This window comes from Klenkia marina (assembly GCF_900101025.1).
Lineage (GTDB): Bacteria > Actinomycetota > Actinomycetes > Mycobacteriales > Geodermatophilaceae > Klenkia > Klenkia marina.
Genome location: NZ_FMUH01000002.1, coordinates 1 through 57188, shown reverse-complemented (window position 1 = coordinate 57188; position 57188 = coordinate 1). Strand labels below are relative to the sequence as shown.

Annotated in this window: 57 protein-coding genes (1 of these 57 running past the window's edge); 23 read left to right on the top strand and 34 right to left on the bottom strand. The window is 74.1% G+C overall.

Annotated elements, in window-relative coordinates:
* Together yaaA and BLP29_RS05480 are read left to right on the top strand one after the other, a co-directional pair.
* Positions 1-482: the 3' portion of a peroxide stress protein YaaA gene (gene yaaA / locus BLP29_RS05485; protein WP_092801043.1), read on the top strand. 268 nt of this gene lie to the left of the window's left edge; only the last 482 of its 750 coding nucleotides appear in the window; its start codon lies off the left edge, out of view; it ends in the stop codon at positions 480-482.
* A 64-nt stretch (positions 483-546) separates the two neighbouring features.
* Complete coding sequence (locus BLP29_RS05480) at positions 547-867, top strand: putative quinol monooxygenase (protein WP_092801040.1); 321 nt, start codon at positions 547-549, stop codon at positions 865-867.
* Positions 868-916: 49 nt separating this feature from the next.
* Here BLP29_RS05480 and BLP29_RS05475 read toward each other — a convergent pair whose 3' ends face one another.
* Together BLP29_RS05475 and BLP29_RS05470 are read right to left on the bottom strand one after the other, a co-directional pair.
* Positions 917-1957, bottom strand: coding sequence for an NAD(P)-dependent alcohol dehydrogenase (locus BLP29_RS05475; protein ID WP_279385435.1), 1041 nt, complete (start codon positions 1955-1957; stop codon positions 917-919).
* A 105-nt stretch (positions 1958-2062) separates the two neighbouring features.
* Positions 2063-2551 (bottom strand): GNAT family N-acetyltransferase, encoded by a 489-nt coding sequence (locus BLP29_RS05470; protein WP_092801034.1) that lies wholly within the window; start codon positions 2549-2551, stop codon positions 2063-2065.
* A 66-nt stretch (positions 2552-2617) separates the two neighbouring features.
* Here BLP29_RS05470 and BLP29_RS05465 point away from each other — a divergent pair, with 66 nt between their 5' ends.
* The 5 genes from BLP29_RS05465 to BLP29_RS05445 all read left to right on the top strand — a co-directional run bounded on the left by BLP29_RS05465 (position 2618) and on the right by BLP29_RS05445 (position 8154).
* Positions 2618-4033: an amidase gene (locus BLP29_RS05465; protein WP_092801031.1), complete on the top strand. Its 1416-nt coding sequence runs from the start codon at positions 2618-2620 to the stop codon at positions 4031-4033.
* Between the two features lie 297 nt (positions 4034-4330).
* On the top strand, positions 4331-6022 hold the full coding sequence (locus tag BLP29_RS05460) for a glycoside hydrolase family 13 protein (RefSeq protein WP_243469720.1): 1692 nt from the start codon (positions 4331-4333) through the stop codon (positions 6020-6022).
* A 186-nt stretch (positions 6023-6208) separates the two neighbouring features.
* On the top strand, positions 6209-6628 hold the full coding sequence (locus tag BLP29_RS05455) for a hypothetical protein (RefSeq protein WP_092801028.1): 420 nt from the start codon (positions 6209-6211) through the stop codon (positions 6626-6628).
* Between the two features lie 25 nt (positions 6629-6653).
* Positions 6654-7184 carry a hypothetical protein gene (locus BLP29_RS21210; RefSeq protein ID WP_092801025.1) on the top strand — a complete coding sequence of 177 codons (531 nt, stop codon included), beginning with the start codon at positions 6654-6656 and terminating at the stop codon, positions 7182-7184.
* Between the two features lie 226 nt (positions 7185-7410).
* A complete protein-coding gene (locus BLP29_RS05445) occupies positions 7411-8154 on the top strand; it encodes a response regulator transcription factor (protein WP_092801022.1) in 744 nt (247 codons plus the stop codon).
* A gap of 2 nt (positions 8155-8156) precedes the next feature.
* On the opposite strand, the gene BLP29_RS05440 is transcribed toward BLP29_RS05445, so the two are convergent.
* The 5 genes from BLP29_RS05440 to BLP29_RS05420 form a co-directional block, all read right to left on the bottom strand.
* A complete protein-coding gene (locus BLP29_RS05440) occupies positions 8157-8588 on the bottom strand; it encodes a hypothetical protein (protein WP_092801019.1) in 432 nt (143 codons plus the stop codon).
* Positions 8585-9208, bottom strand: a complete 624-nt coding sequence (locus BLP29_RS05435) for a signal peptidase I (protein WP_092801016.1) — start codon at positions 9206-9208, stop codon at positions 8585-8587. Before BLP29_RS05435 ends, BLP29_RS05440 begins: the two co-directional genes overlap by 4 nt.
* A 13-nt stretch (positions 9209-9221) precedes the next feature.
* The gene (locus BLP29_RS05430) at positions 9222-9857 is read right to left on the bottom strand and encodes a hypothetical protein (RefSeq protein WP_207798328.1); all 636 of its coding nucleotides are present in this window, start codon (positions 9855-9857) and stop codon (positions 9222-9224) included.
* 143 nt (positions 9858-10000) lie between these two features.
* Positions 10001-14911, bottom strand: a complete 4911-nt coding sequence (locus BLP29_RS05425; RefSeq protein WP_092801013.1) for an NAD-glutamate dehydrogenase — start codon at positions 14909-14911, stop codon at positions 10001-10003.
* A gap of 47 nt (positions 14912-14958) precedes the next feature.
* Complete coding sequence (locus BLP29_RS05420) at positions 14959-15345, bottom strand: phage holin family protein (protein WP_243469719.1); 387 nt, start codon at positions 15343-15345, stop codon at positions 14959-14961.
* A 110-nt stretch (positions 15346-15455) separates the two neighbouring features.
* Between BLP29_RS05420 and BLP29_RS05415 the strand changes: the two genes are divergently transcribed.
* Entirely contained in the window at positions 15456-16280 is an 825-nt protein-coding gene (locus BLP29_RS05415) for an alpha/beta hydrolase (protein ID WP_092801010.1), read from the top strand.
* On the opposite strand, the gene BLP29_RS05410 is transcribed toward BLP29_RS05415, so the two are convergent.
* Positions 16277-17197: an AEC family transporter gene (locus BLP29_RS05410; protein WP_092801007.1), complete on the bottom strand. Its 921-nt coding sequence runs from the start codon at positions 17195-17197 to the stop codon at positions 16277-16279. The two genes, BLP29_RS05415 and BLP29_RS05410, sit on opposite strands and share 4 nt — an antisense overlap.
* A gap of 139 nt (positions 17198-17336) precedes the next feature.
* Here BLP29_RS05410 and BLP29_RS05405 point away from each other — a divergent pair, with 139 nt between their 5' ends.
* Complete coding sequence (locus BLP29_RS05405) at positions 17337-18005, top strand: TVP38/TMEM64 family protein (protein WP_165839302.1); 669 nt, start codon at positions 17337-17339, stop codon at positions 18003-18005.
* Here BLP29_RS05405 and BLP29_RS05400 read toward each other — a convergent pair.
* Positions 18002-18604, bottom strand: a complete 603-nt coding sequence (locus tag BLP29_RS05400) for a hypothetical protein (RefSeq protein WP_092801004.1) — start codon at positions 18602-18604, stop codon at positions 18002-18004. The genes BLP29_RS05405 and BLP29_RS05400 overlap by 4 nt on opposite strands.
* 68 nt (positions 18605-18672) lie before the next feature.
* On the opposite strand from BLP29_RS05400, the gene BLP29_RS05395 reads away from it, so the two are divergent.
* Together BLP29_RS05395 and BLP29_RS05390 are read left to right on the top strand one after the other, a co-directional pair.
* Entirely contained in the window at positions 18673-19863 is a 1191-nt protein-coding gene (locus BLP29_RS05395) for an ATP-binding protein (RefSeq protein WP_092801001.1), read from the top strand.
* 170 nt (positions 19864-20033) lie between these two features.
* Entirely contained in the window at positions 20034-21254 is a 1221-nt protein-coding gene (locus BLP29_RS05390; protein WP_243469718.1) for an HNH endonuclease, read from the top strand.
* Positions 21255-21434: 180 nt separating this feature from the next.
* Here BLP29_RS05390 and BLP29_RS05385 read toward each other — a convergent pair whose 3' ends face one another.
* Complete coding sequence (locus tag BLP29_RS05385) at positions 21435-21896, bottom strand: Lrp/AsnC family transcriptional regulator (RefSeq protein ID WP_092800998.1); 462 nt, start codon at positions 21894-21896, stop codon at positions 21435-21437.
* Between the two features lie 78 nt (positions 21897-21974).
* Between BLP29_RS05385 and BLP29_RS05380 the strand changes: the two genes are divergently transcribed.
* Together BLP29_RS05380 and BLP29_RS05375 are read left to right on the top strand one after the other, a co-directional pair.
* Positions 21975-22451, top strand: coding sequence for a DUF2000 domain-containing protein (locus BLP29_RS05380; RefSeq protein ID WP_092800995.1), 477 nt, complete (start codon positions 21975-21977; stop codon positions 22449-22451).
* Between the two features lie 52 nt (positions 22452-22503).
* Positions 22504-23253 (top strand): ZIP family metal transporter, encoded by a 750-nt coding sequence (locus BLP29_RS05375; protein ID WP_092800992.1) that lies wholly within the window; start codon positions 22504-22506, stop codon positions 23251-23253.
* Positions 23254-23317: 64 nt separating this feature from the next.
* On the opposite strand, the gene BLP29_RS05370 is transcribed toward BLP29_RS05375, so the two are convergent.
* A complete protein-coding gene (locus BLP29_RS05370; RefSeq protein ID WP_092800989.1) occupies positions 23318-24724 on the bottom strand; it encodes a cation:dicarboxylate symporter family transporter in 1407 nt (468 codons plus the stop codon).
* 121 nt (positions 24725-24845) lie between these two features.
* Between BLP29_RS05370 and BLP29_RS05365 the strand changes: the two genes are divergently transcribed.
* Both BLP29_RS05365 and BLP29_RS05360 read left to right on the top strand, forming a co-directional pair.
* Positions 24846-26450: a sensor histidine kinase gene (locus BLP29_RS05365; RefSeq protein WP_243469717.1), complete on the top strand. Its 1605-nt coding sequence runs from the start codon at positions 24846-24848 to the stop codon at positions 26448-26450.
* A complete protein-coding gene (locus tag BLP29_RS05360) occupies positions 26447-27124 on the top strand; it encodes a response regulator (RefSeq protein WP_092800983.1) in 678 nt (225 codons plus the stop codon). The genes BLP29_RS05365 and BLP29_RS05360 overlap by 4 nt, the downstream gene beginning before the upstream one ends.
* On the opposite strand, the gene BLP29_RS05355 is transcribed toward BLP29_RS05360, so the two are convergent.
* Positions 27125-29299 (bottom strand): MMPL family transporter, encoded by a 2175-nt coding sequence (locus tag BLP29_RS05355; RefSeq protein WP_243469716.1) that lies wholly within the window; start codon positions 29297-29299, stop codon positions 27125-27127.
* A 91-nt stretch (positions 29300-29390) separates the two neighbouring features.
* Here BLP29_RS05355 and BLP29_RS05350 point away from each other — a divergent pair, with 91 nt between their 5' ends.
* The 3 genes from BLP29_RS05350 to BLP29_RS05340 are packed head-to-tail and all read left to right on the top strand — an operon-like array spanning position 29391 to position 32625.
* A complete protein-coding gene (locus tag BLP29_RS05350) occupies positions 29391-29834 on the top strand; it encodes a MarR family winged helix-turn-helix transcriptional regulator (protein WP_207798327.1) in 444 nt (147 codons plus the stop codon).
* A gap of 12 nt (positions 29835-29846) precedes the next feature.
* The gene (locus tag BLP29_RS05345) at positions 29847-31697 is read left to right on the top strand and encodes an alpha-amylase family protein (protein ID WP_092800974.1); all 1851 of its coding nucleotides are present in this window, start codon (positions 29847-29849) and stop codon (positions 31695-31697) included.
* Between the two features lie 46 nt (positions 31698-31743).
* The gene (locus BLP29_RS05340) at positions 31744-32625 is read left to right on the top strand and encodes a dioxygenase family protein (RefSeq protein ID WP_092800971.1); all 882 of its coding nucleotides are present in this window, start codon (positions 31744-31746) and stop codon (positions 32623-32625) included.
* Between the two features lie 96 nt (positions 32626-32721).
* Here BLP29_RS05340 and BLP29_RS05335 read toward each other — a convergent pair whose 3' ends face one another.
* From BLP29_RS05335 to crcB, 9 genes are all read right to left on the bottom strand, one after another.
* A complete protein-coding gene (locus tag BLP29_RS05335) occupies positions 32722-34299 on the bottom strand; it encodes a methyl-accepting chemotaxis protein (protein ID WP_243469715.1) in 1578 nt (525 codons plus the stop codon).
* Between the two features lie 156 nt (positions 34300-34455).
* Positions 34456-34863, bottom strand: a complete 408-nt coding sequence (locus BLP29_RS05330) for a universal stress protein (RefSeq protein ID WP_092800965.1) — start codon at positions 34861-34863, stop codon at positions 34456-34458.
* Positions 34860-36422, bottom strand: coding sequence for a tripartite tricarboxylate transporter permease (locus BLP29_RS05325; RefSeq protein ID WP_092800962.1), 1563 nt, complete (start codon positions 36420-36422; stop codon positions 34860-34862). Before BLP29_RS05325 ends, BLP29_RS05330 begins: the two co-directional genes overlap by 4 nt.
* On the bottom strand, positions 36423-36989 hold the full coding sequence (locus tag BLP29_RS05320; protein ID WP_207798326.1) for a tripartite tricarboxylate transporter TctB family protein: 567 nt from the start codon (positions 36987-36989) through the stop codon (positions 36423-36425). It abuts the gene before it with no gap.
* Positions 36986-37969, bottom strand: coding sequence for a Bug family tripartite tricarboxylate transporter substrate binding protein (locus tag BLP29_RS05315; RefSeq protein ID WP_092800959.1), 984 nt, complete (start codon positions 37967-37969; stop codon positions 36986-36988). Before BLP29_RS05315 ends, BLP29_RS05320 begins: the two co-directional genes overlap by 4 nt.
* 88 nt (positions 37970-38057) lie before the next feature.
* On the bottom strand, positions 38058-38801 hold the full coding sequence (otsB, locus tag BLP29_RS05310; protein ID WP_092800956.1) for a trehalose-phosphatase: 744 nt from the start codon (positions 38799-38801) through the stop codon (positions 38058-38060).
* Positions 38798-40204 carry an alpha,alpha-trehalose-phosphate synthase (UDP-forming) gene (locus BLP29_RS05305; protein ID WP_092800953.1) on the bottom strand — a complete coding sequence of 469 codons (1407 nt, stop codon included), beginning with the start codon at positions 40202-40204 and terminating at the stop codon, positions 38798-38800. The genes otsB and BLP29_RS05305 overlap by 4 nt, the downstream gene beginning before the upstream one ends.
* A gap of 40 nt (positions 40205-40244) precedes the next feature.
* Positions 40245-40598 carry a fluoride efflux transporter FluC gene (locus tag BLP29_RS05300; RefSeq protein WP_092800951.1) on the bottom strand — a complete coding sequence of 118 codons (354 nt, stop codon included), beginning with the start codon at positions 40596-40598 and terminating at the stop codon, positions 40245-40247.
* Positions 40595-41020 carry a fluoride efflux transporter CrcB gene (gene crcB, locus BLP29_RS05295; protein WP_092800948.1) on the bottom strand — a complete coding sequence of 142 codons (426 nt, stop codon included), beginning with the start codon at positions 41018-41020 and terminating at the stop codon, positions 40595-40597. The genes BLP29_RS05300 and crcB overlap by 4 nt, the downstream gene beginning before the upstream one ends.
* Positions 41021-41068: 48 nt before the next feature.
* Between crcB and BLP29_RS05290 the strand changes: the two genes are divergently transcribed.
* Positions 41069-42157 (top strand): CaiB/BaiF CoA transferase family protein, encoded by a 1089-nt coding sequence (locus BLP29_RS05290; RefSeq protein WP_092800945.1) that lies wholly within the window; start codon positions 41069-41071, stop codon positions 42155-42157.
* A 43-nt stretch (positions 42158-42200) separates the two neighbouring features.
* Here the strand turns inward: BLP29_RS05290 and BLP29_RS05285 are convergent, their stop codons facing one another.
* A complete protein-coding gene (locus tag BLP29_RS05285; RefSeq protein WP_092800942.1) occupies positions 42201-42650 on the bottom strand; it encodes a peroxiredoxin in 450 nt (149 codons plus the stop codon).
* Positions 42651-42738: 88 nt separating this feature from the next.
* Positions 42739-44172: a S8 family serine peptidase gene (locus BLP29_RS05280; RefSeq protein WP_243469714.1), complete on the bottom strand. Its 1434-nt coding sequence runs from the start codon at positions 44170-44172 to the stop codon at positions 42739-42741.
* 203 nt (positions 44173-44375) lie between these two features.
* Here BLP29_RS05280 and BLP29_RS05275 point away from each other — a divergent pair, with 203 nt between their 5' ends.
* The 3 genes from BLP29_RS05275 to BLP29_RS05265 all read left to right on the top strand — a co-directional run bounded on the left by BLP29_RS05275 (position 44376) and on the right by BLP29_RS05265 (position 47584).
* The gene (locus BLP29_RS05275; RefSeq protein WP_092800939.1) at positions 44376-44741 is read left to right on the top strand and encodes a hypothetical protein; all 366 of its coding nucleotides are present in this window, start codon (positions 44376-44378) and stop codon (positions 44739-44741) included.
* Positions 44734-45213 carry a hypothetical protein gene (locus tag BLP29_RS05270; protein ID WP_092800936.1) on the top strand — a complete coding sequence of 160 codons (480 nt, stop codon included), beginning with the start codon at positions 44734-44736 and terminating at the stop codon, positions 45211-45213. Before BLP29_RS05275 ends, BLP29_RS05270 begins: the two co-directional genes overlap by 8 nt.
* Before the next feature lie 64 nt (positions 45214-45277).
* Entirely contained in the window at positions 45278-47584 is a 2307-nt protein-coding gene (locus BLP29_RS05265; protein WP_243469713.1) for a SpoIIE family protein phosphatase, read from the top strand.
* A 121-nt stretch (positions 47585-47705) separates the two neighbouring features.
* Here the strand turns inward: BLP29_RS05265 and BLP29_RS05260 are convergent, their stop codons facing one another.
* The 4 genes from BLP29_RS05260 to BLP29_RS05245 are packed head-to-tail and all read right to left on the bottom strand — an operon-like array spanning position 47706 to position 50373.
* Positions 47706-48218, bottom strand: a complete 513-nt coding sequence (locus BLP29_RS05260; RefSeq protein ID WP_092800930.1) for a flavin reductase family protein — start codon at positions 48216-48218, stop codon at positions 47706-47708.
* Positions 48215-49165 carry a hydroxymethylglutaryl-CoA lyase gene (locus tag BLP29_RS05255; protein WP_243469712.1) on the bottom strand — a complete coding sequence of 317 codons (951 nt, stop codon included), beginning with the start codon at positions 49163-49165 and terminating at the stop codon, positions 48215-48217. Before BLP29_RS05255 ends, BLP29_RS05260 begins: the two co-directional genes overlap by 4 nt.
* 24 nt (positions 49166-49189) lie before the next feature.
* Entirely contained in the window at positions 49190-49603 is a 414-nt protein-coding gene (locus BLP29_RS05250; RefSeq protein ID WP_092800927.1) for a VOC family protein, read from the bottom strand.
* Positions 49604-49632: 29 nt separating this feature from the next.
* Entirely contained in the window at positions 49633-50373 is a 741-nt protein-coding gene (locus tag BLP29_RS05245) for an AIM24 family protein (RefSeq protein ID WP_092800924.1), read from the bottom strand.
* Positions 50374-50448: 75 nt separating this feature from the next.
* Between BLP29_RS05245 and BLP29_RS05240 the strand changes: the two genes are divergently transcribed.
* A complete protein-coding gene (locus tag BLP29_RS05240; protein WP_092800921.1) occupies positions 50449-51642 on the top strand; it encodes an AGE family epimerase/isomerase in 1194 nt (397 codons plus the stop codon).
* 20 nt (positions 51643-51662) lie between these two features.
* Here BLP29_RS05240 and BLP29_RS05235 read toward each other — a convergent pair whose 3' ends face one another.
* From BLP29_RS05235 to BLP29_RS05205, 7 genes are all read right to left on the bottom strand, one after another.
* Positions 51663-52310, bottom strand: a complete 648-nt coding sequence (locus tag BLP29_RS05235; protein ID WP_092802849.1) for a TenA family protein — start codon at positions 52308-52310, stop codon at positions 51663-51665.
* Positions 52292-53041: a glutamine amidotransferase gene (locus tag BLP29_RS05230; protein ID WP_092800918.1), complete on the bottom strand. Its 750-nt coding sequence runs from the start codon at positions 53039-53041 to the stop codon at positions 52292-52294. The genes BLP29_RS05235 and BLP29_RS05230 overlap by 19 nt, the downstream gene beginning before the upstream one ends.
* 1 nt (position 53042) lies before the next feature.
* Positions 53043-54077 (bottom strand): phosphotriesterase family protein, encoded by a 1035-nt coding sequence (locus BLP29_RS05225; RefSeq protein WP_092800915.1) that lies wholly within the window; start codon positions 54075-54077, stop codon positions 53043-53045.
* Positions 54074-55111, bottom strand: coding sequence for an ABC transporter permease (locus tag BLP29_RS05220; RefSeq protein WP_092800912.1), 1038 nt, complete (start codon positions 55109-55111; stop codon positions 54074-54076). Before BLP29_RS05220 ends, BLP29_RS05225 begins: the two co-directional genes overlap by 4 nt.
* Complete coding sequence (locus BLP29_RS05215; protein ID WP_092800909.1) at positions 55108-55908, bottom strand: ATP-binding cassette domain-containing protein; 801 nt, start codon at positions 55906-55908, stop codon at positions 55108-55110. Before BLP29_RS05215 ends, BLP29_RS05220 begins: the two co-directional genes overlap by 4 nt.
* Before the next feature lie 3 nt (positions 55909-55911).
* Positions 55912-56925, bottom strand: a complete 1014-nt coding sequence (locus BLP29_RS05210) for a substrate-binding domain-containing protein (RefSeq protein WP_092800906.1) — start codon at positions 56923-56925, stop codon at positions 55912-55914.
* 73 nt (positions 56926-56998) lie between these two features.
* The coding region (locus BLP29_RS05205) for a PfkB family carbohydrate kinase (RefSeq protein WP_243469711.1) at positions 56999-57188 on the bottom strand (190 nt) is incomplete at its 5' end.

The following is a 57188-nucleotide window of genomic DNA, read 5'->3' as shown; positions in this document are numbered from 1 at the left end:
ACGCCCTCGACGTGCGCACGCTGACGAGGGCGCAGCGGGCGAAGGCCGACGCGCGGCTGGCGGTGGGGTCGGCACTGTTCGGCGTCGTCCGGGCCGGCGACCCGATCCCGGCCTACCGGCTGTCGTCGGGGTCGCAGCTGCCCGGGCTGCCCACCCTGCGCACGCTCTGGAAGCCGGTCCTGACTCCCGTGCTGGCCGGGCACGACGGCCTCGTCGTCGACCTGCGGTCGGGCGGCTACCAGGCGCTCGCGCCGGTGCCGGGCGCGGTGACCGTCGACGTGCTGAGCGAGCGGGCCGACGGGACCCGTGCCGTGGTCAGCCACTTCAACAAGGCGCACAAGGGCCGGCTGGCCCGCCACCTGGTCACCAGCCGCGCCGAACCGGCCGACGCCACCGCCCTGGTGGGGTTGCTCCGGCGGGGCGGGTTCCACGTGGAACGTCAGCGCGGGTCGAGCGCGCTGACTCTCGTCGTCCCCGCCTGACCCTGTCGCAGATCGAGACAGCCACCCGGGAGCGGAGCGCGGCGGATCGCCGCAGACTGGGCGCATGATCTTCATCTGCGTCCGTTTCCCGGTGAAGCCCGAGTACGCCGAGCAGTGGCCCGAGCTCTCGCGGGAGTTCACCGAGGCCACCCGGGCCGAGCCCGGCAACCTCTTCTTCGACTGGGCCCGCAACGTCGAGGACCCGAACGAGTACATCGTCGTGGAGGGCTTCGCCGACGACGCCGCCGAGGCGCACGTCACCGCCGACCACTTCAAGAAGGCCCAGGCCGAGCTGCCGCAGTACCTCGTGCGCACCCCGAAGGTGCGCAACATGCTCATCGAGGGCGACCACTGGGACGACCTGGGCGAGTTCACCGTCTCCTGAACGCACGCGTGCCCCCGACCCGGACGGGTCGGGGGCACGCGTGAGCAGGTCAGAGCTTCGCGGTGTCGATGACGAAGCGGTACCGGACGTCGGAGGCCACGACCCGCTCGTAGGCCTCGTCGATCTGGTCGCCGCCGATGACCTCGACGTCGGCACCCAGGTGGTGCTCGGCGCAGAAGTCCAGCATCTCCTGGGTCTCGCGGATGCCGCCGATCTTCGAGCCGGCCAGCGAGCGCCGGTTCTGGATCAGCGAGAAGGCGGCCTCGGTCATCGGCTGCTCGGGGGCGCCGACCTCGACCAGGGTGCCGTTGACCCGGAGCATGCCCAGGTAGGCGTCGAGGTCGAGGTTGGCCGAGACGGTGTTGACGATCAGGTCGAACTCGCCCTTGAGCGTCTCGAAGGTGCTCTCGTCGCTGGTGGCGTAGTAGTGCTGCGCGCCGAAGCGGAGGCCGTCCTCCTGCTTCTTCAGCGACTGCGACAGCACGGTGACCTCCGCGCCCAGGGCGGCCGCGATCTTGACGCCCATGTGGCCCAGCCCGCCGAGGCCGACGATGGCGACCTTCTTGCCCGGGCCGGCACCCCAGTGCTTGAGCGGGGAGTACAGGGTGATGCCGGCGCACAGCAGCGGGGCCGCGGCGGACAGGTCGATGCCCTCGGGAATGCCCAGCACGTAGTTCTCGTCGACGACGATCTGCTCGGAGTAGCCGCCGTCGGTGGGCTTGCCGTCCTGCATGCCGCCGTAGGTGCCGGTCTCGCCGTTGAGGCAGTACTGCTCCTCGCCGGCCTTGCAGTTCTCGCACTCGCGGCACGAGTCGACGAAGCAGCCGACGCCGACCCGGTCGCCCACGGAGTACTTGGTCACCTCGGCGCCGACCTCGGCGACGGTGCCGGCGATCTCGTGGCCGGGCACCAGCGGGTAGTTGGCGGCACCCCACTCGTCGCGGGCGGTGTGGATGTCGGAGTGGCAGATGCCGGCGTAGGCGATCTCGATGCGGACGTCGTGCGGGCGGACGTCGCGGCGCTCGATGGTGGTGCGCTCGAACTTGCCACCGGCGGAGGCGGTGGCCCGGGCGGTCACGGTCGTGGGCACAGGGGTCTCCTCGGGTTCGGGACGTGGGGGTGGCGCCGGATCGCGGCGCCCGTCTCCCCTACCCGCACCCCGATGCATTGCACACGATGCATGTGGCGACCTGGGTCACAGCTCCTTCTGGAACCAGGCCACGTCGACCCAGCGGTCGAACTTGCGGCCGACCTCCTCGAACGTGCCGACGTGGCTGAAGCCGAACGCGCGGTGCAGGGCCTCGGACGCCGGGTTGGGCTGCGCGATCACCGCCACCGCCCGGTGCAACCCCTCCCCCGCCAGCGCGTCGAACAGCCCTCCGTACAGCACCCGGCCCAGGCCCTGGCCGGTGGCGGTCGGGGCCAGGTAGATGCTCGTCTCGACGGTGGCGTCGTAGGCCGGCCGGGCGCGGAACGGGCCGCTGGCCGCGAACCCGACCACCGCGCCGTCCCGCTCGACGACCAGCACGCGGTGCCGGCCCCCGGGGTGCGCGGCCAGCCAGGCGGCGCGGTCGGCCTCGGTGGGCGGCACCAGGTCGAAGGTGGCCAGCGTGTGCTCGACGTGGTGGCCGTAGACGGCGGTGAGCGCGGGGACGTCGGCCGGGGTGGCGGGGCGCACGGTCACCGGGCCAGTCTGACGTCGTCCGAAGATGTCTCACCGCTGAGGTACTTTCCGCGCTACGGTCCTCGCGTGACCGACGAGCTGTGCACCCGTCCCGCGACCGAGCTGGCCGAGCTGATCCGCACGCGCGAGGTCAGCGCGCGCGAGGTGCTCGAGGCCCACCTGGCCCGCATCGACGCCCACGACGGGCAGATCAACGCCATCGTGACCCGGGACGACGACGCCGCCCGCGCCGCCGCCGACGACGCCGACGCGCGCCTGGCCGCCGGCGAGGTGGTCGGCCCGCTGCACGGCGTCCCGGTGGCGCACAAGGACACGCACCAGACCGGCGGCATGCGCACCACCTGGGGCTCGCCGCTGCACCGCGACACCGTGCCCGCGCACGACGAGCTGGTCGTGGCCCGGCTCAAGGCGGCCGGGGCGATCCGGGTCGGCAAGACCAACGTGCCCGAGTTCGCCGCCGGCTCGCACACGTTCAACACCCTCTTCGGGGCCACCCACAACCCGTACCGGCACGGGTTGAGCGCCGGCGGGTCCTCCGGGGGCGCAGCCGCGGCGCTGGCCGCCGGCTTCGTGCCGCTGGCCGAGGGCAGCGACATGGGCGGTTCGCTGCGCAACCCGGCGGCGTTCTGCAACGTCGTCGGCCTGCGCCCGACGCCGGGCCGGGTGCCCTCGCACCCGACGGCGATCGGCTGGTCGCAGCTGTCGGTGCAGGGCCCGATGGCCCGCACGGTGTCCGACGTCGCGCTGGGCCTCTCGGTGCTGGCCGGGCCCGACCCGCGGGTGCCCATCTCGCTGGGCGACCCCGGAGCGCTGTTCGCCGCGCCGCTGCCCACCGAGCTGGCCGGCCTGCGCGTGGCCTGGACCCCCGACCTCGGCGGCCGGGTGCCGGTCGACCCGGCCATCACCGCGGTGCTGGAGGCCCAGCTGTCGGTGTTCACCGACCTCGGTGCCACCGTGGTCGAGGACTGCCCCGACCTCACCGGCGCCGACGAGGCCTTCGGCGTGCTGCGCGCCTGGCTGTTCGAGGCCTCGTTCGGCGACGCCGTGCGCCGCTCCCCCGAGCTGGTCAAGGACACCATCAAGTGGAACGCGGCCGTCGGTGCGGGGCTGACGGGTGCGGACGTCGGCCGCGCCGAGGTCGCCCACACCAAGCTGTACGAGCGGGTGGTCGAGTTCTTCACCCGCTACGACGTGCTGCTGGCCCCGGTCACCCAGGTGCTGCCCTTCCCCGTCGAGCAGGAGTACCCGACCTCGGTCGCCGGCACCGAGTTCGAGGACTACCTGGCCTGGATGCGCTCCTGCACGCTGATCAGCGCGACCGGCTGCCCCGCGCTGAGCGTGCCCGGCGGCTTCACCCCCGACGGCCTGCCGGTGGGCCTGCAGGTCATCGCCGCGCCGCGGGCCGACCGCCGGGTGCTCGAGGTCGGCCACGCCTTCGAGCAGGCCACCGGCCACGGGCTGCGCCGCCCCGACCTGGGCTGACCCGCCGCCGCGCTGCGGCGCACCCGGCACCCGGTGCGCCCACGCTGGGCGCGCACCCACCACGCAGTGCGCGCCCACGCGGGTCACCCCACGGCACGGGGCGCGCGGGCGCACACCCACCACGCAGTGCGCGCCCGTGCTGCGGACCCAGCCGGCCGCGCCGCGTGGGTGCGCGGGCGTCGCGCACTGCGCGCGGGGGCGGTTGGCCACTGCGCGGAGTGCGGGCAGCCGGCGCCGGTACCCCTCGGTGGCCGTCCTGACCGGGTCGACGGGCCGATCGACCGGCAGGATGGCGGAGTGATCCCAGCGAACCCGCCGTGGTGGACCGCCGCCGTCGTCTACCAGGTCTACCCACGCTCGTTCGCCGACTCCGACGGCGACGGCATCGGCGACCTCAACGGCATCCGCGGCAAGCTGGACCACCTCACCGACCTGGGCGTCGACGTCGTCTGGCTGTCGCCGGTGTACCGCTCGCCCCAGGACGACAACGGCTACGACATCAGCGACTACCGCGACGTCGACCCGGTGTTCGGCACCCTCGCCGACCTCGACGCGCTGATCGCCGAGGCGCACGAGCGGGGCATCAGGATCGTGATGGACCTGGTGGTCAACCACACCAGCGACGAGCACCCGTGGTTCGTCGAGAGCCGCTCGAGCACCACCAACCCGAAGCGCGACTGGTACTGGTGGCGCGACCCCCGCGACGGCGAGCACCCCGAACCCACGAGCTGGCAGTCGTTCTTCTCCGGCCCCACCTGGGAGCTCGACGAGACCACCGGGCAGTACTACCTGCACCTGTTCAGCCGCAAGCAGCCCGACCTGAACTGGGAGAACCCCGAGGTCCGGGCCGCGGTGCACGAGATGATGCGGTGGTGGCTCGACCGCGGGGTCGACGGCTTCCGCATGGACGTCATCAACATGATCAGCAAGCACCCCGACCTCGCCGACGGCCCGCCGATCCCGGGGTCGCCGTGGACCGACGGGTCGGCGTCCTACCTGTTCGGACCGCGGTTGCACGAGTTCCTGGCCGAGATGCACCGCGAAGTGTTCGCCGGGCGCGACGCCCAGCTCATCACCGTCGGCGAGATGCCCGGCGTGACGGTCGACCAGGCCCGCCAGGTGACCGACCCGGCCCGCGCCGAGCTGGACATGGTCTTCCAGTTCGAGCACGTGGGGCTCGACCACGGCGCCGACAAGTGGGACCCCCGGCCGCTGCGGCTGACCGACCTCAAGGCCTCGTTCGGCCGGTGGCAGGAGGGCCTGGCCGACGTCGGGTGGAACTCCCTCTACTGGGACAACCACGACCAGCCGCGCGCGGTGTCCCGGTTCGGCGACGACTCCCCCGCGCACCGCCGCGACTCGGCCACCTGCCTGGCCACCCTGCTGCACGGCCACCGCGGCACGCCCTACGTCTACCAGGGCGAGGAGATCGGCATGGCCAACTCGACGTGGGGGTCGGTGCGCGACTTCCGGGACATCGAGTCGCTGAACCACGCCGCCGAGGCCACCGCCCGCGGTGCGGACCCCGACGAGGTGCTGGCCGCCCTGCGCCCGGCCAGCCGGGACAACGCCCGCACCCCGGTGCAGTGGGACGCCACCGCGCACGCCGGCTTCACCACCGGCGAGCCCTGGATCGCGGTCAACCCCGACCACGTCGAGTGGAACGTCGCCGCCCAGCGCGAGGACCCGCACTCGGTGCTGGCCCACCACCGGGCGCTCATCGCCCTGCGGCACGCCAACCGCACGCTCCAGCTGGGCCGCTTCGCGATGCTGCTGCCCGACCACGAGCACGTGTACGCCTGCACCCGGACGACGGAGGACGAGACCCTGCTCGTGGTCTGCAACGTGTCGGCCACCCCGTACCGCCTGGGCGAGCTGCTCCCCGAGGCGGTCGGCGCCGAGCTGGTGCTGGGCAACCGCGACCACCGCCCGGACTTCGACCCCGCCGTCCTGGGGCCGTGGGACGCCCGTGTGCTCCGGCTGCGCTGAGCGACCGGGCCCGTCAGGATGTCCGGCGTGAGCGACCCGCACCAGTCCTGGAACGGACCCGGCTCGCAGCCGGGCCCGTCGCCGTACGGACCCCACCAGCCCGCACCCCAGCCACCGTGGGGGCCGCACCCCGGGCCGGCCCCCTGGGGCGCTCCAGCGGCCCGCCCGGGCGGGGGCAGCACCGCGATGCTGGTGCTGGGCCTGGTCACCGCCGTGCTGCTCGCGCTGGGCACCGTGCTGCCGTCGGTGACCCTCCCCGACGACAACGGGTCCTACGGTCCCCTGCTCCAGGAGCTGGGCGACAGCACGTACTTCCTGGCCGGCGGGCTGGCGCTGCTGGTCGCGGCCGGTCTGCTCGTCGCCGGTGCGCTGGTGCAGCGGTCGCGGGCCCGGGTCGGTACCGGACTGCTGCTGGTCGGCGGCGGGATGGCCGCCGAGGTGGGGCTGGGGCAGATGGTGGGCCGCCTGCAGGTGCTGGTCGACGGCTTCGGCGCGGCCACGAGCACGGCCGTGGGCGGGGTGCTGCTCATGCTGGCGGGCGCGAGCGCCGTGGCCCTCGTCGTGGTGGGGCTGGTGCGGCTGTCGCGGCTGGCACGGGCGTCGTGACCGGCTCGGACCAGGAGGAGGGATCGTGAACCAGCCGCAGCAGCCCTGGGGCCAGCAACCGTGGGGACAGCAGCCGGGGGGCCAGCCCTGGGGGCAGCAGCCACCGGCGTCGTGGGGCACACCCACCGGTCCCCCGCCCACGCCGGGCAGCACTCCCCTGCTCGTCCTCGGCCTGGTCACCGCCGTCCTGGCGTTCGCCGGCACCGTGCTGCCGTTGAACGACTACGACGGCGTCGGTACGTACGGGCTGCTGCTGCAGAACTTCGGCGAGTCCAGCCGTTTCCAGGCCACCGGTCTGGTCCCGCTGGCCGCCGCGGTGCTGCTGGCGGTCGGGGCCGTGCTGCAGCGCGCCCGGCGCGCGGGCCTCGGCCTGCTGCTCGTGGGGGCCGGCATGGTGGGGCTGGTCGGGGTGCAGCTCCTCCTCCAGTTCGGGCAGTCCCTCGTCGATGACCGCGACGCGTCGCTCGCGGTGGGCGGGGTCCTGTTCCTGCTCGCCGGCTGCACCGCGGTCGCCACCGTCGTCCTCGGGCTGGTCCAGGTGTCCCGCCGGCGCTGACCCGGGTCCTGGTCACGCACGGTCACCGCGAGGTCCCGTTGCACCGGCCGGAACTGTTCTGGAACACGACCGGGTGATAAGTGCCCGGAGATCGCGCGGCGGTCCGGAACGGTCGTTGGAGTGGGTGGACCACCGACGCCGGTCGCGGCGCCGCCGACCACCGGGAGGACGCCGTGCCCCGCTCACCCGACCTGGACCCGACCTCGGCTCCCCGGAGGGCCGTGCGGTGACGCGCGGATCGGTGCTCGTGGTCGAGGACGTCCCCGAGGTGCGGGCCCTGGTCAGCACCACCCTCGCCGGGGTGGGACTGGGCGTGCGGGCGGTCGGCACCGCCCGGGAGTGCCTGGCCGAGGTGGGGGCGGTGCAGCCCGACGTGATCGTGCTCGACCGCGGGCTGCCCGACGCCGACGGCACCGAGCTGTGCCGCGAACTGCGCAGCCGCACCCACGCCTATGTGCTCATGGTCAGCACCCACGCCGACGAGGTCGACGTCCTGGTCGGGCTGGCCGCCGGTGCCGACGGCTACATGGCCGTGCCGTTCTCCCCCCGCGAACTGGCCGCCCGGGTGCAGGCGTTCCTGCGCCGCCCGGTGACGGGGCCGGTCACGAGCCCAACCCCCGCGGTGCCCGGCGCGACGGTCGCCGACCGCGTCACCGTCCGGGTGCCCAGCGCCCGCACCGTGCTGGCCGACCTGGAGGTCGACGACGGTGCCCGCGAGGTGCGGGTGCGCGGCGAGGTCGTGCCGCTGACACGCACCGAGTTCGACCTGCTGCACGCTCTGGCGAGCCGCCCGGGCCGGGTGCTGCAGCGCCGCACGCTGCTGCGGGAGGTCTGGGGCAGCGACTGGGAGGGCCACCTGCGGCTGGTCGAGGCGCACATGTCCAACCTGCGCCGCAAGCTTGCTGCGGCGGGGCTGGAGCAGCCCCCGATCCGCACCGTCCGCGGCGTCGGGTACCGGCTCGCCGCCTGAGCTCAGCACGTGTACCCCACCGTCGCCGGGACCGAGAGCCAGCCGTAGTCGGTGCGCGCCTGGACCGCGATCGAGTGCGTGACCGGCCCGCGCAGGGCCTTGGTCGCCGCCCGGCTGAAGGACGTCGTCGCCACCGTGACCGGGGCCCGGGCGACGCCGTCGACGGTCTCGGTCACCCGGTAGGCCGAGACGCGGGCCGTGGGGCTCGCGGTCCACGTCACCCGGACGGTGTAGCTCGTGGTCAGGCTCAGGATGCACGTCGTGGAGCCCGCCGCGCTCAGGCCCGTGGGCGGGGCCACGGTCACGGTGCCGACCGTCGACGCACCGAGCACGCGCGCGGTGAAGGTCGCCGCCGCCGGGGCCGGCAGGAGAACCGGGACGGCGAGCGCCACCCCGAGCACGATCGACGCGGCACGCACCCGGGCCCCGGTCACACCCGCTCCCCCACCACGTCCTGCTCGGCCACGTCCTCGGCCACGTCCTCGGCCACGTCCTCCTCGGCGTCCTCCTCGGCGTCCTCCTCGGCAACCCGCGCCGGCTCCGGTCGCCACACCCCGACCAGCACCCACGCCGCCAGCAGCACCGGCACGCCCACCACCAGTGCCGTCGACAGCACCGGGGTGCGCAGCACCCGGATCGCGTGCCCGACCCACGGCACGACCGCACGCACCTGCCAGGCCGTGTCCCCGGCGGCCAGGGTCGCCGTCCAGGGGTCGTCGGCGTCGTTGGCGTCGCCGCGGGTGCGCATCGTGACGGACCCGTCCGGCGCGACGTCGGCGCTGAGCACGCGGTGGCTGACGACCCGGTGGTCACCCACCGGGATGTGGTAGGTGATCACCATCCCCGGCGCGACGTCGGCCACCGGGAGCGGGGTGACGACCGCGACGTCGCCGGGCTCGATCCCCGGGGCCATGCTCGAGGTCAGCATCGTGACCGTGCGGTAGCCGAGCACGTGCGGCCCGACCACCAACCCGGCGAACGCGGCCAGGGCCACCACCAGGGCGAGGTCGACCACCCGGCGCAGCACCCAGCCGGCCCACCCGACGGCGGTCACGACGGCCCCCGGGTCAGCGGGCGGTGCCGCTGCGCTGGGTGCCGACGAACTCGAACTGGATCACCGACGTCTTGGTCTGGTACGCGTTGTCCGCGGCCACCGGCAGCGCGAGCGTGACGACCAGGTTCGCGGTGCCGGCGGGGGCCAGCAGCGCAGGCGTGGTGACCGGCAGGTTCGTGCCCAGCACCGCCCGGGTGGCGACCACGGTCGTGGTGGTCCCGGTGCAGGTGTAGGTGTACGCCGGCGCCGTGCCGGCCTCGGTCCACGGCACCGAGCAGGCCTGCACGGCCATCGTGAGCCCGTTGGCACCGGTGTCCAGGATGCTGGTCGTGGTGGCGGTGGTGTTCAGCACGACGCTGCCCAGCGCCTGGTCGGAGCTGGCGTTGGTCAGCGTCACCGCGCGGCTGATCGTGTCGCCGGGGACGATCGCACCCGCCGTCACCGACAACCGGTTGGCCGCCGACCCGGCGGTGCCGATGGTCAGCTGCACGGTGCCGGTGTTCACCGTCTCGGTGGCCGTCGTGCTGCTGGTGAAGGTCCCGAAGGTGCCCAGCCCGGCGACAGCGGCGGCCGCGCCGACCGCCCCCAGGGAGATGGCGACCCGGCGGCCCGTGCCGCGTCGGGTCCGTCGGGTGGTGGCGGTGCGCATGCGGTTGCTCCAGGGTCTGTCCGGGCCGGGCTCCCCGGCGTCGTGACGACCCTGGCGGCCGGTCCTCCACACCGCCTGCAGCGATCCGCAAGGCTCCCGCAAGGAACCTGCTGCGCCCCACCTCCTGGGGCACGACCCAGGACTCAGCCCCGGCGCAGCCCCCGCAGGGTGCGGACGGCGACCACCAACTCGGCGAGCTCGTGCGCTTCGCCCGCGGCCAGCTCGGCCAGCTGCGCGGCGGCCCGGCGCTGGCCGGTGTCCCAGCGCTCGGCCCAGCGCGCGACCAGCTCGGCCGGGTCGTCGTCGGACCCCGTGCGGCCGCGCAGCACCTCGGCGGTCAGCGCGGCCTGCTCGGCCGTGAGGTCGTCGCGCAGCGCGGCGCGGGCCATCGACGGCCACCGCCGGTCGCGGGGCAGCCCGACGATGAGGTCGCGCAGCGGCACGAGGTCCAGCCGGGCCGACACGTGCTCCCACACTCGGCCGGCCAGCTCGATCGGTGCGCCGGTCTCCTCGGCGACCACCACCAGGTCGAGCGCACCGGGCAGCACGGGCGCCACCGCCGCCGACGCGGCGAGCTCGGTGGGCACCCCGGCCGAGCGCAGCCCGGCGGCCCGCTCGGCGTAGGCCTCGGCGTCGGTGCCCAGCAACCACTCGGGCAGCTGCTGCACGACGGTGGCCACCGGGCCGGCGAACCGCGCGGTCACGGCCGCGATCGGGTCGCCGGGCTCGGCGGCCAGCCCGGGCAGGCGCAGCAGCCACCGGGTGGCCCGCTCGGCCAGCCGGGTCGCCTCGGTGCGCAGCTGCACCTGGACGGCGGCCGGCACCCGGTTGTCCAGCGGCCGGGCGGCGTCCCAGAGCCGGTCGACGTCGAGGACCGCGCGCGCCACGGCGTGCGCCCGCACCACGGCGACCAGCGGTGCGCCGGTCTCCTCGGCCAGCCGGAACAGCCCGGTCACCCCGGCGACGTTGACCGCCCGGTTGACCAGGGCGGTGGCGATGATCTCGCGGCGCAGCGGGTGCTGCTCGACGGCCGCGGGGAACCGTTCGCGCAGCTGCGGCGGCACGTACTCGGTGAGCAGCCGGGACAGTGCGGGGTCGTCGGGCAGCGTCGAGTGCAGCACGGCGGCGTCGGCCTCGAGCTTGGCGTAGGCCAGCAGCACCGAGAGCTCGGGCGAGGTGAGCGCCTGCCCGTCGCGGCGCCGCTCCGACAGCGCCCGGCCGTCGGGCAGCGCCTCGACGGCCCGGTCGAGCCGGCCCGAGCGCTCGAGCGCCCGCATGAAGCGGGTGTGCGCGTCGAGCAGGCTGCGCGCCGAGGCGGTCTCGGCGGCCAGCGTGGCGTTCTGCGCGTAGTTGTCGGTGAGCACCTGGCCTGCGACCTCGTCGGTCATCGAGGCCAGCAGCTCGGCGCGGGCGTCGGGGTCCAGGGCGACCGCGTCGAGGGCGATCTTCAGGTTGACCTCGTGGTCGGAGGTGTCGACGCCGGCGGAGTTGTCGATGGCGTCGGTGTTCACCCGGCCACCGGTGAGCGCGTACTCGATGCGCCCGCGCTGGGTGAGGCCGAGGTTGCCGCCCTCCCCCACCACGCGCACCCGCAGCTGCTCGCCGTTGACCCGCACCGCGTCGTTGGCCTTGTCGCCCACGTCGAGCGCGCTCTCTGTGGTCGCCTTGACGTAGGTGCCGATGCCGCCGTTGAACAGCAGGTCCACCGGCGCGAGCAGCACGGCCCGGATGAGCTCGGCCGGGGTGAGGTGGTCGACGTCGTCGTCCAGGCCCAGCGCCGTGCGCATCGGCTCGCTGACCGGCACCGACTTCGCCGTGCGCGGCCACACGCCGCCGCCGGCGCTGATCAGCATCGGGTCGTAGTCGGCCCACGACGAGCGGGGCAGCGCGAACAGCCGTTGCCGCTCGGCGAACCCGGTGGCCGCGTCGGGGGTGGGGTCGACGAACACGTGCCGGTGGTCGAAGGCGGCCACGAGCCGCAGGTGCTCGCTCAGCAGCATGCCGTTGCCGAACACGTCGCCGCTCATGTCGCCGACGCCGACGACGGTGATCTCCTGGCTCTGGGTGTCGATGCCCAGCTCGCGGAAGTGCCGGGTCACCGACTCCCAGGCCCCGCGCGCGGTGATGCCCATCGCCTTGTGGTCGTAGCCGACCGACCCGCCCGAGGCGAACGCGTCGCCCAGCCAGAAGCCGCGCTCGATCGCCACCGAGTTCGCCAGGTCGGAGAAGGTCGCCGTCCCCTTGTCGGCGGCGACCACGAGGTAGGTGTCGTCGCCGTCGTGGCGCACCACGCCCTCGGCCGGCACCACGGCGCCGTCGACCAGGTTGTCCGTCAGCGACAGCAGCGCCCCGATGAACAGCTTGTAGCAGGCCTTGCCCTCGGCCAGCCAGGCGTCGCGGTCGGACGGCGGGCGACGCAGCACGAACCCGCCCTTGGCACCGGTGGGCACGATGACGGTGTTCTTGACCGTCTGCGCCTTGACCAGGCCGAGGATCTCGGTGCGCAGGTCCTCGCGGCGGTCGCTCCAGCGCAGCCCGCCGCGGGCGACCGCGCCGAAGCGCAGGTGCACGCCGGTGACCCGGGGGGAGGACACCCACACCTCGCGGGCCGGCCGCGGCTCGGGCAGGTCGGGGACGGCGTGCGGGTCGAGCTTGATGGCCAACGGGGTGCCGTCGGTGAAGGCGCCCGCGACGTAGGCCGTCGTGCGCTGGGTGGCCCGGACGGCGGCCAGCAGGGCGGTGAGCACCCGGTCGGCGTCGAGGGAGGAGACCGCGCCGATCTGCTCGGTCAGCCGCTCGCCCAGCGCGCGCTCGGCTGCTGCGCGGTCCCCGTGCTGACGCGGGTCGAACCGCGTCGTGAACAGGTCGACGATGCCCGACACGATCGCCGGGTGGTCGGCCAGCACCGTCTCGACGTAGCGGCTGGAGAAGGGCAGACCGCCCTGGCGCAGCCACTGCGCGTAGGCCCGCACCACGGCCACCTGCTGCCAGGTCAGCCCGGCGACGAGCACCAGCGCACCCAGGCCGTCGTCGTCGGCGTCCCCGCGCCACACGGCGGACACGGCGTCGGTGAACCGGCGGGGCAGCGAGTCCAGCGCCGGCAGGTCGGTGGTCGGCGTCGACAGGCCGAAGTCGTACACCCAGGCCAGCGGGGCGCCGATCCGGTCGATCTCGTAGGGCCGCTCGTCGACGACGTCGACGCCCAGGTGCTGCAGCACCGGGAGCACCTGCGAGAGCAGCAGCCGCTCCCCCACCCGGAAGATCGTCAGGCGGCGCTCGCCGGGCGCGGCGTCGCGGGGGGTCCACAGCCGCAGCGACAGCTCGCCGGGCGCCAGCGCGTCGAGCCGGTCGAGGTCGCCGACGGCGGTGGAGGCCGGGAAGTCGGCCTGGTAGGCGGGTGGGAAGGCGTCGGCGACCTGGGCCAGTCGACGCTCGGCGTCCGGCCCGTGCTCGGCCGTGAGGACGTCGCTGAGGTCGTCGGTCCAGCTGCGGGCCGCGGCCGCCAGCTGCCGCTCGAGCTCGGGGACGTCGACCTCGGGCAGCGTGGGCACCCCGCGGCGCGGTTGCACCCGGACGACGAAGTGCAGGCGGGTGAGCACCGACTCGGTGGAGCGGGCGGTGTACTCGATCGACGAGCCGCCGAGGGTGGCCAGCAGGCGCTCCTGCATGGCCAGCCGCACCTCGGTCGTGTACCGGTCGCGCGGCAGGTAGACCAGCGCGGAGAAGAACCGGCCGAACGGGTCGCGGCGCAGGAACAGGCGGGTCTGCCGGCGCTCGCGCAGGTGCAGCACGGCCAGCGCGACCGGCAGCAGCTCGTCGACGTCGACCTGCAGCAGCTCGTCGCGGGGGTAGGTCTCCAGGACGTCGAGCAGCTCCTTGCCGGTGTGGCTGTCGGGCTCGAAGCCCGAGCGCTCGAGCACCTCGGCGGCCGTGCGCCGCACCAGGGGCACGTCGGTGACGCTGGCGGTGTAGGCGCCGGTGGGGAACAGCCCGACGATGCGGTGCTGCCGGATGCGGCTGCCCTGCGGGCCGGGCAGCGCGATGGCGACGACGTCGAGCCAGGCCGGCCGGTGCACGGTCGAGCGGACGTCGGCCTTGGTCACCAGCACGCGGCGGCCCAGTGCACCCCGGGCCGCGGCGCTCACCGGGACGACGGGGGTGCTCATGTCGGTGTCGGCGCGCAGCACGCCCAACCCGCTGGCCGGGACCGCGGCGGTGGCGGGCACGCCGTCGGTCTCGACCAGGTCGACGTCGCGGGCGCCCAGGAACACGAAGTTGCCCGCCGCCATCCAGCGCAGCAGCGCCGCGGCCTCGTGCGGGTCGTCGGCCGGGTCGGCGGTGCGGGCGGGCGGCTCCTGCTCGAGGAAGTGGGCGAGGTCCAGGGCCCGGGCCGCCAGCTTGTCGGCGTCCTCGTGCACGCCGCGGACGTCGGCCAGCACGGTGCGCAGGCCGGCGACCAGGTCGCCGGCGGCCTCGTCGTCGATGGACCCGGCCAGCACGACCGCGATCCAGGACTCGGCGATGGCGTCGGGCTCCCCCGCCCCGTCGCAGAACTGCAGCAGGGTGCCCGCCACGTCGCGGCGCACCTGCACGACCGGGTGCACCACGTGGTCGAGCACGACCCCCTGCCGCACCACCTCGGCGGTGACCGAGTCGACCAGGAAGGGCATGTCGTCGGTGACCACGCGCAGCACCGAGGAGCCGCCCTGCGTGCGGTCGACGGCCACCAGCGCCGCGCCCTGGGGGCGGTTGCCGGCCAGGGCGAGGTGGTCCAGCGCCAGCCGGGCCAGCGACTGCGGGTCGTGCCCGACGACCTCGGCGGCCGGCTCGCCCCGGAAGTAGGAGTGCACGACGGCCGGCACGTCGCCGTCGGAGAGCCCGGCCGGGAGGTCGGGGACGTCGTCGGTGTCCAGCGCCTCGCCGGCGAGGTCCAGCAGCTGGGCCTTCTCGCTCTGGGCCGCCTCCAGCGCGGCCAGGTCGGCGGGCCGGCCGACGTCCGGGGCCACCTCCGACGCGGTCGGTGCCGGACGGGGAGCGGTCTCCGGACGAGCCATGCCCCCGACGCTAGTGCGCAGACGTCTGGGACGTCATTCCGGCACGCTCAGTCGCGGACCTTGAGCGGCAGCACCAGCTCGGCGATCCAGCTGAACAGCGCGATGAGGAAGCCACCGACCACCGCCGTCCAGAAGCCGTCCACCTCGAGCCGGTCGCTGATCGCCGCCGTGATGCCCAGCAGCGCCGCGTTGATGACCAGCAGGAACAGGCCCAGCGTGAGGACGACGAACGGCAGCGACAGGAGCCTGACCACCGGGCCGACCACCGTGTTGACCACGGCGAACAGCAGCGCGACCCAGAGGTAGGTGCCGGCCTCGCCGAACGTCCCCTCGGTGTTGCCGATGACGGTGATGCCGCTGACCAGGTTCGTGACAACGTAGATGATCACGGCCAGGACGACGACGCGGAGCGCGAACCTCACGATCGTGGACACGGGGGCAACCTAGCGGCGCCCGGCTCGATCGGCCCGTCTGCGGCTGTCTACGTGTCGCGCTAGAGAGCGCCAGACTCCCCTGCCGACGGGCTCGGAGCTAGCCTGCGGCCGTGACGACGCACGCCGACGGGCACCTCTCCTCCGGGCAGTACTGGCAGGCGTGGGCACCCGACGACGTCACCGGCGTCGTGGTGCTGGTGCACGGCCTGCACGAGCACGGCGGCCGGTACGCCCACGTCGCCGAGCGGCTGGCCCGGTCGGGGTACGCCACCTACGCCGTCGACCACCCCGGCCACGGACGCTCGCCCGGCACCCGGGGGAACATCGGCTCGATGGCGGCCACGGTGGCCGGCGTCGACGAGCTGGCGGTGCGGGCGGCGGGGGAGCACCCCGACGTCCCGCTGTTCGTCTACGGGCACAGCATGGGCGGACTGGTCGCCGCCCAGCACCTGACCGGGACGCCGTCCGTGCCGGTGCGCGGCGCCGTGCTGTCGGCAGCGGCGCTCGACCTGTCCTCGGCGACCAAGGTGCAGCAGCTCGCCGCCCCGCTGCTCGGCCGGTTGCTGCCCGACCTCGGCGTCCTGGAGCTCGACGCCGACGCCGTGAGCCGCGACCCGGCCGTCGTGGCCGCCTACCGGGCCGACCCGCTGAACCGCATGGGCAAGGTGCGGGCCCGCACCGGCGCCGAGATGATCACGACGGTGGCCGCGATGCCGCAGCGGTTGCGCCGGCTCACCCTGCCGCTGCTGGTCATCCACGGCAGCGCCGACCGGCTGGTCCCGCCGGCGGCCAGCGAGTTCGTCGCCACGGGCACCTCGTCGTCCGACCTGACCCACACGGTTCACCCCGGCCTGTTCCACGAGCCGCACAACGAGCCCGAGCAGGAGCAGGTCCTCGACGACGTCGTCGGCTGGCTCGACGCGCACCGGAGCTAGGGCCCCAGCAGGGCCGCCACCAGCAGCAGCACGGGGACCGACCCGGCGGTGGTGACGGTGACCGTCTGCTGGGCCAGCCGCTCGGCCGTGCCGTAGGCGATCGCGTAGGTGTAGACGTTCTGCGCGGTCGGCAGCGCCGAGAGCACCACCACGACGAACAGCTGCTCGCCGCCGATGCCCACCGCGGTCGCCAGCGCCCAGGCCGACGCCGGCATGACCAGCAGCTTCAGTGCCGAGGCGCACAGCACCGCTCGCCGATCGGGCCCGCGGCCGGGCAGCGGAGCGCCGTGCAGCGAGATGCCGTAGGCCAGCAGCACGGCCGGGACGGCGAGCGAGGCCAGCAGCTCGAGCGGGTCGAGCAGCAGGGACGGAACGGTCCACCCCAGCCCGCCGACCCCCAGCCCGAGCACCGAGGCGATGAGCACGGGGTTGCGGAACGGAGCGGTGAGCCGCACCCAGCGGGCGGTGCCGTCGTCCGGGCCCGACAGGTCGAGCGCGACGACGGCGGCCGGGACGAGCACGACCAGCTGGAACAGCAGCAGGGGAGCGACCAGCGAGGCGTCGCCGAGCACGTGGACGGCGATCGGGATGCCCAGGTTGGCCGAGTTGACCATGCTGGCCGCGATGGCGGCGATCGTCGTCCGGCGGGTGCCCCACGACCGGACGACGCCCACACCCACCACCACGGCGGCGCAGACCAGCGCCGCGGCCGAGGTGACCCAGAGGGTGCCGGAGAAGACCTGGCCCAGGTCGGCGTCGGCCAGCACGGTGAACAGCAGCGCCGGGGTGGCCACCCGGAACGACGTCTGCGCCAGCACCACCTGCGCACCCTCGGGCAGCACCCCGCGCCGGGCCGCCAGGTACCCGACCGCGATGACGACGCCGATGACCACGAACCCGGTCAGCACCCCCGCCACGCGCAGCAGTCTGCCGGGTCGCTGGGTTCTCGCCCCCTCCGCGCCGCACCGGTGGGCGTGGGTCCCGCACCACGTCGCCGGGGCGCGCCTCGCCGTCGCCCTCCGTGGGCGCACGGAGCACCCCCGGGACACTGGGGGCGTGGCGCGGCGCATCGGCAGGGGCGAGGCGGTGCGCGTCGGGCTGCTGGTGGCGATCCTGCTGGCCGGCGCCGTCCTCGTGCTGACCACCGACCTGCCCACGGTCGAGCAGGTGCGCAGCTGGGTGGGCGGCGCCGGGGTGCTCGGCTGGGCGGCCGTCGCCGGCGGCACCGGGCTCGCGCTGCTGGCACCCGTCCCGCGCACCGCGCTGGCGCTGCTCACCGGCGTCCTGCTGGGGTTCTGGGTCGGGCTGCTGGTCGCGGTCACCGGTGCGCTGCTGGGCGCGCTGCTCGGCTTCGGGCTGGGCCGGGCACTGGGTCGGGACACCGTGCTGCGGCTGGCCGGCCCGCGCCTGCGGAAGGCCGACCAGTTGGCGATGGACCGCGGGTTCACCGCCGTCGTGCTGGCCCGGTTGACCCCGGTGCTGCCGTTCTTCCTGGTCAACTACGCCGGCGGGCTGTCCGGCGTCCGATTGCCGGTGTACCTGGCCGCCACGCTGGTCGGGCTGCTGCCCGGGGCGGTGTTCAACGTCGCCGTCGGGTCGGTCGCCGGTGGGCTGGGGGAGTGGGGCCTGGCCATCACCGTCGGCCCGGCCGCCGTGGCGCTGGCCGTGCTGGGTCTGCGACGGTGGCGTCGAGCCCGTTCTACGCCGGTCTCCGTGGAGGACTAGACAGCTTTAGAGAGCCCGATCGTCGTCGTCACCCGGACGACGGACGGCGTCGGCGGCACCGACCCGAACCCGAACCGCACCGCTGGTTCGACCCGCGCCAGGCCGCCCAGGTCGGCGCCGTCCCAGCTGGCCGACGCGGCGCGCAGCAGGTGCAGGTCCTGCACGCCGTACCACTCGGTGCGCCCGCCGCCCGCCGTGCCGCGGGTGCGCATGCCGGCCACCCGGGCCAGCGGGTCCAGCAGGCCGACCCACGCCGGGGTGCGGGCCAGCGGTGACGGAACGGCCCGCAGCGCCCACCCCAGGGCCGGCCGACGTCCGACGGCGGCCCGCAGCCGGAGCGGTCCGGCGTGCACGACCCACTGGTCGGCGGCGCGCCCGACGGCGACCGGCACCACCCTGACCTCGTCGAACGTGTATGTGCTCGCCACGAACTCCGCCAGCTCGGCGGTGTGGGCGAGCAGCAGCCGGTGGCCGTCGGGGCGCTCGACCATCACGTCGGAGACCGGCCCGAGCGGTGAGCGGGGCCAGTGGCCGACCACCAGGCGCGTACCCGAGGTCGTGCCGGTGCCGAGGATCCAGCCGTCGTAGCGCAGGCGCATGCGACACGCGCTACCCCGTTCTACGAGCTTCTACGTCTCGAGCTAGAGAGCGGAATACGGTGCCCGACATGGATCCCGTGCGGAACCCCTACGCCCCCGGCGCCGGCCAGCGACCGCCCGAGCTCGCCGGCCGGGACACCGAGCTGAGCGCGTTCGACGTCGTCCTGGAGCGCATCGCGCACGGACGGCCCGAGCGGTCACTGGTGCTCACCGGCCTGCGCGGCGTGGGCAAGACCGTGCTGCTCAACCACCTGCGCTCGGCGGCGATCGCCCGCGGGTGGGGCACCGGCAAGATCGAGGCCCGTCCCGACCAGTCGCTGCGCCGTCCGGTGGCGAGCGCGCTGCACATGGCGCTGCGCGAGCTGGGCCCGCGGCACGGCAACGCCGAGGCGGTGGCCGACGTCCTGGGCGTGGTGAAGGCGTTCGCGCAGTACCAGCCGGCCGACGCCAAGCTCCGCGACCGCTGGCAGCCCGGCATCGACGCACCCGCCGCCACCGGCCGGGCCGACACCGGCGACATGGAGATCGACCTGGTCGAGCTGCTCAGCGACGCCGCCGGGGTCGCCGCCGACACCGGCAAGGGCATCGCGCTGTTCATCGACGAGATGCAGGACGTGCAGCCCGACGACGTCAGCGCCATCTGCGCCGCCTGCCACGAGCTCTCGCAGCAGGGCGCGCCGCTCATCGTCGTGGGTGCCGGGCTGCCGCACCTGCCCGCCGTCCTGTCGGCGTCGAAGTCCTACTCCGAGCGGTTGTTCCGCTACCTGCGCATCGACCGGCTCGACCGGGCCGCCGCCGACCGCGCACTGGTCGGCCCCGCCGAGCGGGAGGACGTCGCATTCACCCCCGGCGCGCTCGACGCCCTGTACGCCGCCGCCGACGGCTACCCCTACTTCGTGCAGGCCTACGGCAAGGTCACCTGGGACCTCGCCGCCACCAGCCCCATCACCGAGGACGACGTCGCCGTGGCCGCCCCCGCGGCCGAGGCCGAGCTGGCGGTGGGGTTCTTCGGCTCCCGCTACGACCGGGCGACGCCGGCCGAGCGGGAGTACATGCACGCCATGGCTGAGCTGGGCGGCCCGGCCGGCGCGGCGGTGGCGACGTCGGACGTCGCGGTGTCGCTGGGCCGCAAGCCCGCCTCGCTGTCGCCGGCCCGGGACTCGCTGATCAAGAAGGGCCTGGTCTACAGCGCTGAGCGCGGGCAGATCGCCTTCACCGTGCCGCACTTCGGCCGTTACCTGCTGCGCCAGCCCGACTGACGACGGCGGCCCCCGGAGCCGCGCGCGCACCGCGTTGCCCCGCGGGTCGAGTCACCGCCCGTCATCCCTGGACGTCCGGAAGTGATGCTCTGAGCTGCACTTTCGTCTTGCCGAGCCACCCGCCGTGGAGTATCCTTCGATCAGGTGTTCGAAGAAGTAGGGGGTGGGCGATGAGCGACTCGGCCGTGCTTCCCGCCCCTGATCTGGATCTGCTGGTCGACGACGTCGAGACGTTGCACCACCTGTCCTCGGTGCAGGTGCTGGACCAGATGCGGGAGCTGATGGTCGAGCGCAACCGGCTGGACGCGGTGCTGGCGCGGTTGGGCCGGCATGCGGAGCTGACCCAGGCGGTGCAGGTCGACGGGCTGGTGTCGGTGCGGTCGTGGTTGATCGGGCACCTGCACCTGTCGGGTACGGAGGCCTCGCGGATCGTGCGGGTGGGGCGGGCGGTGGAGCACTTCCCGCAGCTCGGTGAGGCGTTCGCCGACGGCTCGGTGTCCGCCGCGCAGGTCGATGTGGTGGCCTCGGCGGTGGGGGACCGCGAGCGGGCCGCGGCGCAGCTGCAGGGCATCGACCTGGGCGTGTTCGACCGGGCCTGGACGCAGGTGGCGGTGACGTCCTCGCACCGGGCGCTGGTGACCGCGGTGCAAGCGTTCGTCGAAGCACTGGACCCCGACGGAGTGGAGCCGGACCCGGTGCAGCAGCGGGCGCTGTCGATCAGCACGCACGCTGATGGGTCGGTGACCGGCCGGTTCGACCTGGATGCGGTCGGTGGGGAGAAGGTCAAGACGGCGTTGGAGTCGATCGTGCAGGCCGACCGCCCCGAAGGTGACCTGCGCACGCGGGTGCAGCGCCAAGCCGATGCGCTGGTGGCGCTGGCCGACCGTCAGCTGGGCGCCGGTGTGTTGCCGGTGCTGCGGTCGGTCAAGCCCCACGTGGTGGTCACCATCGGGGTCGAGGACCTGGTCGCTGATGGCACCGGCCCGGCGACGGCGTCGATGGGGTTCGGGGCGACGATCTCCGCGGCCCGCGCCCGCTGGTTGGCCTGCGATGCCACGGTGTCGCGGATCGTGATGGGGCCCGAGGGCACCCCGCTGGACGTGGGTCGCACCCACCGGGTGGTGACGCCGGGGTTGCGGCGGGCGGTGGTGGCCCGGGACCAGACCTGCGTGTTCGCCGGCTGCGGCGCCCCGCACCACTGGGCCGATGTGCACCACCTGGTGCACTGGGCGCACGGTGGGGAGACGTCGCTGGCGAACTCGGCGTTGCTGTGCGAACCGCACCACACCAAGGTCCACCACGGCTTCCGCGTCGAACGCGACCCCGGCGGACGATGGCGCACCCACCGCCCCGACGACACCGAGATCATCACCGGCCCCCGCACCGAGTGACGCCAGCACGCCCCGAGCCGCCCGCCCCCACGGCGAGGCGGACCGCGGTGCGGGACAGCTGCGGTGCGGGACGGCTGCGGTGCGGGACGGCTGCGGTTCGGGACGGCTGCGGTGCGGGACGGCTGAGGTGCCGTGGAACGTGCTCCCGGGTCGTGCTGACACGGGGGATGCCGTCCGGGATCAGTGGTCGCCGGCCTCGATGCGGGGTGGGCGGCGCAGGTGCTCGTAGACGACGCTCGTGCGCACGTCGGCGACCTCCGGACGCTGGGTCAGCCGGTCGATGACGAAGGCGTACAGCGCCTCGTTGTCGGCGACCGCGACGTGCACCAGGAAGTCCTCGGCGCCCGACACCACGAACAGGCCGATCGTCTCGGGCAGCCCCTGCACCCAGTCCCGGAACGCCTCGATCGCGCGGCGCGACGGCGGCCGCACCCGGATCGCGATCAGCGCCTGCACCGGACGGCCCACCGCCGCGAGGTCGACGTCCAGGGTCGCGCCGCGGATCACGCCGCGGTCGCGCAGCAACCGGGTGCGCTCGAGCGCCGTCGACGGCGCCACCCCCACCTCTGCCGCCACGTCGCGGTTGCTGCGCCGGGCATCCGACTGGAGCGACCGCAGGATTGCCGCATCGAGTTCGTCCACCGGCCCAGCATGACCGGTCCTGCCGAACGACGTTCGGCGTCGAACCATCGCCGCCGTCGATCTGAATACCGTCAGCGCATGAAGACGAACGACGTGCCCGGTTTCACCCCTGACGAGGTCGTCACGGCCGAGCCCACCCGCAACGCCCGGCTCAAGTGGGTCGTGGTCGTCGACGACGCCGTCCCGACCGGGGAGATGGTCAACGCCGTCGCCTGCACCGCGGCCGCCACCGGCGCCGCCGTCGACCACCTGCTCGCCCACGGTGGACCCGACGCCGACGGCGCCCACCACCCCGGCCTGCCGTGGGCCGGCTGCTCGGTGCTCACCGCATCGGCCGAGCAGCTGGCCGCCGTCCGGGCGAAGGCGGTCGAGTCCGCCGGCGTGCTGGTCGTGGACATGCCGCGGGCTGCCCAGACGCACCGCGTGTACGACGAGTACCTCGCCGAGCTGGCCGGCACGACGGCCGAGCACCTGGCCTGCCGCGCGGTCAGCATCGTCGGGCCGCGCAACCGGGTCACGGCCATCACCAAACGCCTGGACCTGCTCACCGGTTGAGCGGCGCAACCACGGGGCACCCCGCCCGGGCTCGACGCGAAGGGGGACGGCGGTGCCGACGTGGGTGGAAGCAGGGCTGTGGGGGTTGCTGGGCGGCGGGGCACTCGTGCTCGGCGCACTGGTGGCCTGGTTCGCGAAGGTGCCGCAGGTCGTCGTCGCCGCGGTGATGGCGTTCGGCTCGGGCGTGCTCATCTCCGCCGTCGCCTTCGACCTGATGGAGGAGGCCGTCGCGACCGGGGGACTGCTGCCCACCGCCGCCGGCTTCCTCGGCGGTGCCCTCGTCTACCTGGGGGCCAGCGCCCTGCTTGCCCGGCGCGGGGCACGGCACCGCAAACGGTCGGGTGACCAGCAGCCCTCCGAGGGGGAGCAGCAGGGCAGCGGCGCAGCCATCGCCGTGGGTGCGCTGCTCGACGGCGTCCCCGAGTCCGTCGTCCTGGGGGTCGGGCTGCTCGGCGGGGGAGCGGTGAGCCTGCCCGTGCTGGCTGCCGTGTTCATCTCCAACGTGCCCGAGGGCCTGTCCAGCGCCGCCGGCATGAAGCGCAACGGCCGGTCGGCACGGTACGTCTTCGGCGTCTGGGGCGGCATCGCCGTGCTGTCGGGGCTGTCCGCGCTGGTCGGCTACGTCGCCCTCGGCAGCGCCCCGCCCGAGGCCATCGCGGTCATCACCGCGGTGGCGGCCGGGGCCATCCTGACCATGATCGCCGACACGATGATCCCGGAGGCCTTCGAGCGCACCAGCACGTGGACCGGCCTGATCACGGCCCTCGGGTTCCTGGTCGCCTTCGCCGTCGAGTTCGCCTGAGCCCGCACAGCACGACGCCCGCACCTCCGCGGGGGAGGTGCGGGCGTCGGCGTCCCGGGCGGGGTCAGCGGGTGGCTGCCCCGGCGAACTCGCGGCGCTGGTCGCCGGCGTCCTCGACGTCCGGGGCGGCGTGGCCGTCGTCGAGCATCGTGGTCTCGTCGAAGGGCCGCTCGCCGGCCAGCACGGCCTTCATCTGCTCGCGGTCGAGCTCCTTGGTCCACGTGGCCACCAGCATCGTGGCGATCGCGTTGCCCGAGAAGTTGGTGACCGCGCGGGCCTCGCTCATGAAGCGGTCGATGCCGACGATGAGGCCGACGCCGTCCAGCAGCTCGGGGCGGTGGCTCTGCAGACCGCCGGCCAGCGTGGCCAGACCGGCACCGGAAACCCCGGCCGCACCCTTCGAGGCGACGATCATGAAGACCAGCAGGCCGATCTGCTCGCCGACGCTCAGCGGGTCGCCCAGCGCCTCGGCGATGAACAGCGAGGCCATCGTCAGGTAGATCGCGGTGCCGTCGAGGTTGAAGGAGTACCCGGTCGGCACGACGATGCCGGCCACCGGCTTGCTGACGCCGATGTGCTCCATCTTGGCGATCAGGCGGGGGAGCGCGGTCTCCGAGGACGACGACGACACGATCAGCAGGTACTCGCGGCCCAGGTACTTCAGGAACGAGAAGACGTTGATGCCGACGACGGCCCGCAGGATCGTGCCGAGGAACAGGAAGACGAAGACGGCGCAGGTCAGGTAGAAGCCGAGCATCAGGATGCCGAGGCTGGTCAGGGCCTTGACGCCGGTGGCCCCGACCACGGCGGCGATGGCGCCGAAGGCACCGATGGGCGCCACCCACATGATCATCGCCAGGATGCGGAAGACCAGCTTCTGCAGGTGACCGATGCCGGTGAGGATCGGGGCGCCGGCCCGGCCCATGGCCTGCAGCGCGAACCCGACCAGCAGCGCGACGAGCAGCGCCTGCAGCACCGAACCGCTGGTCAGTGCGGAGACGAGGGTGGTGGGGATGAGCGAGAGCAGGAACCCGGTGGTGCCCTCCGGGGCGCCCTCGGTGGATTCGCTGAGCAGGTCGGCGCCGGCGCCGCGCACCTCGTCGGTCAGCTGCAGGCCGTCACCGGGGTGCAGGATGTTCCCGACCAGCAGGCCGATGAACAGCGCCACCGTCGACATCGCGATGAAGTAGCCCAGCGCCAGACCGCCGATCCGGCCGACCTGCGCGGCCTTCCGGATGGCCCCGATGCCCAGCACGATCGTGCAGAAGATGACCGGCGCGATGATCATCTTGATCAGGTTGACGAACAGGGTGCCCAGCCACTTCAGCTCCTTGCCGAAGTCCGGGGCGACCAGTCCGACCACGATCCCCGCGACCACGGCGATGATCACCGCGATGTAGAGCCAGTGGGTCTTGTCGCGCTTCTTCTTCGCCAGCACCGGCGCGTCGCCGGCGGGGGTGGTCGATGCCATGACTGCTCCTGTGGAGTCCGGCGGAGCGGGGCGCTCCGGGCCGCCGTGGTGGCGACGTCATCACCGTCGCCGACCGCGTGACCCTGGTCACCCTTGCGTTCATTGCGTGCACACTTCGGTCGTGCGCATCCCTGCCGTGCTGGCCCGCAGCCGCCGCGAGCGCGGCAGCCTGGCCCGCCAGCTGCTGGGCCTGCAGGCCCTCGTGCTGCTGGTCGTCGTCGTCGCGCTCGGGTGGTTCGCCGTGGCCGACGCCCGGGCCGCCGTCGAGGACCGCGCCGCCAACCAGGCCCGCAGCATCGCCGAGACCATCGCCGACTCCCCGCTGGTGCGCGCCGCCGTGGTGGGCCCCGACCCGACGGCTGAGCTGCAGCCCTACGTCGAGCAGGTGCGTGCGGACACCGCGACGTCCTTCATCACCGTCATGGCCCCCGACCGCACCCGGTTCACCCACCCCGACCCCGACCAGATCGGCCGACCGTTCCGGGGCACGATCGACCGCGCACTGGTCGGCGAGACGTTCACCGAGACCTACACCGGCACCCTCGGGCCGTCGGTGCGCGCGGTGGCGCCGATCTTCGCCACCGGCAGCACCACCGACGTCGTCGCCCTCGTCAGCGTCGGCATCACCGTCTCGGCCATCGGGGACGACGTCACCGCCGCACTGCCCGGCGTGCTCGGCGTGGCCACCGCGGTGCTCGCCGTCGGCGCCCTGGGCAGCTGGCTGGTCAGCCGGCGGCTGCGCCGGCAGACCCACGGCCTGGGCGCGGCCCCCCTGGCCCGCATGCTCGAGTACTACGACGCCGTCCTGCACGCCGTCCGCGAGGGCCTCCTGCTGCTGGACGGCGACCGCACCGTGCAACTGGTCAACGACGAGGCCCGCCGGCTGCTCGACCTGGACGGCGACGTCACCGGCAAGCACGTCACCGAGCTCGGCCTCAGCCCCGAGCTGGCCGCCACCCTGACCCAGCAGCGGCTGGCCGTCGACGAGGTGCACGTCAGCGGCGGCCGGGTGCTGGTGGTCAACCAGGCGCCGGCCACGCCGAAGGGCCGGTCGGTCGGCGCCGTGGTGACCCTGCGCGACCACACCGACCTGCAGGCGCTCACCGGCGAGCTGGACAGCGTGCGGGCCTTCGCCGAGTCGTTGCGCTCGCAGGCGCACGAGGCGGCCAACCGGCTGCACACCACGGTGTCGCTGGTCGAGCTCGGCCGCGCGCAGGAGGCGGTCGAGTTCGCCACCGCCGAGCTCGCCGTGGCGCAGCGGCTCACCGACCGGGTGGTCGAGGCGGTGGAGGAGCCCGTGCTGGCCGCCCTGCTGCTGGGCAAGGCCGCCACGGCGAACGAGCGCGGCGTGACGCTGGAGATCGACCCGGCCACCTCGGTCGGCGCCACCGGCATCCCCGGCGGCGACCTGGTCACCATCGTGGGCAACCTGCTCGACAACGCCATCGACGCCGCGCTGGCCGGCGACCCGCCGCGGGAGGTGCAGTTGTCGCTGTGGCAGGCCGACGGCCGGCTCGAGCTGCGGGTCGAGGACACCGGCCCCGGCGTCGACGACCCCGAGCAGGTGTTCCGCCGCGGCTGGACCACCAAGGCCACCGGCCAGGGCCTGGGGCTCGCCCTGGTCGCCCAGGCCGTCGCGCGCAACGGCGGCACCGTCTCGGTGCGGCCCGGACCGGGTGCCGAGTTCTCCGTCTCCCTGCCCGTGCGCACCGCGGTGACCCGGTGACCGACCTGCGGGTCCTCGTCGTCGAGGACGAGGAGGTCGCCGGCGAGGCGCACCGCGCGCACGTCGACCGCACCGCAGGTTTCACGTGCATCGCGGTGGCCGGCACGGGGCGTGCGGCGTGGGAGGCGCTCGCCGCGCACGAGGTCGACCTGGTGCTGCTGGACATGAACCTGCCCGACACCCACGGCACCGAGCTGCTGCGCCGGCTGCGGGCCGCCGGCCGCGACGTCGACGTCCTGGCCGTGACCTCCGCCCGCGAGCTGGCCACCGTGCGCGCCGCCGCCGCGCACGGCGTGGTCGGCTACCTGCTCAAGCCGTTCACCGGGGCCGCCCTGCGCGACCGGCTGGTCGCCTACGCCGCGCACCGGGCCGAGCTGCGCGGCGAGGGCGACGTCGCCGGCCAGGACGCCGTCGACCGGGCGCTGGAGAACCTGCGCCCCAGCCGGCCCGCCCCGCTGCCCAAGGGCATGGGCCGCGAGACCCTCGACGCCGTGGTCGCGGTGGTGCGGGCCCGCGACGGGGTGAGCGCGGCCGAGGCCGGCGAGGCCATCGGTGCCTCGCGGATCACCGCACGCCGCTACCTCGAGCACCTGGCCGACACCGGCCTGGTCGCCCGGCAGCCCCGCTACGGGGGTGCCGGGCGACCCGAGCTCGAGTACCGCTGGCAGGCCTGATCAGACCCGAGCGGGCTCGGGCTCGGCTCCGTCGGCGGGTTCGGCCTTCGCGAGGTCCCCGGGCCACCAGGTGCGCCGACCCAGCCACAGGACGACGGCCGGCACCAGCAACGACCGCACGACGAAGGTGTCCAGCAGGACGCCGAACGCCACCAGGAACGCGATCTGCAGCAGGAAGAGGATCGGCAGCACGCCCAGCGCGGCGAAGGTGGCGGCCAGCACGATGCCCGCGCTGGTGATCACCCCGCCGGTCACCGAGAGCCCCGTGAGCACGCCGCGGCGGGTGCTCCTGCGCACCGACTCCTCGCGCACCCGGGTCATGAGGAAGATCGAGTAGTCGATCCCCAGCGCCACCAGGAACACGAAGGCGTACAGCGGCACGGTCGGGTCGCCGCCGGGCAGGTCGAGCACGTGGTCGAAGACCAGTGCCGCGGCGCCCAGCGTGGCGGCGAACGAGAGCACGTTGCACAGCAGCAGCACCAGCGGCGCGACCAGCGAGCGCAGCAGCACGGCCAGCACCAGGAAGACCACCAGCAGGATCGCCGGGATGATCCGGTCCCGGTCGGCGGTGGAGATCTCCTTGACGTCCAGCGCCTGCGCCGTCGTCCCGCCGACCAGTGCGTCCGGCGAGACGGCGTCGAGGTCGGTGCGCAGCGCGGCGACGGCGTCCTCGGCGGCGGGGGAGTCCGCCGGGTCGTCGAGGGTGACCTGCAGCTGCACCGACCCGTCGGACACCCGCGGCTGGCCGGCGTCGTCGAGGGTCGGCACCACGCGGGAGACGCCGTCGGCGCCCTCCACGGCCGTGGTGACCGCGTCGAGGTCGGCCTCGGGGGCCACGACCAGGGTGGGGGAGCCGGACCCGGCCGGGAAGTGCCGGGCCAGCGCCTCGCCGCCGACGACGGACTCGACACGGTCGCGGAAGGTGTCGCTCTGCGAGACGCCGTCGCTGGGCAGGGTCGGCGCGAACGCGGCCAGCACCAGCAGGAACAGCGCGCTGAGCACGCCGACGGCCACGGTGCGCCGGCCGACCAGCGAGGCCACCTTCGCCCACACCCCGGTCGACTCCGGGCCGACCGAACCCACGTGCGGCACGCTCGGCCAGAACATCCACCGGCCGTGCTCGCCGGAGGACGTGCGACCCGGGAGCACGAGCAGGGCGGGCAGGAAGGTCATGGCCGCGAGGACCGCGGAGACGATGCCCACCGCAGCGACCGGCCCGAGGCCGCGGGTCGGGCCGATGTCGGCCAGCAGCAGGCACAGCAGGCCCAGGACGACGGTCCCCGCGCTGGCCAGCACCGGCTCGAGGGTCTGCCGCCAGGCCGTGCGCATGGCGTCGAAGCGGTCGTCGTGGCGGCGCAGTTCCTCGCGGTAGCGGGCGACCAGCAGCAGCGAGTAGTCGGTGGCGGCACCCACCACGAGGATCGACAGGATGCCCTGGCCCTGGCCGTCGAGGTCCACGACCCCGGCGTCGGCCAGCAGGTAGACGACCAGGCTGGCGGTGGTGAGCGCCAGGCCGGCGGTGAGCAGCACGAAGAACGGCAGCACCGGGGAGCGGTAGACCACCAGCAGGATCAGCAGGACGGCGACCCCGGCCACCAGCAGCAGCGTGCCGTCGATGCCGCCGAACGCGCTGACCAGGTCGGCGGTGGTGGCCGCGGGCCCGGCGACGTAGAGGTCGGCGCCGGAGAGGTCGGGGACGGCGTCGCGGATCTGCTGCACCGCGGTGGTGATCGGGCTCTCGCCGTCGGGCAGCTGCGCCGACAGCTCGCCGGCGTCGAAGGAGACCAGCGCGAGGGCGGCCTCGCCGTCCTCGCTCGGGACGACCGGGATCGGGCCCGGCACGAGGTAGTCGGCGACGGTGCGGCCGGGGGCGATCTCGATGCCGGGCACCGACTGCGCGAACTCGCCGAAGCGGGCCAGCTGGTCGGGGGTCAGCGCGCTGTCGGACTCGACGAGCAGGAAGGCCGGGAAGGCGTCGGAGTCGCTGAACCCGGCCGACAGCTCGGCGACCCGCTGGGACTCGGCGGAGCCGGGCAGGAACTCGCTCTGGTCGTTGGACTGGACCTCCGACAGCTTGCCGCTGTAGGGGCCGGCGACGCCGGACAGCGCCAGCCAGGCGATCAGCAGCACGGCGGGCAGGAGCCAGCGCCGGCGGCGGGGGGTGGTCTCGGGCACGGTCGACGCTCCGGGGGCAGAATGGTCAGCAGGCTGAGCGAAAGATAGATGACGTTCAGCGTGCTGACCATTCGACGGGGGAGGAGTCCGCGTGTCGCAGCCCGACATGTCCGGCTGGGCCACCGGCCGGCTGCTGTCGACCGCGGCCCGGCTCGCCGAGCACGCCTGGGACGCCCACCTGGCGCGCTGGGACCTCAACCACGCCAGCTTCGCCGTCCTGCACCTGCTGTCGGGCGCGCCCCGGTCGCAGCGCGAGCTCGCCCAGGCCATGCAGGTCGAGGACCAGACGATGAGCCGGGTGCTCGAGCGGCTCGAGCGGCACGGGCACGTCGGGCGGGCCCGCTCCACCACCGACCGCCGCCGGGTCGAGGTCTCGCTCACCCCGGAGGGACGCACAGCCCTGACCGAGGCCGCGGCCGACGACGCCGCCGAGGCCCTGCTGGGCGAGGCGGCCGGTGACCTCCCGGCCCTGCGGGCCCAGCTCATCGGGATGATCGGCGACCTCTCCGCCCGCCGATGGGCCCCGCCGGACTGAGATGCTTCCCCGGTGCCGACCGCCCTCCCCGCCCACCGTCGCGAGGTCCTCGACGCCCGCATCGAGCGCTGGCTCCCCGACCTGTTGGCCGGCCTGACCCCGCTCTACGCCGACCCCGTCGCGGTGGCCGACCGGCTGGTGGCCCTGGCGACCGCGGCCTTCGCCGCCCGTGAGGACGAGCTGCACGCCCTGGACCTGCGGCGCTCGCTGGCGCCGGACTGGTTCCAGCGCGAGGACGTCGTCGGCTACGCCGCCTACGCCGAGCGGTTCGCCGGCCGCGACCTGGCCGCGGTGGCCGCCCGGGTGCCCTACCTGGAGTCCCTGGGTGTGCGGTACCTGCACCTCATGCCGGTGCTCACCCCCGGCCCGCCGCCCAACGACGGCGGCTACGCGGTGGCCGACTACGGCTCGATCCGCCCCGACCTGGGCACCATGGACGACCTGGCCGAGCTGACCCGCACCCTGCGCGGGCGGGGCATGAGCCTGTGCCTGGACCTCGTGCTCAACCACGTCGCCGACACCCACGCCTGGGCGCTGGCGGCCAAGGCCGGCGACCCGGCCAAGCGTGCGTACTTCCGCGTCTTCGGTGACCGCACGGAGCCCGACGCGTGGGAGGCCACGCTGCCCGAGGTCTTCCCCGACCTCGCGCCGGGCAGCTTCACCTGGGACGACGACCTCGCCGGCTGGGTCTGGACGACGTTCAACAGCTACCAGTGGGACGTCGACTGGGCCAACCCCGACGTCTTCTGCGAGTACGCGCAGATCGTGCTGGACCTGGCCAACCGCGGCGTCGAGGTGCTGCGGCTGGACGCCATCGCCTTCACCTGGAAGCGGCTGGGCACGAACTGCCAGAACCAGCCCGAGGTGCACGCCCTCACCCAGGCGCTGCGGGCGGTCGCGCGGATCGCCTGCCCGGCGCTGCTGTTCAAGGCCGAGGCCATCGTCGGGCCACGGGACCTGGTGGCCTACCTCGGCACCGGCGAGCACTGGGGCAAGGTCAGCGACCTGGCCTACCACAACGGGCTCATGGTGCAGGTCTGGTCGATGCTGGCCGCGCGCGACGCCGTCCTGGGCTCCCACGCCCTGCAGCAGCTGCCGGTACCGCCCTCCACGACGGCCTGGATCACCTACGTGCGCTGCCACGACGACATCGGGTGGGCGATCGACGACGGCGACGCGGCCGCGGTCGGGCTCGACGGGTACGCCCACCGGCGGTTCCTGTCCGACTGGTACTCGGGCGACTTCCCGGGCTCGTGGGCCCGCGGGCTGGTGTTCGGCGAGAACGAGGCCACCGGGGACCGGCGGATCTCCGGGACGGCGGCCGCCCTGGCCGGCACCGGCACCTGGGACCCGCAGGCCGTGGCCCGGGTGCTGCTGGCGCACGCGGTCGTCTTCGGCTTCGGCGGCATCCCGGTGCTGTGGTCCGGCGACGAGCTGGGGCTGGGCAACGACCCGCACTGGGCGCAGGAGCCCGGGCACGCCGCGGACAACCGCTGGGCCCACCGCCCCCGGCTGACCTGGGGCGCCGACGACCGGCCGGTGCCCGACTCGCCGGCGGTCGCCCGGGGCATCGCCGCACTCACCCGGGCCCGCGCGACGCTGCCCCAGCTGCACGCCTCGGTGGCCGCACGGGTGCTCGACCCGCGCGACCCCGCCGTCCTGCTGGTGGCCCGCGAGCACCCGCTGGGCACGGTGCTCGGCGCCTACAACGTGGCCCCCGAGCCGCGGCACGTGCCGCTGCAGGTGCTGCGCGACCTGGGCCTGGACCCGGCGCGGGTGGTCGACCACCTCACCGGCGCGGCCCCGCAACTGGCCGAGGACGCCGTCCAGCTGGCCCCGTACCAGGCCCTGTGGCTGCGCTGACCAGTTTTTGTTGAGAGTTCATGCATCTCGGCGTACGGTCGTGCCCATGAGCTCGATCTTCGACCCGCAGGTGCCCGCCGGCGCCTTCGACGACTTCCTCGTCGACGCGCTGCCCGCAGCCCGGGAGCAGCGCAGCTGGACCGGGGCCGACGGCGCCCTGCCGAGCCTCTACCTGAGCCACGGCGCGCCCCCGCTGTTCGACGACGGCCCGTGGATGCGCGACCTGCACACCTGGGCGCTGTCGATGCCCAAGCCCAAGGACGTGCTGATCGTCAGTGCGCACTGGGAGTCCGCGCCGTTGTCGATCTCGTCGTCGGCCGCACGCACCCCGCTGGTCTACGACTTCGGCGGCTTCGCCCGCCGGTACTACGAGATGACCTACGAGACCCCGGACGCCTCGGCCCTGGCCCGCCGAGTGGCCGGCGCGATGCCGGACGCCGAGCCGGTGCACGAGCACCGCAGCCGCGGCCTGGACCACGGAGCGTGGGTGCCGCTCAAGGTCATGTACCCCCTCGGCGACGTCCCGGTGCTGCAGCTGTCCCTGCCCACCCACGACCCGCACCGCCTGCTCGACCTGGGTCGACGCATCCGTGAGCTGCGCGCCGAGGGCACGCTGGTCATCGGTTCGGGGTTCATGACCCACGGCCTGCCGTTCCTGACCCGGGAGTCGATCGCCTCGGGGCAGGTGCCCGGCTGGTCACGCGACTTCGACGCCTGGGCCGCCGAGCTGCTGGCCGCCGGCGACGTCGAGGGCCTGGCCCGCTACGCCGCCGACGCCCCCGGGCTGCCCTACGCCCACCCCACGGTCGAGCACCTGAGCCCGCTGTTCGTCACCCTGGGCGCGGCCGACCACCCCGAGACCCCGGTGACCACCACCGTCGACGGCTGGATGATGGGCCTGTCCCGCCGGTCGTTCCAGATCACGTAGGGGGCTGGAACGGCCCAGGTGAACTGATGGGACGACCCCGTCCCAGGAGCCCGCGGCGTGCGGAGCGCGTCGTGGGGTGGGACGGGGTCCTCCTGGTCACCAGCGGAAGGTGCCGACCGTCGTCCGCAGGTCGCCGGCCATACGGGCCAGCTCGTCGACGGCGACCCGGGTCTGCCCCAGGGCCTGGGTGGTCGCGCCCGCCGCGCTGGAGACGCCGGTGATGGTGCCGGCGATCTCCGTGGTGCCCCCCGCGGCCTCGGCCACGCTGCGCGACATCTCGTTCGTCGTCGCCGTCTGCTCCTCGACCGCGCTGGCGATGGTGAGCTGGTAGTCGTTGATCTGGCCGATCACCGTGCCGATGCGCCCGATCGCCTCGACGGCACCACCGGTGTCGTGCTGGATGGCCTCGACGCGGCGGGCGATGTCCTCGGTCGCCCGGGCGGTCTCCTGCGCCAGCTCCTTCACCTCGTTGGCCACCACGGCGAAGCCCTTGCCCGCCTCACCGGCGCGAGCCGCCTCGATCGTGGCGTTCAGCGCCAGCAGGTTCGTCTGCTCCGCGATGCTCGTGATCACCTTGACCACGTCACCGATCTCCTTGGACGACAACCCCAGCTTCTGGATGGTCTGGTTCGTCGACTCCGCCTCGCTGACCGCCTCCGCCGCCACCCGGGCGGCCTCGTTGGCGTTCTGCGCGATCTCCCGGATCGAGGCGCTCATCTGCTCCGCGCCCGCAGCGACCGTGGCCACCGACCGGGAGACCTCCTCCGCCGACCCGGACACCGCGCCGGACTGCACGCTGGTCTGCTCCGCCGAGGCCGCGATCTGGGCGGCCGAGGCCGACAGCTCCTCGCTGGAGGCCGCCACCGCGTCGGCCGAGCCGACGACGGAGGACATCAGGCCCCGCAGCTGGTCCTGCGCGGAGGCGAGGGCGGTGGCCATGCGGCCCAGTTCGTCCTTGGTGTCCACCTGCGGCCGCACGGTCAGGTCGCCCTGCGCCAGCGCCTCCAGGGAGGTCTGCACCTCGCGCACCGACCGGCGGATGCCCCGGACCACGACCCAGGCCAGGCCCGATCCCAGCAGCACCATGCCCACGAGCGCGGCGATCATCATCCAGATGGCCTGGGCGGCCTCGTCGTCGGTGTCGACGATCTGGGTCCCCGCCTCCTGGCTGGACCGGTCGGACTCGGCCGAGAAGTCGTCCATGACCCGGTCGACCGCCGTCTGCAGGGACCCGGTGAGCACCAACGCCACACCTGCCTCGTTGCCCGCGTCGGCCGCGCCGACCAGCTGCTGGTCGGCGATCGTGTAGTAGGTCGACAGGTCGGACCGGAACTGCGCCCAGGCGTCGGCGTCGATGGCGTACGAGCCGTAGTCCTCGATCTTCTGGTCAATGTCGGTGCGGCGCTCGGCCAGCTCGGCCGTCATCGTCACCCTGTCCTCCGGGCTCAGCAGCGCGTACCCGGCGTACCGGGCCCGGTCGCCCTGGTAGGCCCGCTGCAGCTCACCGAGCGCGACCAGCTGCACGATGTGCCCGTGGTAGAGGTCGTTGGCCTCCGCCCGCAGGTAGCTCAGCCGGGAGACGGCCAACCCCGTCAGGGCGGCGGCGAGCACGCACACGACGACGACGATGGCGCCGATCTTGACGGCCACGGGACGATCGCTGATCCAGCGCACGATGACTCCTGCTGAACTGATCCGATCAGGTACCGGATTCAGCCGTCACAACGGTCACGTACGTCACACCCTTGAGCCGCCCGGGGGCATCGTGACCCGATCGGGGCACGACCGGTGGGTCACCGGCCGGCCGGGGTCGACCTGTCGACGCAGGTGTCAGGCCTCGCGCGGCGGGGACTTGACCCCCAGCACGGGGCAGTCGACGTCGAGCAGGATGCGCTGCGCGGCCGAGCCCATGAGCAGCTTGCCCACCGCCGAACGCTTCCGCAGGCCGATGACCAGCAGTTCTGCGCCGGTCTCGCGGCAGACGTCGGCCAGTTCCTCGGCGGCGTCCCGCCCGCGCACGGGCTGGCGCACCTCGGTGGTCAGGCCCGTGGCGGCCAGCTCGTCGTGCAGCGCACGCAGCCGGTCACCCCGCACGAACTCCTCGTCGACCAGCGCATCGCCGCGGGAGGAGTTGACCACCACGAGGGAGGCGCCCCGCCGGTGCGCCTCGAGCACGCCGTGCTCGAGGGCGGCCCGGCCGCGGGGATGGGGCACGTAACCCACGACGACGACGCTCATGAGCCCCAGCCTTCCCGGTTCGCTGCCTTCTGCACCTCACGGTCCTCCTCCTGGTCCCGGGCCAGCTCCGCGGGGGTGGCGCGGCGGCCACGGACCGCACGCAGCACCACGGGCCCGACCAGCGCGAGCAGGGCCAGGATGAGCACCACCCGGCTGAACCAGCTGTCCACCAGCACGGACAGGTCGCCGTCGCTGATCGCCAACGCCCGGCGCAGGTTGGTCTCGGCGATCGGGCCGAGGATCAACCCGATGACGGCCGGGGCCACCGGCCAGCCGAAGCGCCGCATCGCGAACCCGAGCAGACCCAGCCCCAGCAGGATCACGAGGTCGAGGGGGTCGGCGTTGACGGCGAACGAGCCCAGCGAGGCGAAGGTGAGGATGCCGGCGTAGAGGTACGGGCGCGGGATCTTCAGCAGCTTCACCCACAGCCCGACCAGCGGCAGGTTGAGCACCAGCAGCATCGCGTTGCCGATGAACAGCGAGGCGATGAGCGCCCACACCAGCGGACCCTCGGTGGTCAGCAGCGTCGGCCCGGGCTGGATGCCGTAGCCCTGGAAGGCGGCCAGGATGATCGCCGCGGTCGCCGACGTCGGGATGCCCAGGGTCAGCAGCGGCACGAGCACGCCCGCGGCCGAGGCGTTGTTGGCCGCCTCGGGCCCGGCGACGCCCTCGATGGCGCCGTGGCCGAACTCCTCGGGGTGCTTCGTGAGCTTCTTCTCCGTGGCGTAGGAGAGGAAGGTCGGGATCTCGGCGCCGCCGGCGGGCATGACGCCGAACGGGAACCCGAACGCGGTGCCGCGCAGCCACGGCTTCCACGAGCGACGGAGGTCCTCCCGCGTCATCCAGCTGCCCTTGTGGTCGATCACCTGGACCGAGCCCTTGCGCAGCCGGCTGGCCACGTACAGCGCCTCGCCGACGGCGAACAGCGCCACCGCCACCACCACGACGTCGATGCCGTCGGACAGCTGCGGGATGCCGAGGGTGAAGCGCTCCTGGCCCGAGAGCACGTCGGTGCCCACCAGCCCGAGGTAGAGCCCCAGGCACAGCGACGCCAGCCCGCGCAGCGGCGAGGAGCCGAGCACGCTGGCCACCGCGACGAAGGCCAGGACGGCGAGGGCGAAGTAGTCGGCCGTCGTCACGCCGATCGCGACCTCGACCAGCGTGGGGGCGACGAGGGCGAGCAGCAGGGTGGCGATGGTGCCGGCGACGAACGACCCGATCGCCGCGGTGGCCAGCGCCGCGGAGCCCCGGCCGGCCTTGGCCATCTTGTTGCCCTCGAGCGCCGTCATGATCGACGCCGACTCACCGGGGGTGTTGAGCAGGATCGACGTCGTCGACCCGCCGTACATGCCGCCGTAGTAGATGCCGGCGAACATGATCAGCGCGCTGGTGGGCTCGAGCACGTAGGTGGCCGGGAGCAGGAGGGCCACCGTCATGGCCGGCCCGATGCCCGGCAGCACGCCGACGGCGGTGCCCAGCAGCACGCCGAGCAGGGCGAAGAGCAGGTTGACCGGGGTGATCGCGTCGGCGAACCCGCCGAGCAGGTCGGAGATCGCCATCTACAACCAGCTCGTCAGGAACTCGAGAACGACGCCGCCGGGCAGCGCCACGTTCAGCGCTTTGACGAACACGATCCAGACCACGCAGCCCACCGTCAGGCCCACGAGGAACGGCCGGACGGCGGCGGCCGGCGTCAGCCGTCCCTGCAGCGTCGTGGCCACGGCGGCGAACATCAGCGCCACCGCCAGCGGCCAGCCCACCACGTTGATCAGCAGGGCGTGCGCGACGAACGCGACGGCGATGACCGCCACGGCCCGCCAGTCGGTGGGGGCGTCGGGGTCGACGTCCTCGCCGTCGTCGGCCGGGCCGCGGTCCCCGCGCAGCACGCGCAGGGCCAGCAGCGCACCCGTGGCGACGCTGAGCCCGCCGACCGCGTAGGGGAAGAACCGCGGGCCCACCGTGTTGCTCGACCCCGGGACGGCGATCGCCCCGGCGTCGACCAGCAGGTACACCCCGAGTGCGGCCAGCAGCACCGCGCCGACCAACTCGCCGCTGAACCGCCCCGGCCGCTGCGCGACGGGGGTTGCGGAGGTCTCCGCCGCCACCGACTCCTCGGCCTCGTTCACTCGATCAGCCCGATCTCGGTCAGGACCTGGCGCACGCGGGTCTCCTCCTCGGCGAGGAACTCGCCGTACTCGTCGCCGGTCTGGAAGGTGTCCAGCCAGCCGTTGGCGTCCAGCGCCTCGGCCCACTCGTCGGTGTCGTGCGCCTCGGTGACCAGCGCGATGAGGTCCTCCCGGGCGCCGTCGGACATGCCGGGTCGGGCCATCAGGCCGCGCCAGTTGGTCACCTCGACGTCGAAGCCGCTCTCGAGGATCGTGGGGACGTCGGGCACCGCCTCGGACCGGTCGGCGGTCGAGACGGCCAGCCCCTTGAGGTCGCCGCTGGTGACCTGCGGGCCGTAGTCGGCGGTGCCCGAGATGCCGGCCGCCACCTGGTTGCCCAGCAGTGCCGACAGCGACTCACCGCCGCCGGAGTAGGCGATGTAGTTGACCTGCAGGGGGTCGATGCCGGCCGCCTGCGCCAGCAGCCCGGCCAGGATCTGGTCCGTGCCGCCCGCCGAGCCCCCGGCGATCGGGGTGCCCCGCGGGTCGGCGGCCCACCCGGTCACGAAGTCCTCGAGGGTGTCGTACGGCGACTCGGCCGGGACCACGATCAGCTCGGTCTCGGCGATCAGCTGCGCGATCGGGGTGACGTCGTCGAGCCGGGTGGTCGAGTCGTTGGTGTCGATGGCGCCCACCATGACCAGGCCCATCATCATCAGCAGGGCGTCGTCGTCCTCGCGGGCGAGCTGGCCGATGCCGATGGTGCCGCCGGCGCCCTCGACGTTGAAGACCTGCACGTTGCGGGCGATCCCGGTCTGCTGGATCACCCGCTGCAGCGTGCGGGCGGTGGTGTCCCACCCGCCGCCCGGGCTGGCCGGGACCATCATCCGCAACCGCGAGAGGTCACCGGGGGCCACAACGGTGCCGGCGCAGGCCGCGAGGGTGGACACGGCCGGCAGGGCGAGGGCGCCGGCCAGGAATCGTCGGCGGGTCAGCGCCACGGCCGGGCCCGCAGGTGGTTGGCGATCACCCCGTGACCGTAGGTGAGGGTGAGCTGTGCGTCACCTGTTCGCAATGGACAGAAGTGCCTCAGACGCCCAGGGCGCGGGCCAGCTCCTCGAGCAGGTCGCGGACGCCGTCGAGGTCGGCCACCCGCAGCGAGGCCGCGGTGTCGCCGGCGCCGACCTTCACCGAGGCCGACCCCGTACGCGGGGCCAGGGCCGTGAAGGCGTCCTCGTCGGTGAGGTCGTCGCCCAGGTAGAGCACGCCGTCGGCACCGAGCTGCGCGGCCAGCCGGAGCACCGCCGTCCCCTTGTCGGCGTCGGTGACGGCGAGCTCGAGGACGTCCTTGCCCGGCTTGGCGGTGTGGTGCGGGCCCGCCGCCGCGGCGGCCCGCTCCAGCAGCGCGGTCGCGGCGGCCCGGTCGGCGACGGTGCGCACGTGCACCGCGACCGCGGCCGGCTTGACCTCCAACCGGGCGCCCTCGACGGCGTCGACCAGCGGGCCCAGGGCGTCGACCAGCAGGTCGCGCTCGGCGGCCACGGCCGGGTCGAGCCCGTCGTCGGTCTCGGCCCCGTGGCTGCCGACGAACCGGAAGGGCTCGCCGAACCCGGACGTCGTGCGCAGGTCGTCGACACCGCGGCCGCTGACCAGCGCCACCACGACGCCGTCGGCGGCCGCCAGCCGGCGGAGGAGGGCGGGTGCCCACTCCTCGGGCACGGCCTCGCCCGGGACGTCGCGCAGCCGGGCCAGGACGCCGTCGTAGTCGCTGGCCACCAGCAGCGGACGACGCCCGGCGAGGGCGGTCAGGTCGGCGGTCAGGTCGGTGGTCACCGTGCCTCCTCCTGCAGGGCGGCGAAGAACGAGGACGCCCAGTGCTCCAGGTCGTGCCTGGCCAGGTGCCGGCGCATCGCCTTCATGGCCTTCGCCGACTCGGCGGGGTCGGCCCGCAGCGCCCGCATGAGCTGCTTCTTGACGCCGTCCTTGTCGTGCGGGTTGACCAGGTAGGCCTGCTTGAGCTCGGCGGCGGCACCGGCGAACTCGCTGAGCACCAGGGTGCCGGCGTTGTCGCTGCGGGCGGCGACGTACTCCTTGGCCACCAGGTTCATGCCGTCGCGGTACGGCGTCACGAGCATGACGTCGGCGGCCCGGTAGAGGGCGGCGAGCTCCTCGCGCGGCATCGACTGGTTGAAGTAGTGCACCGCCGGGCCGCTGGTGGAGCCGAAGACCCCGTTGATGTGCCCGACCTGCTGCTCGATCGTCTCGCGCATGGTCACGTAGTGCTCGACCCGCTCGCGGGAGGGGGTGGCCACCTGCATGAACACCGTGGACGGCGCCTCGACCAGCTCGTCCTCCAGCAGCTCGAGGAAGACCTCGAGCCGCACGCTGATGCCCTTGGTGTAGTCCAGCCGGTCGACGCCGAGGATCACCTTCTCGGGGTTGCCCAGCTCGCGACGGATCTCGGCGGCGCGCTCGAGCACCTCGGGCTTGCTGGCCAGGGACTCGAAGTCGGCGACGTCGATCGAGATTGGGAACGCCTTCGCGGTGATGGTGCGACCGTCGTAGGAGATCGTGCTGCCCCGGGTGGGCAGGTCGTGCAGCCGGCGGGCCAGCTGCACGAAGTTGCTGGCCGCCGCGGGCATCTGGAAGCCGATGAGGTCGGCGCCGAGCAGGCCCTCGACGATCGCGTTGCGCCAGGGCAGCTGGGTGAACAGCTCGTAGGGCGGGAACGGGATGTGCAGGAAGAACCCGATGGTCAGGTCGGGGCGCAGCTGGCGGAGCATCGCGGGCACCAGCTGCAGCTGGTAGTCGTGCACCCAGACGATCGCGCCCTCGGCGGCGACCTCGGCGGCCTTCTCCGCGAACCGGCGGTTGACCTGCACGTAGCTGTTCCACCAGGTGCGGTGGTACTCCGGCTTCTCGACCACGTCGTGGTACAGCGGCCACAGCGAGGCGTTGGAGAAGCCCTCGTAGTAGAGGTCGACGTCGTCCTCGGTCAGGCCCACCGGCACCAGGTGCATGCCACCGGACTCGAAGGGCTCGGGTGCGTCGCCGGCCTTGCCCGACCACCCGACCCAGGCACCGCCGCGCCCGGCCACGAACGGCTCGAGCGCGGTGACCAGGCCACCGGGGCTGCGGGTCCAGCTCACCGATCCGTCGGCGGCGACCACCTGGTCGACCGGCAGGCGGTTCGCGACCACGACGACGGGGCTCTCGGAGTTCTGCTCATCTGCCATACCGACTCCGAACCTAGCGGGCGCCCGCGCCGGTCGCAGGTCAGCGGACGGCCACGTACCCGATCGTCGCCGCCCCGACGCCCAGCAGCACCGAGCCGGTCAGGTAACCCAGCGCCCGGCCCACCCGGCGCTCCTCGACCAGCCGCACGACGTCGTACGCGAACGTGGAGAACGTGGTGAGCGTGCCGCAGAACCCGGTGCCCACCAGCGCCACCACGGCCGGGGACAGGTCGCGGGCACCGAGGACGGCGCCGAGCACGAGACTGCCCACGACGTTCACGACCAGGATGCCGACGACGCTGCCCGCGCCCCGCCACCGCACCGCCACCCGGTCGGCGCCGAAGCGGAGCACCGCGCCGGCGACCGCGCCCAGGGCGACCCACAGCGCCGTCACGACCGGTCCTGCCCGGCCTCGAGCTCGGCGCCCACCGTCTCCCGTGCGCGCACCGCCGCCCGGCCCAGCAGCAGGCCCGCGACCACGGCGAGCAGCCCGCCCAGCACGCTCACCAGCAGGTACGCCACGGCCACCCCGGCCCGCCCGGCCTCGACCAGCTGCACGACGTCGACGGCGAAGGTGGAGAAGGTGGTGTAACCGCCGAGCACCCCGGTGGCCAGGAACGGCCGCAGCCAGGGGTGGCCCGGGTACCGGGCCAGCAGGACGGCGAGCAGCCCCCCGATCACCAGGCAGCCGGTCAGGTTGACGGTGACCGTGGCCCAGGGCCAGGTGCCCGGGGTGTGCGGCAGCCCGAGCGAGACCCCCCACCGGGACAGCGCGCCCAGCACCCCGCCGAGGGCCACGACGAGGGCAGTCCGCACGGTGCGGCAGCATGCCACCGAGGAGTCGACGAGCGAGAGGGCGGCAGCGTGGCCGGACCGTTGCAGGGCGTACGGGTCGTGGAGTTCGCGGGACTGGGCCCGGGGCCCTTCTGCGGGATGCTGCTGGCCGACCTGGGCGCCGACGTGGTGCGCATCGACCGGCGCGGCCCGGCGTCCCCCCTCGGCGGGCCGTCGCTGCTGGACCGCGGCAAGCGCTCGATCGCCCTGGACCTCAAGGACGCCGACGACCTCGCCGTCGTCCGGGCGCTGGTGGGCCGGGCCGACGTCCTGCTCGAGGGCTTCCGGCCCGGGGTGATGGAGCGCCTGGGGCTGGGCCCCGACGCAGCGCACGGGCTGAACCCGGCGCTGGTCTACGGGCGCATGACCGGCTGGGGCCAGACCGGCCCGCTGGCGCACAGCGCCGGGCACGACATCGGCTACATCGCCCTCACCGGTGCCCTGGGCGCCAGCGGCCGGCCCGACGAGCGGCCCGCGCCGCCGATCAACCTGCTCGGCGACTTCGGCGGCGGCGGGGTGTTCCTCGCCCTCGGCGTCGTGGCCGGCCTGCTGCACGCCCGCACGTCGGGCGAGGGCCAGGTCGTCGACGCCGCGATCGTCGACGGCACCGCGGTGCTCACGACGATGATCCACGGGATGCTCGACACCGGGCGCTGGACCGACGCCCGCGGGGTCAACCTGCTCGACACCGGCGCGCCGTTCTACGACGTCTACCGCTGCGCCGACGACGCCTTCCTGGCCGTGGGCGCCCTGGAACCGCAGTTCTACGCCGCCCTGCTCACCGGCCTGGGGCTGGCCGATGACCCGGCGCTGCCCGACCGCGACGACCCGGCGGCCTGGCCGGCGCTGCGTGCCCGGTTCGCCGAGGTGATCGGCAGCCGCACCCGTGCGCAGTGGTGGGAGGTCTTCGCGGGCACCGACGCCTGCGTCGCACCCGTCTGGTCGCTGCGGGAGGCGGCCACCGACGCGCACAACCGGGAGCGGGGGGTGTTCGTCGAGGTCGACGGCACGGTGCAGCCGGCCGTCGCGCCGCGGTTCTCGGCCACGCCGGGCACGGTGGGGTCGGTGCCGGCGGTCGGCCAGCACGACGCGGAGATCCGGGCCGAGCTCGGGCGGTAGTACCCGGCCGGGTGGGGGAGTGGCCCGCCACCCGGCCGGAGCCTCAGGACGGCTTGAGCGCCGAGAGCGCCTTGTCCGCGTGCTTGGCGAACTTGAACTCGCTCTTGATCACGTCGCGGACGACGCCGTCGGTGCCGATCACGACCGTGTGCCGCTTCACCGGAGCGGCCTTCCACCCGCGGTTCGTGCCGTACGCCGAGCAGACGGCGCCGTCGGCGTCGGAGAGCAGCGGGTAGTCGAAGCCGTGGGCGTCGGCGAACGCCTTCTGCTTCGCGACGGAGTCCTGGCTGATGCCCACGCGCTGCGCCCCGACCTCGGCGAACTGCGCGGCCTCGTCGCGCACCGTGCACATCTCGGTGGTGCACCCACCCGAGGAGGCCAGCGGGTAGAAGAACAGCACGACCGGGCCGCTCTGCAGCATCGTGGACAGCCGGCGGGGCACGCCGTCCTGGTCGGGCAGCTCGAACTCGGGCGCGACGTCACCGGTCTTCATGCATCTCCTTCGTCGTGGACGCCACGGATGGTTCACGTGGAGCACGGTCCCCGCCACCCCCGTGGCCGGGTGGCGGGGACCGGTCGGCTCAGCGGGCCAGCAGTGCCTCGACCGCGGCCACGACGTCGACCAGGCCGGCGCCCTTGTCGAAGGACGTCGTCCGGCCACCGACGGCCTGGTAACCCGCGCCGTCGGTGTACCGGTACGCCGTGCCCACCAGGGCCTGCTCGACCTCGGCGGGGGTGGCCGTCGGGTCGGCCTGGAACAGCTGGGCCACGATGCCGGCGACGTGCGGGGCGGCCATCGAGGTGCCGCTGATGGTGTTGAACGTGCCGAGGTCCAGCGGGCCGGGGCCGTTCTGCGGCTGCAGGCCGGTGGCGCAGATCGGCAGGTACAGCCGGCACGACGACGTGATGTCCTCACCCGGGGCCGACAGGTCCGGCCAGGTCGAGGAGTCGGCGGCCGCCCCACGGGAGGAGAACTCGCTGATCCCGCCGTCGCGGGTGCCGGTCGACTCGTCGAAGTAGGAGGCGACGGAGATGATGCCGCCGGTGGGGTCCTGACCGGGCGGGTTGGTCAGCGAGGTCGAGCCGTCACCGCCGTCGTTGCCGGCGGCCCACACGGTCACGACGCCCTCGGCGGCCAGCGCGCGCTGCAGCTTCACCGTGGCCGACTGCGGGTCGAACGCGCCGCCGCCGCTGGGGCCGTAGGAGTTGTTCGTGACCTTGATCGGCGGGCAGACGTCGGCGGCCACGCCCTCGCCGCACGGGTGCTCGTGGTTCTCCAGCACCCAGTTCAGCGCCGAGTCGGCGCCGACGATGAGCAGCACGGCACCGGTGGAGATCGAGACCAGCGAGGCACCGGGGGCCGCACCCTGCAGCTGGGTGCCGTCCGACAGCGTGGTGGGCCGCCCGGCGACGATGCCGTTGACGTGCGTGCCGTGCCCGCCCAGCGACAGGGTGTCGGTGTCGACGATCCCCGGGACGGGGACGACGCAGTCCGGCGTCGGTGCGCTCTCGACCAGGCACACGCTCTTGAGGTTCGCCACGACCGCGCTGCCGCCGTCGGTGTCGCGCAGGTAGGGGTGCAGCGGGTCGACGCCGGAGTCGATGACCGCGACCGACACCCCGCTGCCGTCCAGCGCCTGCCCGTTCGCCCCCGTGAGGGTGCTGGCGGCCTCGGCGCCGCGGGTGGCGAGGTTGGAGGTCGAGTCGGCGAACTCGATGGGCGCGTTGCCCTCGAGGTAGGTGACGCCGGGCTGGGTGCGGGCGGTCGCGACCTGGTCGGCGGTGCCGCGGGCGACCACCACGCCGATCGACTCGAACTCGGTCACCGTGCTCATGCCGGTCGCGGCGACGGCGGCCCGGGCCGCGGCGGCGTCCGTGCCGTGCACCAGCACCTCGGTGGGCACCGCGGCGGCGAGGGTGCTGAGCTGGTCGGCGAGGAAGTCCTGGACGGGGGCGAGCGAGGGGGCTGCGGGGGCTGCGGTGGCGGGGGAGCTGGTGATGAGGACACCGGCCACGAGGGCGGCACCTCCGACCAGTCCGACGGATCGACGGAACCTGTGCACGGGCGACTCCTCGGCAGGGGTGCGACGACGCTGTCGCACCTGTGTCTGGGCTGTGCCGGGTTGAACGAGACCCCGAGGAATCCGTTACCCCTGGACACGGACACCGGCGTGTCGCCGCCCGCCGGCCGGCCCGCGCGCACTGGGAGGATGGCGCCGTGAGCACGCCCCTGGTCGCCCTCGCGACCGTCGTCGCCCTGGTGGTGGCTGCGCTCGGCGGGCTGTCCACCGTGCTGCGCCGGCGCACCGGGCTGGCCCACCTCGTGGCGGCCGGTGTGCTGGAGGCCGTGCTGCTGGTGCAGCTGGCGCTGGTGCTCGTGGCCCTCGCCGGCGGCCAGCGCCCACCCGAGACGGCCACCTTCCTCGCCTACCTGATCAGCGTCGTCCTCGTGCCGGTGGCCGGGGTGCTCTGGTCGCGCACCGAACCCACCCGCTGGGCCGGCACCGTGCTCGCCGTCGCCGCGCTGGTGGTCGCCGTCATGGTGTGGCGGCTGCTGCAGCTGTGGGAGGCCACCGGTGGCTGACCGGCTCGGCGCCCCGGCCGCCGGCAGCGACGACGCCGGGAGCACCGCTCGCGGCCCCGGGCGGGTCCTGGTCGCCGTGTACGGCACGTTCGCGCTGGCCGCCGGCGCCCGCGCCGCCGTCCAGCTGGCCACCCAGTTCGACGAGGCCCCGGTCGCCTACCTGCTGTCGGCGTTCTCCGCCGTCGTCTACGTCGTCGCCACCGTGGGCCTGGCCCGCGGGGGTCGGTCGGGACGCCGCACCGCCGCCGTCGCCTGCGTCGTCGAGCTGGTCGGCGTCCTGGTGGTGGGCACCCTGTCGCTGGTCGACCGGGCCGCCTTCCCCGACGCCACCGTGTGGTCGGGGTTCGGGCAGGGCTACGGGTTCATCCCGCTGGCGCTGCCGGTGCTCGGCCTGCTGTGGCTGCGCCACCTCGCCGAGCTCGACCGCGCCGACGAGGCCCCCGACCCCGAGCCCGGGCCCCCGGCGACGTAGTCCGCGGGGGGTTCCCCCGATCGGGTCCGGGCGCCGCCGGTGCCGCGCCGGTACGATCTTGCGCGTGCCGGAGGTCCCTGTCCCACCCGGGTCCGACGTGCCCCCCGAGGCAGCGGCCCTCGTCGCGGGGTCGGCGGTCGGCCCCGAGGGCGACGCCGACCGCGCCCACCAGGCCGACGCCGTCGGTGCGGCGACCGCGGTGGTCTCGGCCACCGACTCAGCCGAGGGCGCCCGGTCCGCGCTGCCCGGCGTGCTGGTCGACGTCCCCGTCGCCGTGCTGGTCATCGACCAGAAGGCCGGCAGCGTCGTCTACGCCAACACCGCGGCCGTCGAGCTCGCCGGCAACGTGCAGCTGCCGGTGCCGATCGACCAGTGGGGCACCGCCGCCGGCCTCACCTCCCTCGCCGGCGAGCCGCTCGAGCGGACCAGCAGCCCGCTGTCGCAGGTGGCCGAGGGCTCCCCGGTCTCGGGCGAGGCCGTGCGGCTGGCCCCCAGCAGCACGCAGGACGAGATGACCCTCTGGGTCACCGGCTTCCCGCTCTCGGCCGAGCCCGTCGACGACCAGCTCGCCCTCGTCGTCTTCCTGCGGCTCGAGGGGGACCAGGGCGACTCCCCGGACCGTCGGCTGCAGACCATGCGCGACCGCGCCGTGCTGGCCACCGACATCTGCTTCACCATCAGCGACCCCCGCCGCGACGACGACCCGCTCGTGTGGGTCAACCCGGCGTTCTGCCGGGTCAGCGGCTACTCCTACGAGGAGTCGGTCGGCCGCAACTGCCGGTTCCTGCAGGGCCCGGCGACCGACCGCGGCGCGGTGCTGGCCATCCGCCGCGGCCTGGAGTCGCACGAGCCGTTCACCGAGACGCTGCTGAACTACCGCAAGGACGGCACCGTCTTCTGGAACCAGGTGTCGATCAGCCCCGTGTTCGACGGCGCGGGCGAGCTGGTCAGCTTCGTGGGCGTGCAGACCGACGTCACCGAGCGGGTGCGCACCGAGGGCGAGCGGGCCGCCGCGTTCGAGGCCGAGCAGACCGCCCGCCGCGAGGCCGAGACCGCCCGGGCGGCCGCCGAGCAGGCCCAGGCCGACGCCGAGCACGCCCGTGAGGAGGCCGAGGCGGCGCAGAACCGGCTGGCGCTCATGGCCGAGGCCACCAGCTCGCTGACCGCCACCCTCGACCGCACCGAGCTGCTCGGCCGGCTCGCCGACCTGTGCGTGCCCCTGCTGGCCGACTGGATCTTCGTGACGGTGGTCGACGCGCACGGCGAGGTGCTCGAGACCGCCGCCAAGCACCGCCGCGGCCTCACCGCCGAGCTCGAGACCATCAGCAGCCTGCACGCGGCGAACCTGACCCCCGGGTCGCCCAGCCGGCAGGCCATGGAGTCCCGGCGTCCGGTGGTCGTCGAGGAGCTCACCGACGCGCGCCTGGACTCGGTGTACGCCCGCACCCCCGCCCGCGAGGCCCACCAGCGCCTCGGGGGCCACGCGGTGGTCGCCGTCCCGATGATCGCCCGCCGGCGGGTGCTGGGCGCCATGGCCCTGGTGCTCACCGGCGAGGACCGCTCGTTCACCGACCCCGACGTCGAGCTGGTGCAGGACCTCGCCCGCCGGGCCGGTCTGGCGCTGGACAACGTTCGGCTCTACCAGGCCGAGCACCAGGTCGCCGAGACCCTGCAGCGTTCGCTGCTGCCCCAGCTGCCCGACATCCCGGGCGTCTCCTCGGCGGCGCACTACGTCAGCGCCTCCACCGCGGCCGACGTCGGCGGCGACTTCTACGACCTGCTGCAGCTGCCCGACGGCGCGATCGGCGTGGCCATCGGCGACGTCGTCGGCCACGACGTCGCCGCCGCGGCCGCCATGGGCCACCTGCGCGGGCTGCTGCGCGCCTGCATGTGGGACCCGACCGACCCCGACCCCGCCGCGGTGCTGGGCCGGGTCGACCGCCTGGTGCAGGGGCTCCACGTGGCCTCGATGGCCACCATGGCCTACGTCCGGGCGGTGCCCCCGGCCGGCGAAGGCCGGCCCTGGCAGCTGGTCGTGGCCAACGCCGGGCACCCACCGCTGGTGCTCCGCCACCCCGACGGGCACGTGCAGGTGCTCACCGAGCCCACCGGACTGCTCGTGGGTGTGGACGGCGACACCCGCCGCGAGAGCGTGCACCTCGAGGTCCCGGCCGGCACCGTGCTGGTGGGCTACACCGACGGCCTCATCGAGCACCCCGGCGCCGACCTCGACGAGGGCATCGCGGCGCTGGTCGACCGGCTGGGCGCCGCGGACGTCGGTGCCGGCCCGGTCGACCTGTGCGCGCACGCCATCGACACCGAGCTCGACCGCCGCGACGACGTCGCCCTGATCGCCGTCCGCTTCGGCTAGGGCTCTTCCCACCCCCCCCCAACACCCCCACCCCGCAGGCGTCGTACGACGCTCAGGACCCATTCGCGGCGAGAAGTGGGTCCTGAGCGTCACATGACGCCCCCGGGGTCGGGAGGTGGGACTAGGCGCCGGGGGGTGGGACCACCGCCGCCTGCAGGCCGTAGGCGCCGCGGTGGAAGACCAGGGGCGTGCGCTCGGCGGTGGCACCCAGGTCGAGCACCCGGCCGACGACGATCGTGTGGTCGCCGCCGTCGTGCTCGGCGTACAGCGCGCAGTCGATCCAGGCCACCACCCCGTCGAGCACCGGCGAGCCGTGCGCACTGGGGGTCCAGCCCACCCCGGCGAACTTGTCGGTGCCCGAGCGGGCGAACTGGGTGGAGAGGCCGTCCTGGTCGTCGGCCAGCACGTTGACGCAGAAGCGGCCGGCGGCGCGCAGCCGGGGCCAGGTGGTCGACGTGCGGGCCGGGGCGAAGGCGACCAGCGGCGGGTCCAGCGACAGCGAGCTGAACGACTGGCAGGTGAACCCGATGGGCCCGGACTCCTCGACGGCGGTCACCACGGTGATGCCCGACGCGAAGTGGCCCAGCACGTCGCGCATCACACGGGGGTCGACGATCTCGTGGGGCTCGCTCATGCCGGCTGGAACGCCCCGCGCGGCGCGTTCTTCCCACCTGCCCGGTACAGCGAGCTGGGCAGCTCGCGCCCGACGGCGTCCTCCGTCACCCTGGCCGCGGCCAGCACCGCGTCGAGGTCGATGCCGGTGGCCACCCCCGAGTCCTCGAGCCAGTACACGAGTTCCTCCGTGGCGATGTTGCCGCTGGCGCCGGGCGCGAACGGGCAGCCACCCAGACCGCCCACCGAGGCGTCGAGCTGGGTGACCCCGGCCTGGATCGCGGCGAGGGCGTTGGCCTGCCCGGTGCCACGGGTGTCGTGGAAGTGCACGCCCAGCGGCACGCCGGGGGAGACCCGGCGCACCTCGTCGAGCAGCCGCACCACCCGCAGCGGGGTCGTCGTCCCGATGGTGTCGCCCAGGCAGAGGGCGTCGGCACCGGCGGTGACCGCGGCCCGGGTGACGTCGACGGTGCGGTCGAGCGCGGTGCGGCCGTCGAAGGGGCAGTCCCAGGCGGTGGCCACGATGACCTCCAGCGAACCGCCGGCGCCGTGGGCCAGCGCGGCGATCTCGCCCACCGCGCCGACGGCCTCCGACGTCGTCCGGCCGGCGTTGGCGCGGGAGTGCGAGTCGGCGGCGCTGACCACGTACTCGAGGTCGGCGATGCCGGCGTCGACCGCCCGCTGGGCTCCGCGGGCGTTGGCGACCAGCGCGGAGAACCGCACGCCGCTGAACTGCCCGAGCTCGGCGGCGACCTGGTCGGCGTCGGCGAGGGCGGGCACCGCCTTGGGCGAGACGAACGAGGTGACCTCGATGCGCCGCACCCCGGTGGCCACCAGCGCCTCGAGCATCGCCAGCTTGCCGGCCAGCGGCACCGGCGCCTCGAGCTGCAGGCCGTCGCGCATGCCCACTTCCCGGACGTCGACGGACGGTGGCAGGACCAGGTCGAAGTCGCTGTCGAAGTCGCTCACGGTCCCGATCCTGCCCCCTCCCCGTCAGTCGCGCGGCGCCTGGCCGATGTTGAACATCCAGGGGGTGCCGAACCGGTCGGTGAGCGCCCCGTACTCGTCGCCCCACATCTGCACGGCCAGCGGCGTCTGCACGTCGGCACCCTCGGCCAGCGCCGCCCACCAGCCGCGCAGCTTCTCGGTGTCGGTGCCGCTGATGCACACGGTCATGCCGGCGGTCTTCTCGAACCCCATGCCCGGGCCGGCGTCGGAGCCCATGAGCAGGATGCCGTCGGGGGTGTCGAGTTGGCCGTGCATGACCTTGTCGGCGTCGGGGCCGTCCATGCCGAACTCCCCGAAGGTGCTCATGGTCAGCTCACCGCCCAGCACGCGCTGGTAGGTCTCCATGGCCTCGCGGGCGTCGCCGTCGAAGTTCAGGTAGGGGCACAGGTTCGCAGTCATGCCGGGAGGACGGCCCCCGGCGGGAGAACTCATCGCAGGAACGCGCCGAGAGCCCCGCCGAGCCCGCCCTCGCCGGCCTGCTGGCCCGACCCCTGACCCGAGATCGCGCTGACCGGCGGCTCCTCGGACGCCTGGACGACGACGAAGCCCTGGCCGTGGAAGGAGAGGGTGAACCGCTCGCCGGTGGTGCGCCCCATCAGCGTGCCCAGCCCGAACGAGTCGTTCATCTGCACACCGGTCTGCAGCCCCGAGGACCACGCGACGGCGGCCTGCGGGTCGGCGAAGGTGGGCTGGTTGACCGCGAGCACGACCGGCTGGCCCTTGGTGGTGATGGCGATGCGGCCGACGCCGGTGAAGACGCAGTTGAACAGGCCGGCGCTGCTGCTCATGCCGGCACCGGAGACGCGGCGGATGTCGTAGGACAGCGACGGGTCGAAGGCCAGCACGTTGGCCCCGTTGATGGTGAGGCCGTCGGAGCCGTCGAGGTCGATGATGTGCACGTCCTGCGCGGCGTCGGCGAGGAAGAGGTCGCCCTGGCCGCGCACCTTCATCAGCGGCACACCCTCGCCGGTGAGCTTCTGCTTGATGAACCCGCCGATGCCGCCGGAGCCCATCGCGTCGAAGGACAGGTTGCCCTGGTAGGCCACCATCGAGCCGGCTCGGGCGAACACCTCGCCGTTCAGCCCGACGCGGCACATCTTGCCGCCCTGCTTCTGGATCCCGGCCGCCTGCTGCTCGGCGTACTCGGGGGCGAACAACTCGCTGCGCATCGCACTCTCCTGCTCTCGGGACCCCGTGCGGCGGTCATCCTGCCGTGCCCCGGCCGGGCTGGCTACGGTCGGGCCGTGACCCCCGAGACGCCGGAGCTGGACCAGCTGCTCACCACCGCCGCGGCGGCGGCCGACCCGGCCGGGGGGTTCGGGTGGCTCGACGAGCACGGTGCCCGCACGCCGGGCAAGGTCCCCGAGACGTGGATCGGCGCCCGCATGACCCACGTGTTCGGCCTGGCCGCCGCCTGGGGCCGCCCGGGCGCCGCCGAGCTGGCCGAGCACGGCCGCCGGGCGCTCACCGGCCTGCTGCACGACGACGCGCACGGCGGCTGGTGGTCCGACGCGCACGGCACCGGCCCCAAGCAGGCCTACGTGCACGCCTTCGTCGTGCTGGCCGGGGCCACCCTCAGCCGGGTCGGGCTGCCCGGTGGCACCGATCTGCTGCACGACGCGCTGGCCGTGTGGGACGAGCACTTCTGGGACGACGACGCCGGCGCCGCGGTCGAGGAGTGGGACGCCGCGTGGACGACGTGCGCCGACTACCGCGGGGCCAACGCCAACATGCACGGCGTGGAGGCCCACCTGGCCGCCGCCGACGCCCTGGCCTCGCGGGGCGACCACGACCGGGCTGCCCGGCTGCGCCGGCGGTGCGTGCGCACCGCCGAGCGCGTCGTGGGCGAGGCGCGGGCCCGCGACTGGCGGTTGCCCGAGCACTTCGACGCCGCCTGGGTGCCGCAGCTGCAGTACAACCGCGACTCCCCGGCCGACCCGTTCCGGCCCTTCGGCGTGACCGTCGGGCACCAGTTCGAGTGGGCCCGACTGGTCGCCCAGCTCGGCACCGTCGTCGACCTGCCCGCGGAGCTCGCGACCGCCCCGGCCGAGCTGTACCGGGTCGCCGTCGAGCGGGGCGGCGCCCCCGACGGCCACCCGGGCTTCGTCTACACCCTCGACTGGGACGACCGGCCCGTCGTCGCCGCCCGCATGCACTGGGTGGTGGCCGAGGCACTGGCGGCGGCCGCCGTCCTGGGGGCGGTGACCGGCGAGCCCGGGTACGCCGCCGACCACGACCACTGGTCGAACCTGGTCGAGCTGCTGGTGCGCGACCCGCGCACGGGGAACTGGCACCACGAGCTCACCCCGGAGGGCCAGGTCGGGCACACCACGTGGACCGGTCAGCCCGACGCCTACCACGTGGCGCAGGCGCTGCTGCTGCCCCGGATCCCGATCAGCAGCAGCGTGGCCGAGTCCGTCGTCCGGGCGGTGTCCTGAGCCGTTCCACGTGGAACGGGTCAGGACACCGCGACCGCGTGGAACTCCTCCTCGGCGGTGAGCACCGCGGTGTACCAGCGGTCGAGGTCGGCGTCGGTGACCTCGGGGCCGAGCCGGTCGACGTCCTCGCGCAGGGCGTCGACCTGGGCCAGGAACGCGGGCTCGGCGTGCAGCTGGACCCAGGCCTGCAGGTCCGGCCGCCGCGGGGCGTCCACCGCCGCGGCCGCGGTGCACCACCGGGCGTACATGGTCTCCGCGGCGTACATGCCGACCACCGCGGCAGCCCGGCCACCCTCGGCGACCTGGGCCAGCACGGTGTCGTCGAGCACCCGGCCGCGGGCGAGCACGTCCCGCGCCTGCGCGCCGTCGACCGGCCAGCGGTCGCGCAGGCCCCCGAAGTAGTCGCGCTGGTCGGTGACCAGGTTGGTCAGGGACCGGGCGTGCGGCAGCAGCTCGTCCCAGGTCGGCGACTCCCAGACCACCCGGCCCAGCACCCGCGAGGCGGTGAGCACGAAGGCCTCCTCGACCAGCAGGTACCGGGCGAACGCCGCGTCGGGCAGCGTCCCGTCGGTCACCTGCTGCACGAACGGGATCGCGCAGGCGGCGTCGAGGGCCGCCGCCTGCCGTTCCAGCAGGGCCGCAGCCCGGCCTAGGCGCGCGTCAGCCAACGGACCAGTCCGTCCCACAGGTCGGCGTAGCCCGGCCACTGCTCGCAGAACTCCGGCGGTGCCCAGTGCGGCGAGCAGTCGGAGGTGAACACGCCGGCCCGGCCCGAGCCGTACTCGTCCAGCGCCACGAGCGGGTCGGGGCCGACCAGCGCGGGGACGACGGCGCCGGGCTTGGCGACCACCCGGTTGTAGCCCAGCAGCAGCGGCCACTGCTCGCCGGCGCCGCCGAGGGCGGGGTGGTCGGCGTCGGTGACCACCGGGGTGATGCCGGCGGGGGCCTCGACGCGGTCGTCCTCGGGGAGCATCTCGACCGGCAGCACCTCGGCGATCGCGGTCTGCCGGAAGGCAGCGCGGGCCTGGAAGCCGGAGAACGACAGGTAGCCGCCGACCATGAGCAACGCCCCGCCGGCCCCCACCCAGTCGCGCAGCGCGCCCAGCCGGTCGGCGCCGGGGGTGAACCGCTCGAACACCCCGGGGGCCAGCTGGATCGAGTTGGCACCGATGTCGGACAGCACCACGAGGTCGTAGGCGTCCAGCGCCGCGGCGTCGTCCGGGAAGTCGGTGGGCACCAGGTGCGCGGGCAGGTGCACGACCTCGTGCCCGCGGGAGGTGAGCGCGTCGCGCAGCGGGCCCACGCCCTCCACGTAGGAGTGCACCGAGAACTCGTCGACCCCCTTCACGTGCGTCGAGGTCGTCATCCAGCTCTCGCCGGCGATCAGGATCTTGGCCACGTCAGCGTCCTCTCGTCGCGCGCTCGAACAGCGCGCGTGGGTTGGCGGTCATCAGGTCGGTCACCACGTCGTCGGCCAGCCCGCTGCGGCGCAGCCGGTCGGCGAAGACGACGGGGACGTAGGCCAGCCCGTTGCCGCCGTGGCGGCTGAGCATGGCCTTGAGGAACAGGTCGTGGGAGAGCAGCAGCCGGTCGCCGTGCCCGGCGTGCACCAGGGCGACGACGGCGGCGGCGGTCTCGGTGGGGGAGGGCGACTGGCCCTCGCCGGGGTAGTCGAAGGGCATCCCGACCATGTCGAACTCCAGCACCGGCCCGCGGGCGGCGACCGAGAGCTGGTGGTCGCGGTCGGCACCGGAGGGGTCCATGTGGCAGAGCACGACGGCACCGGGGTCGACGCCCTCGGAGTCGACGACGACGTCGAGCACCTCGTGCGCCCGGCGCTGCCAGCCGGGCAGGTGCACGAACAGCGGGACGCCGACCTCGCGCTGGGCCCGGCAGGCCGCGCGCAGCGCCTTCTGCTCGTCGGCGGTGAACGCGGGGGAGACCCCGATCTCGCCGATCACCCCCGGCCGCAGGTCGTGCGCCGGGTCGAACTCGGCCACCAGCTCGGCGGCCAGCTCGTCGGCGGTGGACGTCGCGACCTGCGGCGGGTGGGTGGCCTGCAGGTACCAGCCCGAGCCCATCACCACCTGCACGCCGGTGCGCTCGGCCAGCGCGCGCAGCCGATCGGGGGCCCGGCCGATCCCCGGCGGGGTCAGGTCGACCACGGTGCGGCCGCCCACGCCGGCGAACCGGTGCAGGTCCTCGGCCATCGCGCCGTCGTCGTCCAGGGCGCAGTTGTCGGCGTTCTCGTACGGGTGGTCCGAGAGCAGCCACGCCAGGCCCGCGCTGACCGGGGCGTCGAGCAGCTCCCGCAGCCGGGGGTCCGGCGACGGCCGGAACGCCACCCCGTTGTCGTTGGCCAGGTGCTCGTGCGGCAGCACCAGGCCGAGGTCGGCGCTGTCGACGTCCCCGGTGACCGTGCGGACGGCGCTCACGAGCGCCGGGTCAGCCGCTGGACGAACCAGGCGAGGTCGCGCCCGCGCAGGTTGATCCACACGACCAGCACGAGGACGGTGCCGGTGATGATGGGCGTCAGGTACGGGCTGACCGAGAGCAGGGTGAGCCCGTTGGCGATGATCTGGGTGAGCAGCGCCCCGATCAGGGTGCCGACGATCGTGCCGCGCCCGCCCAGCAGGCTGGTGCCGCCGAGCACGACCGCGGCGATCACGGTGAGCTCGAAGCCCTGCGCGCTGTTGGCCGACCCCGACCCCAGGCGCGCGGCGATGAGCAGCCCGGCCAGGCCCGCGGCCAGCCCGGAGAACCCGAGCGCGGCCATCGTCACCAGCTTCACGTTCACCCCGGCCCGGCGGACCGACTCGGCGGCCGCGCCGATGCCGATGACGTACTGGCCGAACCGGGTGGCGTGCAGCAGCACCAGGCCCACGACGACGACCGCCAGCGCGATCCAGGCGGTGACCGAGAAGCCCAGCCACTTCGCCGTCCCGAGCTTCGCGACGAAGGTGGTCGAGGCGATCGGCACCGAGAAGCCCTCGGTCTGGAACAGCGCCAGGCCGCGGACGACCGACAGCGTGGCCAGCGTGACGATGAAGGCCGGGATGCCCTGGTAGGCGGTGAACCAGCCGTTGACCAGTCCCCAGCCCAGGCCCATGAGCAGCGCGGCGACCATCACCAGCGAGGAGTCCCAGCCGGCCACCAGCAGCTGGGCCGAGATCGCCGCCACGAAGGCGACGATCGAGCCGACCGACAGGTCGATCTGGCCGGCGGTGATCACGAACGTCATGGCCACACCGACGATCAGCACCGGCCCGACCTGGGTGGCGAGGTTCGACAGGTTGGCGAAGGTCAGGAAGGCGCTGTCGGCGACGGCGAAGAAGACGAACACCACCAGGGTCACCCCGGCCATGACCACGGTGGCCTTGTTGGTGCGCTCCCACAGCGAGCGCTGCCGGGCCAGCCGCTGCACGCTCGGTGCGGGGGCGGGCTCCGTCGGGGTCTGGGTGGTGCTCATGCCCGGCTCCCCTCGGTGCGGGTCGGCTGCGTGCGGGTCGGCTGCGGCGTGCGGGTGATGAGGCCGACGAGCTTCTCGATGTCGAGGTCGGCGATGGCGGCGTCGTCGACGCTCTGGCCCTCGTACATCACCGTGATGCGGTCGCAGACCCGGAAGAGGTCCTGCAGCCGGTGGGTGATGAGGATGACGCCGACCCCCTGGGCGGCGACCTCGCCGATGAGCCGGAGCACCGACTCGACCTCGGCCACGGCCAGCGCGGCGGTGGGTTCGTCGAGGATCAGGACGTCGGGGGCGAAGGACACCGCGCGGGCGATGGCCACGGTCTGGCGCTGACCGCCGGACAGCGTGCCGATCTCCTGATGCGTGCTGGTGACCTTGACGTGCAGATCGGCCAGGATCCGGGCGGCCTGCTCGTGCATCGCCTTCCGGTCGATGAACGGGCCGCGCTTGGGCTCGCGGCCCAGGAACAGGTTGCTGGCGACGTCGAGCGTGTCGCACAGGGCGAGGTCCTGGTAGACGATGCCGATCTTCTCGGCCTGGGCGTCGGCGGGGGTGCTGAAGCGCACCGGCTTGCCGTGCACCCGGATCTCGCCGTCGTCGTGCTGGACGGCGCCCGCGAGCACCTTCATCAGCGTCGACTTGCCCGCGCCGTTGTCCCCGACCAGGCCGAGGACCTCCCCGCGGCGCAGGGTCAGGTCGACCCCGCGCAGCGACTTCACGGGCCCGTAGGACTTGGTGATCCCGGCCAGCTCGACCAGCAGGTCACCGCGCTGGTCCACGGGGAGGTCCTCCGCCATGTCTCAGTCCCCCAGGTAGAAGGTGTAGTCGTCCACGTTGTCGGGCGTGACGATCTCGGTGGGCACGGGCTGGTCCTTCTCGACCGGGTTGCCGCAGGCGAGGTCGATCGCCGAGGCCATGGCCCGGTAGCCGAACTCGAAGGTCTGCTGCTGCACGACACCGGTGATCCAGCCCTCGCGCAGCCCCTCGACGGCGGGGTCGGAGAGGTCCCAGCCGACGACGTCGACCCGGTCCTGGGCGCCCTGGCCGCGGACGGCGGCGGCCAGGCCGATCAGGGCCGGCTCGCCGGTGGCGTAGACGTACTCGAGGTCGGGGTTGCCGGTCAGCAGGTTCTCCGCGGCCGACTGGGCGGTCTCCTGCACGTTCTTGCCGTCGACGACGGTGCCCACGGTCATCCCGCCGGCGGTGACGGCGTCGGTGAAGCCCTGCTGCCGCTCGAGCTGGATGGTCGAGTTGAGCGCGCCGACGATGCCGACCTCGCCCTGGCCGCCGGACTGCTCCAGCAGGTCCTGGGCGATCTGCTCGCCGCCCTCGGCGTTGGCGGTGCCCACCTGCGCCGAGACCGCCGGGCTGTCGACGATGGCGTCGACGGCGACCACGGGGATGCCGGCTGCGGCGGCGGCCTCGACGGAGGGCTTGATGCCCTCGGTGTCGATGGCGTCGACGATGATCGCGTCGACCCCGCCGGCGACCAGGGTGTCGATGGCGTTGGCCTGGGTGACCGAGTCGTCGTTGCCGCTGATGATCTGCAGGTCGACGCCGTTGTCGTCGGCCATCTTCTGCGCGGCGGCGTTGATCTGGTTGAAGAACAGCGCCTGCAGGTTGATCGTCACCAGCCCGATCTCGAAGGGGCCGTCGGCGGGCTGGTCGCACCCGGTGGGCTGCACGCTCGAGGCGGGCAGCGAGGCCGGCGCCTCGCTGCTGCCGCCCGAACCGGCGGCCGGGGCGCTGCTGCTGTCGCAGGCGGAGAGGGCCAGCAGGCAGGCGCCTGCGGCGAGGGCGAGCGGTCGCTTCACGGTGTTCTCCTCGGGGCGGTGCGGGCGGGGGAGGTGCGGGGCGGTGCGGGCGGGGAGGTGCAGGGGGGAGCGGTCAGGCGGTGGCGAGCTGGTGGAGGGCCTCGGTGACCCGGGCCGGGGACGGCGCGGCGCGGGCGCCCTCCTGGGTGCACGAGAGGCTGGCCGCGACGCCGGCCCGGGTGGCGGCCTCGACCGGGCCCAGGCCGGCGGCGAGCCCGGCCAGGTGGGTGCCGACGAAGCAGTCGCCGGCGCCGGTGTCGTCG

Excerpts from the sequence above, each read along its gene's own strand:
- BLP29_RS05480 (WP_092801040.1), top strand. The coding sequence starts at position 547 with ATGATCTTCATCTGCGTCCGTTTCCCGGTGAAGCCCGAGTACGCCGAG.
- BLP29_RS05455 (WP_092801028.1), top strand. The coding sequence starts at position 6,209 with ATGCTGGTGCTGGGCCTGGTCACCGCCGTGCTGCTCGCGCTGGGCACC.
- BLP29_RS05430 (WP_207798328.1), bottom strand. The coding sequence starts at position 9,857 with ATGCGCACCGCCACCACCCGACGGACCCGACGCGGCACGGGCCGCCGG.
- BLP29_RS05425 (WP_092801013.1), bottom strand. The coding sequence starts at position 14,911 with ATGGCTCGTCCGGAGACCGCTCCCCGTCCGGCACCGACCGCGTCGGAG.
- BLP29_RS05400 (WP_092801004.1), bottom strand. The coding sequence starts at position 18,604 with ATGCGCCTGCGCTACGACGGCTGGATCCTCGGCACCGGCACGACCTCG.
- BLP29_RS05395 (WP_092801001.1), top strand. The coding sequence starts at position 18,673 with ATGGATCCCGTGCGGAACCCCTACGCCCCCGGCGCCGGCCAGCGACCG.
- BLP29_RS05390 (WP_243469718.1), top strand. The coding sequence starts at position 20,034 with ATGAGCGACTCGGCCGTGCTTCCCGCCCCTGATCTGGATCTGCTGGTC.
- BLP29_RS05380 (WP_092800995.1), top strand. The coding sequence starts at position 21,975 with ATGAAGACGAACGACGTGCCCGGTTTCACCCCTGACGAGGTCGTCACG.
- BLP29_RS05370 (WP_092800989.1), bottom strand. The coding sequence starts at position 24,724 with ATGGCATCGACCACCCCCGCCGGCGACGCGCCGGTGCTGGCGAAGAAG.
- BLP29_RS05340 (WP_092800971.1), top strand. The coding sequence starts at position 31,744 with ATGAGCTCGATCTTCGACCCGCAGGTGCCCGCCGGCGCCTTCGACGAC.
- BLP29_RS05330 (WP_092800965.1), bottom strand. The coding sequence starts at position 34,863 with ATGAGCGTCGTCGTCGTGGGTTACGTGCCCCATCCCCGCGGCCGGGCC.
- BLP29_RS05325 (WP_092800962.1), bottom strand. The coding sequence starts at position 36,422 with ATGGCGATCTCCGACCTGCTCGGCGGGTTCGCCGACGCGATCACCCCG.
- BLP29_RS05305 (WP_092800953.1), bottom strand. The coding sequence starts at position 40,204 with ATGGCAGATGAGCAGAACTCCGAGAGCCCCGTCGTCGTGGTCGCGAAC.
- BLP29_RS05285 (WP_092800942.1), bottom strand. The coding sequence starts at position 42,650 with ATGAAGACCGGTGACGTCGCGCCCGAGTTCGAGCTGCCCGACCAGGAC.
- BLP29_RS05260 (WP_092800930.1), bottom strand. The coding sequence starts at position 48,218 with ATGAGCGAGCCCCACGAGATCGTCGACCCCCGTGTGATGCGCGACGTG.
- BLP29_RS05250 (WP_092800927.1), bottom strand. The coding sequence starts at position 49,603 with ATGACTGCGAACCTGTGCCCCTACCTGAACTTCGACGGCGACGCCCGC.
- BLP29_RS05245 (WP_092800924.1), bottom strand. The coding sequence starts at position 50,373 with ATGCGCAGCGAGTTGTTCGCCCCCGAGTACGCCGAGCAGCAGGCGGCC.
- BLP29_RS05220 (WP_092800912.1), bottom strand. The coding sequence starts at position 55,111 with ATGAGCACCACCCAGACCCCGACGGAGCCCGCCCCCGCACCGAGCGTG.
- BLP29_RS05215 (WP_092800909.1), bottom strand. The coding sequence starts at position 55,908 with ATGGCGGAGGACCTCCCCGTGGACCAGCGCGGTGACCTGCTGGTCGAG.